Origin of the sequence: Streptomyces sp. NPDC006385 (genome assembly GCF_040612485.1) — a bacterium.
GTDB lineage: Bacteria > Actinomycetota > Actinomycetes > Streptomycetales > Streptomycetaceae > Streptomyces.
The window spans coordinates 113666-169980 of sequence record NZ_JBEXQG010000011.1 but is presented as its reverse complement, the minus strand read 5'-3'; the positions used below and the strand labels follow the sequence as shown (position 1 = coordinate 169980).

Genomic DNA, 56315 nt, shown 5'->3' with positions numbered 1-56315 from the left:
ACGCCCTCCACGATCCGGATGAGCTGGGGCGCGCCGTCACGCGGAGGCATGAAGTCGATCACTCGGACCGTGCCGCGCGGCGTGTCCCACTCGGACTCCAGGATCAGGGAGTCGCCGCGGTAGCTGCGCCGGGCCGCGGTGGGCGGTGGGGCGTCGGAGGCGTGTGCGGGGCCGAGCCGCCAGAAACCGTGCTCCTCGGTGCCCAGCAGGCCGGCGAAGATGGCGTGCGAGTCGAAGCGGGGAAGGCACAGCCAGTCCACTGTGCCGTCCCGGCAGACCAGTGCGGCGGTCTGCATGTCTCCGATGAGTGCGTAGTCTTCGATGCGCCCGGCCACGTGCAACTCCAGTCGAACGGCCACGTCACCCCCTTCTGGCAAGGGGGCTCTCGCTTAGTGCGGTCAAGGGGTGGTTGTAATGCGTCGTTGAGCGGTGAAGCAAAGCAGTCGTCTCGGCCGTGAGGCAAAACGACAGTCTCTTCTCAACAATCTCTGCTCAACGAACTGACGAGCTCTCGTTGTTCCGGGTGTGACGGGCGGGGGTGGTGCCGTGTTTGCCGGCCGGGCTCGGCAGCGAATGTCCGAGCAGGATACGACGCACGTAGATGATCTGCGTGCCGCTCCGGGCAACCCGGGTCGGCCGAACGGGTGAGCAAGGGGTGAGAAACCGAGGCGTCCGTGGAGGTTCGTGGCGGCTCGTGTGCGGAGCGTGGCCGGAAGCCATGCCCTCCGGTCGCTGATACCCTGGTAGCCCGTGGACCGGTGGGCGAAGAACCCCCGAACCGCAGCGACGGCGACCTCGGACATTTCTCCGGCCAGGCAGCCGCACCGCACCCCAGACCGCGACCACGGGAGCCCCCCTTTGGCCATGCCGCCCGCTGCTTTTCGAAACAGCACAGCCACGACGACCAAGCACATCTTCGTCACCGGGGGTGTCGCCTCCTCGCTCGGGAAGGGCCTGACGGCCTCCAGCCTCGGCATGCTGCTCAAGGCGCGGGGTCTGCGCGTCGTCATGCAGAAGCTGGACCCGTACCTCAATGTCGACCCTGGCACGATGAACCCCTTCCAGCACGGTGAGGTGTTCGTCACCAACGACGGCGCCGAGACCGACCTGGACATCGGCCACTACGAGCGCTTCCTCGACCGCGACCTGGACGGCTCCGCGAACGTCACCACCGGCCAGGTGTACTCCACCGTGATCGCCAAGGAGCGGCGCGGCGAGTACCTGGGCGACACCGTGCAGGTCATCCCGCACATCACCAACGAGATCAAGCACCGCATCCGCCGCATGGCGACGGACGAGGTCGACGTCGTGATCACGGAGGTCGGCGGCACGGTCGGTGACATCGAGTCGCTGCCGTTCCTGGAGACCGTCCGCCAGGTCCGTCACGAGGTCGGCCGGGACAACGTCTTTGTGGTGCATATCTCGCTCCTGCCGTACATCGGCCCCTCGGGTGAGCTGAAGACGAAGCCGACCCAGCACTCGGTCGCGGCGCTGCGCAACATCGGTATCCAGCCGGACGCGATCGTGCTGCGCTGTGACCGCGAGGTGCCGACCGCGATCAAGCGCAAGATCTCCCTGATGTGCGACGTCGACGAGGCGGCCGTGGTCGCCTGCCCGGACGCCCGCTCGATCTACGACATCCCGAAGACCGTGCACGGCGAGGGCCTGGACGCCTACGTCGTCCGCAAGCTGGACCTGCCGTTCCGTGACGTGGACTGGACGACCTGGGACGACCTGCTCGACCGCGTCCACAACCCCGACCACGAGATCACCCTCGCGCTGGTCGGCAAGTACATCGACCTGCCCGACGCCTACCTGTCGGTCACCGAGGCGCTGCGCGCGGGCGGCTTCGCCAACCGGGCGCGCGTGAAGATCAAGTGGGTCACCTCCGACGACTGCAAGACCCCGGCCGGCGCCGCCCAGCAGCTCGGCGACGTGGACGGCATCTGCATCCCCGGCGGCTTCGGCGACCGCGGTGTGCTCGGCAAGGTCGGCGCGATCAAGTACGCCCGCGAGAACAAGATCCCGCTGCTCGGCCTGTGCCTGGGCCTGCAGTGCATCGTGATCGAGGCGGCGCGCAACCTCGCCGACATCTCCGACGCCAACTCCACCGAGTTCGACCCGGCCACGGGCCACCCGGTCATCTCCACCATGGCCGAGCAGCTCGACATCGTCGCCGGTGAGGGCGACATGGGCGGGACGATGCGGCTGGGCATGTACCCGGCCAAGCTGGCCGAGGGCTCGATCGTGCGCGAGGTGTACGACGGCAAGGAGTACGTCGAGGAGCGGCACCGTCACCGGTACGAGGTGAACAACGCCTACCGGGCGGAGCTGGAGAAGAAGGCGGGCATCGTGTTCTCCGGGACGTCGCCCGACGGCAAGCTCGTCGAGTACGTGGAGTACCCGCGCGAGACCCACCCTTACCTGGTGGCCACCCAGGCCCACCCCGAGCTGCGCTCGCGTCCCACGCGTCCGCACCCGCTGTTCGCCGGGCTCGTGAAGGCGGCTGTCGAGCGTAAGAATTCGAAGTAACACGAGAGTTGTACGGTGGCCGGGGTGCAAACCTTCAAAGGTGGGCACCCCGGTCTTCTTTGCGCACGTGGAAGGGCAGGGCATGACGATCAAGGACACCCCGCAGGAGTGGGAGATCCGGGCGACGGACACGCCCTTCGTGGGCAACAAGACCTCCGTCCGCACGGACGACGTGGTCATGCCCGACGGCTCGGTGGTGCGACGCGACTACCAGGTCCACCCCGGCTCGGTGGCCGTCGTCGCCCTCGACGGCGAGGACCGCGTCCTGCTCATCAAGCAGTACCGCCACCCCGTGCGGCAGAAGCTGTGGGAGATCCCGGCCGGTCTGCTCGACGTCCCCGGCGAGAACCCGCTGCACGCCGCCCAGCGCGAGCTGTACGAGGAGGCCCACGTCAAGGCCGAGGACTGGCGGGTGCTGACGGACGTGTACACGACTCCCGGCGGCTGCGACGAAGCCGTACGGATCTTCCTCGCCCGTGATCTGTCCGAGGCGGACGGCGAGCGCTTCGAGGTGGAGGACGAGGAGGCCGACATGGAGCACGCGCGCGTGCCGGTCGACGAGCTCGTCCGGGGCGTGCTCGCGGGCGAACTGCACAACAACTGTCTCGTCGTGGGCGTGCTGTCACTGGTCGCCGCGCGGAACGGCGACGGGCTCGACGCGCTGCGCCCGGCGGAGGCGCCGTGGCCCGCGCGTCCCTTCGAGTCCTGAACGCACATACACCCTCCGGTGTGAAGATCGGCTGATCCGATCGGGGGACGCGTCCGTCGTGCTCCGCACGGAACGTAGCAGAGCGTGAACTAGGCTCTGAACACGCCCGAACCGGAGTCCCGGCGGGCTTGCGCGTGTGGTGGGACGGGAGCGTGGCCCGTGACGGATCAGGTGGTGGACACAGGCGGCGTACAGGTGTCGGCGCAGGCTTCCGTCGACAGCCGATTCCTGGGCCGCACACGCGAGTTGAAGGAGCTGCGCGCCGACATCGAGCGTGCGGGCCTGGACACCCTCTCCGGTCGCAAGGCGCCACGCGCGCGCGTCCTGCTCATCGCCGGCCGGCCCGGTTCGGGCCGCACCGCGCTCGCCGAGGAACTCGTACGGCAGGTGGCGGACCGTTACCAGGACGGGGTGCTGCGTGCCCGTCTGAGTGAGCCGGACGGCAGTCCCGTCCCCGTCGGGCGCGTCGCCCGCGAGCTGCTGACCGCCCTGGACCGGCCGACCCCGCCCGGCGCCGCCGAGGACGACCTCACGGCGTCCCTGCGCGAGGCCCTGGCCGAGCGCAGGGTGCTGCTCCTGCTGGACGACGCCGCCGAGGCCGAGCAGGTCGACGCCCTCCTGCCGGACACCCCGCGGTGCCTGGTCGTCGCGGTCTCCGGCGGGCCGCTGACCGGGATCTCGGACGTTCGCCCCTGCACACTCGGCGGCCTGGACACCAAGTCGGCGGTGGAGCTGCTGTCCCGGCACACAGGCTCGGTCCGCATCACCGTCGACCCGAGGTCCGCCGAAGGCCTCGTCGAGGTGTGCCAGGGACAGCCCGCCGCGCTGAGGCTGGCGGGCGGCTGGCTCGCCGCCCGCCCCAAGTCGGCCGTCGCCGACCTCGCCAAGCAACTGCGCGCCGAGGGCGAGGAGGGCACACCGCTCGGCCGGATCTTCCGGCTCGTCTACGCGTCCCTGCCGACCACCGCCGCCCGGATGCTGCGCCTGCTCTCCCTCGCCCCCGGCGGCCTCGTCGACCCGCACAACGCCTCCGCCCTCGCCGGCTCCTCGGTCGACGGCGCCCGCACCACTCTGGACGACCTGGCCGCCCTCGGCCTGCTGCACACCGTCGACTCGCCGATGCCGCAGTACGAGGTTCCGGCCTGCCTGCACGCCCACCTCAAGGCGCTCACCGAGACCCAGGACCGCCCCGCCGAGGTGCAGCTCGCGCGCGCCCGGATGCTGGAGCGGACGGTACGGCTGCTGCAGTCCTGCCGGGCGATCACCGAGACGGACAGCCCCGAGACCCGTCAGAAGCTCCTGGAGATGCCCCGCGCCCTGCGCTTCCCCAACCCCCGGGCGGCCGCCGACTGGCTGAGCGTCCGCAGGCCCGCCCTGCTGGCCTCGGCCCGTGCCGCGGTCGCCGACGGGGAGCTGGACACCCTCGCCCGGCGCCTGATGTCCCAGCTGGTCAGGGCGCTGGTCGCGCATGTCGGCACCCAGGCGGCCGCCGGCGACCTGTACGACATCCACGGCCTGGTCCTCGACGTGGCCGAGCGCCAGAACCTGCCCCGCGAGAAGGCCGCGGCCCTGCTGAACCTCGGGGACGTCGACGCCCGCACGGGGCGCACCCGGGAGGCGCTGGCGCGCTACCGGGCCGCGCTGGACGCCGGACGGGAGGCGGACGACCCGTACGCGACCGGCCGCGCGATGGAATCCGTAGGCGGCGCCCACCTGGAGCTCGGGGACTACGACCGGGCCGCCGACTGGTTCGGCCGGGCGCTGGCCCAGCGGCTGGCCCGGGACGAGCGCGCGGACGCCACCCGGCTGTACGGCCGGATCGCCTCCGCGCACACCTACGCGGGCCGGTACGGCGAGGCGCAGCGCAACTGGCGGGCCGCGATCGCCGGGCACCGCAAGAACGGCGATGTCGCCGGTCATGCCCGGGCGTTGAGCGAGCTGGCGCGGGTGCAGGAGTACGCGGGGCGGCCCGAGGAGTCGCTGCGCACCTGCCGGGAGGCGGTGGAGTGGGCGCGGCGTGCCGAGGACCCCCGGCTGCACGCGGCGCTGTACCTGCGGCTGGCCGACACCCTGGAGCGCCTCGGCGATCCAGCGGCGGCGCAGCTGCACCGGGGGGCGGCCCGGCGGATGCTGGGGGAGGAGCCTGAGGAGCCCGATGTGGCCGTGCCGGGGCCCGAGCAAGGCACTTTCGAGCCGGAACACGACGCTAACGCCTGCGAAATCCGTAGTACATCCACTGAAGATTGATGCAATGAAAGGCTAGACAGCGGGAACGCCTTCATTAGACTGGCTCTGCCGCACCTTCTCCTGCGGTGTCTCCCGGTGTGCCCTGCATGCCTGGGTATGTCATGTAATGCCCTACACCCTCTGAGCCAAGGACCGTGATCGACGTGAAGGTCGGCATCCCCCGCGAGGTCAAGAACAACGAGTTCCGGGTGGCCATCACCCCCGCCGGCGTGCACGAGCTGGTGCGCAACGGCCACCAGGTCGTCATCGAGCAGGGCGCCGGCGTCGGCTCCTCGATCACGGACGACGAGTACGTCGCCGCAGGCGCCCGGATCCTTCCGACCGCCGACGAGGTGTGGGCCACCGCCGACCTGCTGCTGAAGGTCAAGGAGCCCATCGCCGAGGAGTACCACCGCCTCCGCAAGGACCAGACCCTCTTCACCTACCTGCACCTGGCCGCCTCCAAGGAGTGCACGGACGCGCTCGTCGAGTCCGGCACGACGGCGATCGCGTACGAGACGGTCGAGCTGCCCTCCCGCGCCCTGCCGCTGCTCGCCCCCATGTCCGAGGTCGCCGGCCGCCTCGCCCCGCAGGTCGGCGCCTACCACCTGATGCGCGCCAACGGCGGCCGCGGTGTGCTGCCCGGCGGTGTCCCAGGCGTGGCGGCCGGCCGGGCCGTCGTCATCGGCGGTGGCGTCTCCGGCTGGAACGCCGCGCAGATCGCCATCGGCATGGGCTTCCACGTGACCCTGCTCGACAAGGACATCAACAAGCTCAAGGAGGCGGACAAGGTCTTCGGCACGAAGATCCAGACCGTCGTCTCCAACGCCTTCGAGCTGGAGAAGGCCTGCCTCGACGCCGACCTCGTCATCGGCGCCGTCCTCATCCCGGGCGCCAAGGCGCCGAAGCTGGTCACCAACGAGCTGGTCTCGCGGATGAAGCCGGGAAGTGTCCTTGTCGACATCGCGATCGACCAGGGCGGCTGCTTCGAGGACTCCCGCCCGACGACGCACGCCGAGCCGACCTTCCCGGTCCACGACTCGGTCTTCTACTGCGTCGCCAACATGCCCGGCGCGGTGCCCAACACCTCCACCTACGCGCTGACCAACGCCACGCTGCCCTACATCGTCGAGCTGGCCAACCACGGCTGGGTGGAGGCGCTGCGCCGCGACCCCGCGCTGGCCAAGGGCCTCAACACGCATGACGGCAAGGTGGTTTACCGCGAGGTGGCGGAGGCGCACGGGCTGGAGCACGTGGAGCTCGACTCGCTGCTCGGCTGAGCCGTTCGGCTAAGTCACTTTCTGGTAAAGGCGATACGTCAACACCAGTCGTCAACCGTACGCACCCGGCCGGACCTTGCCCGAAAAGGTCCGGCCGGATGTGTGTATGGTCACTTTGCGACTCTCGGTCAACTCGCCTCGAACGCAACCCTTCGACCGATTCGTACACCGGTGAAACCTGCTGTGCGACGGCCGTACGCCCTTGACAGCGGGATGTTTCATTGTCGACACATCTGCCCGGTCCGGCGGATTGTGTTGCTGCGGACCGCCGACACGCCATAGAGTCGCCAACCGTCGGCATGGTGCCACGCTGACCTGTCTAGAAGTTTCCTGGTCACCAAGGAGGTAAGACGACTTGTGAATGAGTCGACATTTTCTCCCGGGGGTGGTCAACCAGGAATGCCTGTACGGGGCCAGGGTCCCGCGGGATTCGAGGCTGTCGGCTCCGTCGCTGTCCGAACCTTCGCAGCCCACCAGAGCCAGACCAGCCCCCACACGGCTCTGTCAGCAAACCAGAGCATGGATGGCCATCACGTGAACGCCATGGCCGGCGACGGAAGTGGCGCGCCCCACAACCACTTCGCCGACTACGACGAACTGCCCGAAGGGCACTTCTACGATCCCGACGCGGAGTACGAGCCCGACCCCGAGTACGCGGCCACGCTCGCGCCCGACGCTGCCCGCCAGCGCCGTGAGCGCATCGGCCCGACCGGGCGCCCGCTGCCGTACTTCCCGATCCCGGGTCCGCTGACCGACCACGGTCCCGCGAAGATCATCGCGATGTGCAACCAGAAGGGCGGCGTCGGCAAGACGACGTCGACCATCAACCTGGGTGCCGCGCTCGCGGAGTACGGACGCCGGGTCCTGCTCGTCGACTTCGACCCTCAGGGCGCGCTCTCGGTCGGCCTCGGCGTCAACCCGATGGAGCTCGACCTCACGGTCTACAACCTGCTCATGGAGCGGGGCATGTCGGCCGACGAGGTGCTCCTGAAGACGGCGGTTCCGAACATGGACCTGCTGCCGAGCAACATCGACCTGTCGGCCGCCGAGGTCCAGCTGGTGTCGGAGGTCGCGCGCGAGTCGACGCTCCAGCGCGCCCTGAAGCCGCTGCTGCCCGACTACGACTTCATCGTGATCGACTGTCAGCCCTCGCTCGGCCTGCTCACCGTCAACGCGCTGACGGCCGCGCACAAGGTGATCGTGCCGCTGGAGTGCGAGTTCTTCGCGCTGCGTGGTGTGGCCCTGCTGACCGAGACCATCGAGAAGGTCCAGGAGCGGCTGAACCCGGAGCTGGAGCTCGACGGGATCCTCGCCACGATGTACGACTCACGCACCGTGCACAGCCGTGAGGTGCTCGCGCGTGTCGTCGAGGCGTTCGACGACCACGTCTACCACACGGTCATCGGGCGCACGGTCCGCTTCCCGGAGACCACGGTCGCCGGCGAGCCGATCACCACGTACGCCTCCAACTCCGTCGGTGCCGCCGCCTACCGCCAGCTCGCCAGGGAGGTGCTCGCCCGGTGTCACGCCGAGTGAGTCTGCCGGGGGCCGACGAACTGTTCCGCACGACAGGGGGTATGGCGCTCCAGCCGTCCACTCCCCGGCGCCCGGCCAACGGCGAGGCCCGGGTGCCGGCTCCCGCGGGGGAGAGCGATGCCGCCGCCGCGGAGGACGCGCCGCAGTCGGTGCCCGCGCAGGGCGGTGACGGCGACGGCGCCGAGCACGTGGCGGCCGACGCGGAGTCCGTCGACGCCGGCGAGTCGCGCAGCCGGGCCGCCGCCGCGGAGCGGTCCGCGCGGCGTCAGGGTGTGCAGGAAGGTTCTGGCGGCGCGTCCACCAGTGCCGCCGGGGGTTCGGCCGGGTCCGGTGCCGCCGCTTCCACGGCCTCCGCCGCCGCGCCGCGCAAGCGGGGACGGGCTGCCTCGCGTCGGCCCAGTGGCCGCGAACGGCACGACGAGAAGATCACCGTGTACGTCTCCGCCGAGGAGCTCATGGATCTGGAGCACGCGCGTCTGGTGCTCCGGGGTGAGCACGGGCTGGCCGTCGACCGTGGGCGGATCGTCCGCGAGGCGGTGGCCGTGGTCCTCGCCGATCTGGAGACCCGAGGAGACGCCAGCATCCTCGTACGACGGCTTCGCGGGCGGTAGCGGTAGCCTGCGGGGGCTATGACCTCGAACAACGTTCCCGCCCCTGGCGCCGGTGCCTCCGGTGGTCGTCGGCGTGCGCTGGGGCGAGGGCCGGGCGCTCCGCGGGTCGAGCCGGTGTGGTCGCCCGCTGCGGAGAGCTCGTCGGCGCCTGAGGCCGAGTCTTCGGCGTCTGCGGGTGGGCACATCGGCGGCGGCGATGACACGGAACCGCCTGCTGCCGAACCACCGGAGGTCTCCGCCGCCGAGCGCGAGCCCGAGCCAGCGGCCGAGGCCGAGCCTGAGTCCGAGCCCGCCGCGCCCGACGAACCCGGTGACGGTGTCTTCAAGGTTCGGCTCTCCAACTTCGAGGGGCCCTTCGATCTGCTCCTCCAGTTGATCTCCAAGCACAAGCTCGACGTCACCGAGGTCGCGCTGTCCAAGGTGACCGACGAGTTCATGGCGCACATCAGGGCGATGGGGCCGGACTGGGATCTGGACGAGACGACCGAGTTCCTCGTCGTCGCGGCCACCCTGCTCGATCTCAAGGCGGCCCGGCTGCTGCCCGCCGCCGAGGTGGAGGACGAGGCCGACCTCGCGCTGCTGGAGGCGAGGGACCTGCTGTTCGCGCGGCTGCTGCAGTACCGGGCGTACAAGCAGATCGCCGACATCTTCAGCCGGCGGCTCGACGACGAGGCCCGGCGCCATCCGCGTACCGTCGGGCTGGAGCCGCATCACGCCGAGCTGTTGCCCGAGGTCGTCATCAGCATCGGGGCGGAAGGATTCGCCAGGCTCGCGGTCAAGGCGATGCAGCCCAAGCCCAAACCGCAGGTGTACGTCGACCACATCCACGCGCCGCTGGTGAGCGTGCAGGAGCAGGCCGGGATCGTGGTCGCGCGGCTCCGGGAACTCGGCGAGGCCAGCTTCCGGACCCTCGTCGCGGACACCGACGACACCCTCACCGTGGTGGCGCGGTTCCTCGCGCTGCTGGAGCTGTACCGCGAGAAGGCCGTGAGCCTCGACCAGGAGACCGCCCTCGGAGAGCTCCTGGTGCGCTGGACCGGCGGGGACGGGGACGAGACGCCCCAGGTGACCGACGAGTTCGACCGGCCGCCGGAGCTGCCGAAGGAGGAGAAGAAGGCGTGAGTGAGGAGACCACCGGGCTTGCGGCCGGGCTGCGCACCGTCGCGGACCTCGATCTCAAGCCCGCCCTGGAGGCGATGCTCATGGTCGTGGACGAGCCCGCGACCGAGGAGCGCCTCGCGAAGCTCCTGGAACGGCCGCGCCGGCAGATCGCCGACGCCCTGCGGGAGCTGGCCGACGAGTACGCCGTGCAGGGGCGCGGATTCGAGCTGCGGTACGTCGCGGGCGGCTGGCGCTTCTACACCCGCCCCGAGTACGCGGCCGCCGTGGAACGCCTCGTCCTGGACGGCCAGACGGCCCGCCTCACTCAGGCCGCCCTGGAGACGCTCGCGGTCGTCGCGTACCGTCAGCCGGTCAGCCGTAGCCGCGTCTCGGCCGTCCGCGGAGTCAACTGCGACGGTGTCATGCGGACCCTTCTTCAGCGCGGGCTGGTCGAGGAGGCGGGCACGGAACCCGAAACAGGTGCGATCCTGTACAGGACGACGAACTACTTCCTGGAGCGGATGGGCCTGCGCGGTCTGGACGAGCTCCCGGAGCTCGCGCCCTTCCTCCCGGAGGCGGAGGCGATCGAGGCCGAGACCCAGGAAGGGGTGCCGTCGTTCGACCCGGACGCTCCCGATGACGGTCCGGGCACCTCGGTGAGCCGGGGTACCGACGACGTAGACGACCAGACGGAACTTTGATGCGAAGCAGCAGCGGCAGGAACAGCAGCGGAAACAACGGCGGGAGCCGTGGTGGCAACAGCGGCAGCCGCGGCGGAAGCAGCGGTGGCCGCGGTAATTACCGTGGCGCCGGTAACAACCGCGACGACAAGCAGGGCGGCCGGCCGAAGAAGCCGCGCCCTGAGGAGCGTCGCTACGACGTGGGCCCCGGCGCCACCCAGGACGGCCCGAAGTCGGGGCGTGGTGCTTCGGCGCGCGGCGGCGCCAAGGGCGGGCCCAAGCAGGGCCGGCAGCAAGGCACCGGCCGGGGCCGTTGGGCTCCGGCGAGTTCCCGCGAGTACGACGCGCGCGCCGAGGAGCGCAACCGGGAGCGGTACGCGGGCAAGAAGGACGTCAAGCCGCCCAAGACCTTCCCGGGTGCCGAGCAGGAGGGCGAGCGGCTCCAGAAGGTGCTCGCGCGCGCGGGCTACGGCTCCCGGCGTGCCTGTGAGGAGCTCGTCGAGCAGGCGCGGGTCGAGGTCAACGGCGAGATCGTGCTGGAGCAGGGCAAGCGCGTCGACCCGGAGAAGGACGAGATCAAGGTCGACGGACTGACGGTCGCGACGCAGTCGTACCAGTTCTTCTCCCTCAACAAGCCCGCCGGTGTCGTCTCGACGATGGAGGACCCCGAGGGCCGCCAGTGCCTCGGCGACTACGTCACCAACCGCGAGACCCGGCTGTTCCACGTCGGCCGGCTCGACACCGAGACCGAGGGCGTCATCCTGCTCACCAACCACGGCGAGCTGGCGCACCGCCTCACCCACCCCCGGTACGGCGTCAAGAAGACCTACCTCGCGGCCATCGTCGGCCCGATCCCGCGCGACCTGGGCAAGCGCCTCAAGGACGGCATCCAGCTCGATGACGGCTACGCGCGCGCGGACCACTTCCGGGTCGTCGAGCAGACCGGCAAGAACTACCTGGTCGAGGTCACTCTGCACGAGGGCCGCAAGCACATCGTGCGGCGCATGCTCGCGGAGGCCGGCTTCCCCGTGGAGAAGCTCGTGCGCACCGCCTTCGGCCCGATCACCCTCGGCGACCAGAAGTCGGGCTGGCTGCGGCGGCTGTCCAACACCGAGGTCGGGATGCTGATGAAGGAAGTCGATCTGTAGTCCTTTCCGCGTCCCACGCGCGCATGCAGGCCGGTCCCGGATCCGATCCGGGACCGGCCGATGCGTTTTCGCCGCTGGACCCGTCTGTATCCCTGACGGAGGGAGCGGGGATGCACACGACCACGGGCATGGACTGCGGGGAGCTGCTGGAACGTTCGCTCGGCTATGCGCTGGGCAGCGTCGCCGGTGTGGGGGCCGGGGGCCTGGGACGCGGGACGCCGTGTGCCGAGTGGGATCTGGGGGAGCTGCTCGGACATCTCGACGACTCGCTGGACGCCTTGTACGAGGGCCTGACCGGTGGGCGGATCGGGCTGTTCCCGCGCGCCGACCGCGCCTGCGGCTTCCGTGCGCGCGCGTGCGCGGTCCTCGGCGCCTGGGTGTCCGGGCCGCCGGAGTCGGCGCGGGTGGGCGAACGGCCGCTGGACGTGCGGGTGATGGCCGCCGTGGGGGCGGTGGAGATCGCCGTCCACGGATGGGACGTCGCCCAGGCCTGCGGGCGGCCGCGGCCCCTGCCGGACGCGCTCGCGGCCGAGCTGCTGCCCGTCGCCCGGTGTGTGGTCGGCGAGCCGGACCGGGGCGTGCGGTTCGGCGCGCCGGTCGCCGTGCCGGAGCGGGCCGGCCCTGCCGAGCGGCTGCTGGCCTTCCTGGGGCGGCGCGAGTCCTTTCCGGGGTGACAGGGGTTGCGGCAGTGCACCCACCCTCTTTATAGTCGTGTTGACTATTAAGGGGGTGGGTTCGCATGGACTACGACAAGTACGCCCATGAACCCTTCGCCGTCACCGCCGACCTCGCCGTCCTCACGATCCGCGAGGGCGCCCTGCACGTCCTGCTCGTCGAGCGCGGCCAGGAGCCGTACGAGGGCCACTGGGCGCTGCCCGGCGGCTTCCTGCAGCCGGACGAGTCGGCGGAGACGGCGGCCCGGCGCGAACTCGCCGAGGAGACCGGCCTGTCGGACGTCTCCGGGCTGCACCTGGAGCAGCTGCGGACCTACAGCGAGCCCGACCGCGACCCCCGGATGCGGGTCGTGACCGTGGCCTTCACCGCGCTCCTGCCCCACCCGCCCGAACCGCACGGCGGCAGCGACGCGGCGCAGGCGCGCTGGGTGCCCTACGACGAGGCGAGACCGCTCGCCTTCGACCACGACCGCATCCTGGCCGACGCCCACGACCGCGTCGGCGCCAAGCTCGAGTACGCGAGCCTCGCCACCGCCTTCTGCCCGCCCGAGTTCACGCTCGGCGAGCTCCAGCACGTCTACGAGGTGGTGTGGGGCACCGCCCTCGACCGGCCCAACTTCCGCCGCAAGGTGCTCGCCACGCCGGGCTTCGTCGAGCCCGTACCCGGCGCCGCCCGCCTCACCGGCGGCCGCGGCAAACCGGCCGCGCTGTACCGCGCCGGCACCGCCACCACCCTCCACCCGCCGCTGCTCCGGCCGACCCCCGAAGGACGCCCCGCATGACCATGACCACCGTCCGCAAGCGCGCCGCCACCGGCTCCCTGACCGGCCTCGCCCTCGGGGACGCGCTCGGCTTCCCGACCGAGTTCCACGACGTGCCGTCGATCCTCGCCAAGTGCGGGCCGTGGCGCGAGATGGCACTGCCGACGCCGGCGATCGTCACCGACGACACGCAGATGACGCTGGCGCTGGGGAAGGGGCTGCGGTCGGCGATGGATCTGGGGGTGCTCGGACCCGAGACCATGGTGGACCCGGTGCGTGCGGAGTTCATCGCGTGGAATCGCTCGCCGGAGAACAACCGGGCCCCGGGCAACACCTGCCTCAGGGCCTGCGGTCTGCTGGAGCGCTCGGACCTGCCCTGGCAGGACGCCAGCCAGATCGGCTCCAAGGGCTGCGGCGCCAACATGCGCGTCGCCCCGGTCGGGCTCGTCCCCGGCCTGAGCGACGAACAGCGCGCGGGCGCCGCCCAGTTGCAGAGCGCCCTCACCCACGGGCACCCGACGGCACTCGCCGCCTCCGACCTGACCGCCCACGCCGTACGCCTGCTCGCGCAGGGCACCGAGCCGACCGGACTGGTCGGCCTGCTGCGGTCGTACGCCTACGACAACCGCACCCACTACCACCACCGTTGGCTCGGCGACCTGTGGACCCGCGGCCAGGACCCGAGCCCCGAGCACTTCATCGCGCGCGGCTGGGACGAGTGCCTGGGGGTCCTGGACCGCCTCCAGGAGGCCGTGCGCTCCGTCTCGCCCGAGACCGACCCGTGCCTGGCCACCGGCGAGGGCTGGATCGCCGAAGAGGCCCTGGCGACCGGTCTGCTGTGCTTCCTGTGGTTCGTGGACGAGCCGCTGACGGCCCTGCGCCGGGCCGCCTGCACCGCCGGTGACTCGGACTCGATCGCGTGCCTGACGGGCGCCTTCGCGGGCGCCTGGCTGGGGGCCGACGCCTGGCCGACCCCGTGGGCGGACCGCATCGAGTACCGGGGGGACCTGCTGACCCTCGGAGCGCTCTGGGACGCTTGACGGATGATCGACGCCCTGGACATCGACCTCACGCCCGTCGTCGCCGAGCAGCCCGACCCCTTGCTGTTCGCGACCGTCTCCGGCGCCCACCTGTACGGCTTCCCGTCGCGCGACTCCGACGTGGACCTGCGCGGCGTGCACCTGCTGCCGGCCGCCGACCTCGTCGGGCTGCGGGAGCCGGACGAGACGCGGTCACGGATGTGGGTGCGGGACGGCGTCGAGATGGACCTGGTCACACACGACCTGCGCAAGTTCGTACGGCTGATGCTGCGCCGCAACGGCTATGTGCTGGAGCAACTGCTCTCGCCGCTCGTCGTGCACACCACGGACGCCCACCGCGAGCTGGCCGAACTCGCGCCCGGCGTCCTCACCAGCCACCATGCCCATCACTACCGGGGGTTCGCCACCACGCAGTGGCGGCTGTTCGACAAGACTGGGGAGCTCAAGCCGCTGCTGTACACCTTCCGGGTGCTGCTCACCGGCGTTCATCTGATGCGCAGCGGTGAGGTGCAGCCGCATCTGCCGACGCTGATCGGAGAGGTCGACGCGCCCGCCTATCTGCCGGAGTTGATCGCGGCGAAGGCGGAGCTGGAGCACGGGGCCGCCGATGTCGACCACGCGCGCGTGCGGGCCGACGTCGAGCGACTGCACGAGGTGCTGGACGAGGCGCAGACGGCCTCAGCGCTGCCCGACGCTCCGAGGGCCTACGACGCCCTGCACGCCCTCGTCGTACGGACCCGGCTGGAGGGCTGAGGCGCGGCGGACGCGGATCAGGAAGTCCTCCACGCGACGGTGGTCCGGCTGCGGCGGGAGCGGGCTGCGGCGGGATGCCTCCTCGGTCTCCTCCGCCAGGCGGGCCATCCAGGACTCGACCTGCGGCCAGGAGACCTCGCCGCGCTTCACCGCCAGCAGCGGCTCGCGCCGGGCGCCCACGTCGACCGTCAGCCGGCCGGTGCGGAGTAGGTCGCGGGCGCTCATCAGCAGGCGCAGGAGGTGCATCGCGTGCTTCCAGCGCGGGCCGCCGTGCGCGCGGACGTCGGCCTCCAGCTTCTTGCGCTGGCCCAGTGCGTAGCGCGTGAACGTCTCGTGGACCTGGCGGGACAGGAACGCCTCGCGCAGGGCGAGGAGCTCGCGGCCCGTGTCGTCGGCGTACTCGACCAGCGGGGAGTGCAGGCACTCCAGGATGTTCGGGTTGGCACGCAGGGCCAGCTCGCAGAAGCGTTCCAGCTCCCAGCTGAACTGCTCCTCCTGAGGGCCTTCGACATGCGTCGGCGGCTTGTCGAAGCGCCAGAAGAGGGCAGTGGGTGCCAGGAACACGCCCCGGCGGTCGGTGTCGCTGCCGTCCGTCGCCAGACCGAAGGCACGCGAGCCCATCACGCAGGCGTAGATCGTGTGGTCGCGTACCAGGGCCTCGGGGTGCATGCCCCGGAGCCTACGCGGCGGCTCACGCCAGGCGGATCGAATTTCCGTCCACGGTGATCCGCTTCTCGGGCAGCGGCCTCGTCGCCGGAGGGTTGGCCACCGAGCCGTCCGTGATGTCGAACCTGCTGCCGTGGCAGGGGCAGTTGATCGTGCCGTCCGAGACGCTGCCGACCGTGCACCGCTGATGTGTGCAGATGGCGGAGAAGGCCTTGAACTCGCCTTCCCTCGGCTGGGTCACCACCACCTGCTCGTCCTTGAAGATCGTGCCGCCACCCACCGGGATGTCGCCCGTGGCGGCCAGTTGCCGTCCCTCCTGGCCGGGGGAGGCGGTCGGGGCCGGGGTCGAGTCGCCGTTGCCGGGGGAATCGCCGCAGCCGGCGACGAGCGCCGTGGCGCCCGCCGCGCCCGTCGCGAAGAGGATCGTGCGCCGCGTCGGACGGTTGCTCATGTCGTCACTCCGAGGGTGCCGGGCAGTCGCTCCATGTGGAGCAAACAGCATCTTTGCACTGAAAGAACCCAATAAGAAGCAAGCTGAGGCGAAGGGCTGGAAAGCGGGCATCTCTGACGTCGCGCGGTCGGCTGTCTCAGCGGGCGGGCGACGTGCGTCCGGCGCCCGCGGGCTGACTAGGCTGGACAGTCGTAGAGCCGATCCGTACATCAGCAAGATCCGTACATCAGCAAGGAGCAGCGCCGTGGCGGTACGAGCGGTCCGGGGGGCCGTCCAGCTGGAGCGGGACGAGGCCGGCCACATGGACGAGCAGGTCGGTGCCCTGCTGACCGCGATCCTGGAGCGGAACGATCTGGGCGTGGACGACCTGATCAGCATCTGGTTCACGGCCACGCCCGACCTGCACAGCGACTTCCCGGCGGCCGCCGCCCGCAAGCTCGGCATCGTCGACGTACCGCTGATCTGCGCCCAGGAACTGGACGTCGAGGGCGCCATGCCCCGGGTCGTACGCGTCCTCGCGCACATCGAGTCCGACCGGCCCCGCGCCGACATCGCGCACGTGTACCTCGGTGCCGCGGCCGCCCTGCGCAAGGACATCGCCCAGTGAGAACCGCACTCGTCATCGGCACCGGCCTCATCGGTACGTCCGCCGCCCTCGCCCTGTCCCAGCGAGGCGTCGTCGTCCACCTCGCCGACCACGACCCCGAGCAGGCCCGTACGGCGGCCGCGCTCGGCGCCGGCACGGACGAGGCGCCCGAGGGCCCCGTCGACCTCGCGATCGTCGCCGCCCCGCCCGCCCACGTGGCCGGGGTGCTCGGCGACGCCATGCGCCGGGGGGTGGCCCGCGGCTATCTCGACGTCGCCAGCGTCAAGGGCGGGCCGCGCCGCGAGCTGGAGGCGCTCGGGCTCGACCTGTCGTCGTACATCGGTACGCATCCCATGTCGGGCCGCGAGAAGTCGGGCCCGCTGGCCGCGACCGGCGACCTCTTCGAGGGCCGGCCCTGGGTGCTGACGCCCACCCGGGACACCGACACCGAGGTGCTGAACCTCGCCCTGGAACTGGTCTCGCACTGCCGTGCCGTGCCGGTGGTGATGGACGCCGACGCCCACGACCGGGCGGTCGCGCTCGTCTCCCACATGCCCCATCTGATGTCCAGCATGGTCGCCGCGCGGCTGGAGAACGCCGAGGAGGCGGCCGTACGGCTGTGCGGCCAGGGCATCCGGGACGTGACCCGGATCGCGGCCTCCGATCCGCGGATGTGGATCGACATCCTCTCCGCGAACCCGGGGCCCGTCGCCGACCTCCTCACGGACGTCGCCGCGGATCTGGAGGAGACGGTGCGGTCGCTGCGGGCGTTGCAGTCCTCCGACGAGGCCAAGCGGCTGGAAGGCACGGCCGGTGTCGAGGACGTGCTGCGGCGCGGGAACGCGGGGCAGATCCGCGTTCCCGGCAAGCACGGGGCCGCCCCTCGGGTGTACGAGGTCGTGGCGGTGCTGATCGACGACCAGCCGGGGCAGCTGGCCCGGATCTTCGCGGACGCGGGGCGGGCCGGGGTCAACATCGAGGACGTGCGGATCGAGCATGCGACGGGGCAGCAGGCCGGTCTGGTCCAGCTCATGGTGGAGCCGAAGGCGGCGCCCGTGTTGTCGGCCGCGTTGCGGGAGCGGGGCTGGGCGATCCGGCAGTAAGGAGCCGGAGCCGGAGCCGGGCGGGCCGAGAGGTATCGGCGGCCGGACGAGTGACGCATACCCAGTAACCTTGTGCGGGGCACGTTCGCGCCCCGTACATCCCGACACACCGCACCAGGAAGGTGTCCCCCCGTGGAAAACGGTGCCGCCAAGCCCGTGATTGTCGCCATCGACGGCCCCTCCGGCACGGGCAAGTCGAGCACGTCGAAGGCCGTCGCCGCGCAGCTCGGGCTGAGCTACCTCGACACCGGCGCCCAGTACCGGGCGATCACCTGGTGGATGGTGAGCAACGGGATCGACATCGAGGACCCGTCCGCGATCGCCGCCGTGGCCGGCAAGCCCGAGATCGTCTCCGGCACCGAGCCGGACAACCCGACGATCACCGTCGACGGCACCGACGTCTCCGGCCCGATCCGCACCCAGGAGGTCACCTCAAAGGTCAGCGCGGTGAGCGCGGTGCCCGAGGTGCGGGCGCGGATCACCGAGCTGCAGCGTTCCCTGGCGTCCTCGTCGGAGAAGGGCATCGTCGTCGAGGGGCGTGACATCGGCACGACCGTGCTGCCCGACGCCGACCTGAAGATCTTCCTCACCGCCTCCCCGGAGGCCCGCGCCGCCCGCCGCAGCGGTGAGCTGAAGGGCGCCGACGTCAACGCGACCCGGGAGGCGCTGATCAAGCGCGACGCGGCCGACTCGAGCCGTAAGACCTCGCCGCTCGCCAAGGCGGACGACGCCGTCGAGGTGGACACCACCGAGCTCACGCTGGCGCAGGTCATCGAGTGCGTCGTCACGCTCGTCGAGGAGAAGCGGGCCGCGAAGTGAGCGCACTTCCTTCGGCGCGGGGCGCCGAGGTCGGACGGCGCATCGGCGTCGGCCTGATGTACGGGCTGTGGAAGCCGCGGGTGCTGGGCGCCTGGAAGGTGCCCGCCACCGGCCCGGTGATATTCGCCGTCAACCACTCCCACAACATCGACGGCCCGATGGTCATGGGCGTGGCGCCCCGGCCGACGCACTTCCTGATCAAGAAGGAGGCGTTCGTCGGCCCGCTGGACCCCTTCCTGACCGGCATCGGCCAGCTGAAGGTCGACCGCGAGACCACCGACCGCACGGCGATCACGCGGGCGCTCGACCTCCTCGCCGCCGGCGGCGTGCTCGGCATCTTCCCCGAGGGCACCCGCGGCGGGGGCGACTTCGCCTCGCTGCGCGCGGGGCTCGCGTACTTCGCGGTGCGCAGCGGCGCCCCGGTCGTGCCGGTCGCCGTGCTGGGAAGTTCCGAGCGGCGGGGACGGTTGATAAAGGGGCTGCCTCCGCTGCGCAGCCGTGTCGACGTCGTCTTCGGCGACCCCTTCGAGGCGGGCGACGGCAGCGGACGGCGTACCCGCAAGGCGCTGGACGAGGCGACCGAGCGCATCCAGAAGCAGCTCACCGCGCACCTGGAAAACGCCAGGCGACTGACCGGTCGCTAGGCGACACTGAGTAGTGGATCAGACCGGCTCAAAGGGCCCGGGCGCTCCACCGATCACCACGATGAACGAGGTACGGACTTCATGAACGACCACATCCACTCCGACGGCTCGGGCGACGAGCACGACCACGGAGAGCTTGGCGATGCCGAGTACGCGGAGTTCATGGAGCTCGCCGCGGAAGAGGGCTTCGACCTCGCGGACGTAGAGGGCGCCATCGAGGCGGCCGGGCACGGGCCGTTGCCCGTGCTCGCCGTCGTCGGACGACCGAATGTCGGCAAGTCGACTCTCGTCAACCGGATCATCGGGCGCCGCGAGGCGGTCGTCGAGGACAAGCCCGGTGTCACCCGGGACCGCGTGACCTACGAGGCCGAGTGGGCGGGCCGCCGCTTCAAGGTCGTCGACACCGGCGGCTGGGAGCAGGACGTCTTCGGTATCGACGCCTCCGTGGCCGCGCAGGCCGAGTTCGCCATCGAGGCCGCCGACGCCGTCGTGTTCGTCGTCGACGCCAAGGTGGGTGCCACCGACACCGACGAGGCCGTCGTACGACTGCTGCGCAAGGCCGGCAAGCCCGTGGTGCTGTGCGCCAACAAGGTCGACGGTCCGAGCGGCGAGGCGGACGCCGCGTACCTGTGGTCGCTGGGGCTCGGCGAGCCGCACCCGGTCTCCGCCCTGCACGGCCGTGGCACCGGCGACATGCTGGACGCCGTCCTGGAGGCGCTGCCGGAGGCGCCGCAGGAGACGTTCGGCGGGGGCGGCATCGGCGGCCCGCGCCGTATCGCCCTGATCGGCCGCCCGAACGTCGGCAAGTCCTCCCTGCTGAACAAGGTGGCCGGCGAGGAGCGCGTCGTCGTCAACGAGCTGGCCGGCACGACCCGTGACCCGGTCGACGAGCTCATCGAACTGGGCGGCGTCACCTGGAAGTTCGTCGACACGGCGGGCATCCGCAAGCGCGTCCACCTCCAGCAGGGCGCCGACTACTACGCCTCGCTGCGCACCGCGGCCGCCGTCGAGAAGGCCGAGGTCGCGGTCGTCCTGATCGACGCCTCCGAGAGCATCTCGGTGCAGGACCAGCGCATCGTCACCATGGCGGTGGAGGCGGGCCGCGCGCTGGTGCTCGCCTACAACAAGTGGGACACCCTCGACGAGGAGCGCCGCTACTACCTGGAGCGGGAGATCGAGACGGAGCTCGGCCAGGTGTCCTGGGCGCCGCGTGTCAACGTCTCGGCCCGGACCGGGCGGCACATGGAGAAGCTGGTCCCGGCGATCGAGACGGCCCTCGCGGGCTGGGAGACCCGGGTTCCGACCGGCCGGCTGAACGCCTTCCTCGGCGAGCTGGTCGCCGCCCACCCCCACCCGATCCGCGGCGGCAAGCAGCCCCGCATCCTGTTCGGCACCCAGGCCGGCACCAAGCCCCCGCGGTTCGTGCTTTTCGCCTCCGGCTTCATCGAGGCGGGCTACCGCCGCTTCATCGAGCGCCGGCTGCGCGAGGAGTTCGGCTTCGAGGGGACGCCGATCCATATCTCGGTGCGGGTGCGGGAGAAGCGCGGCGGCAAGAAGAAGTAGACGAGCAGACACGGACAGCGAAAGGGCGGCCCGGTGCGGGCCGCCCTTTCGTGTGCTCAGCCTCTTTCGTGTGCTCAGCCTCTGCGCGCCGGTGGCAGCGCGGCCGGGACGTGATGCATCCCGCTGCCCTGCGGCCCGATGTGTCCGACGCGCTGCCACTGGGGCTGCTGACCGCTGCCGTGGCGGGCGCTGTGGGCACCGGCGCTGTAGGCGGTGTACGAACTGCTGAACGACCCAGGACGGTGACCGCCGTACGAGCCCGTACTGCGCTGGATGTTCCCGAACGCGGTGAACCCCAGATCCTCCTCACCGCTGCGGTCACCCGGCAGCGAGCGGAAGGACTTGACGTACTCGGCGTAGAGCGCGTCGTAGATGGGCGTGGCCGATGGGCCGCCCTGAAGGCGGGGAACGTCGTATGCATGCACGTATGTCCAAACGACCCGGCACGGGAAGAGATGCGGCCGCTGTGAGGGGATCGCCTGCTCAGCGGGGATGCGGGCAACGCCCGGGAGGCCGTCAGGTCCCGGCGAGCGGCAGCGCCGCGGCGACCAGCTTCCCGTTCGCCGCCGCCTTGTCCAGGGCGTCCCGCAGCAGGTCCTCCCGGGGCTGCCGCCCGATGGACCCCACCGGCGCCGCGAACATCAGCACCTGCTGGTGCTTGTTCGCGGCGGCCCGCCACCCGTCGGTCACCAGCAGCGGCTGATGCGCCTGCCACCACGCGACCGGCTGCCCCTCGTTCGGGCTCGGCTGGAGAACCGCGTGCAACTGCCCCATGGCCAGCAGCACCGACCAGCCGTGCAGCACCGGCGGCACATCGGACAGCTCGGTCGCCGGCATGAACCCCTGCTCGATGAGCAGCGGCAGGAAGTCGTCGCCGGCGCTCACCGCTCCGGGGCGCACGATGGGCCCGGTCGGCTCGACGACCAGGGCGGGGTGCAACTCCCCGGCGATCAGCACCAGTCCGCTGGTCACACCGAGCACGGCCTGCTCCGGCACGATCGCCTCCGGCTCCAGATCGACCTTGTCGCCGGTGATGGACTTCACCGCGCCCCGGAGCTGCTCCTCGGTGACCTGGACGACCTGCGAGGGCAGGCAGGTGGCGTGGGCGAAGGCGAGGACGGCGGTCTCGTCCCCGATGAACAGGACGGTGCTGGTGCGCTCCTGTTCGGAGTCGCCCGGGGTGCGGCAGGACGTGCAGTCGTAGCTGCCGGGGGCGTTCTCTCCGGCGAGCAGCCGGTCGGCTTCCTCGTCGCCGATCTCGGCACGTACCTCGTCGCTGACGTCGAGCATGCGCGGCACGGGTGGCTCCCTCGGGATGTGGTGCGTGGCGGGGCCGGGTGGCTCCCGGCCCGTGAACCGGGCGGGTCCCGGGCTCATGAAGGAGACAACGCACGATCTGTGGCGGGAGTCACGCACCACACCGAACGGAATCGAACCATCCACCGCGCACGGTCACCGCAGGTGCGGAATCGCCCACTCACCGTCAACTCGCCCGTGTCCCAGGGGAGTTGATCGCGTGAAGTGGGTCACAGATCGCCAGGGTGACTGGTTGACAAATCCGGAAATCAGCGAATGAAGTGGGTGGCCGGAAATCGCCGATACCGGAGGTAACGGCGAACTGGCCTGGAGTGACAAGGAGTTGGTTGATACCGGCCGGTCAGCCTCCCTACATTCCTCCGCCGTGTGCAACGAGCACCGCTCGGGTACGTCCGCCGAACCGCACCAACCGGCAAGCAGCACAGCCTCAGGCGGACGGGGCGAGCGCCAGGCCCGCGCCCCATGGCGCGGGCGGTGGCGTTCCGCCTTGGGGGACCCCGGGTCCTTCGGGAGGGAACTACATGTCCGAATGTGCCGATACCACTCACGACAACGCCCGTAAGGCGCCGAAGGCGGCGAACGGGAGCCGGACTCGTACCACGGCGGTCCTCGCCGGCGCGGCACTGCTGGCCCCGCTCGGGCTGCTGGCCGCGACCGGCAACGCCGCGGCGGCGGACGGCGGGGTGTGGGACCGCATCGCACAGTGCGAGAGCGGCGGCAACTGGCACATCAACACCGGCAACGGCTACTACGGCGGACTCCAGTTCGCCGCCTCCACCTGGCGCGCGTACGGCGGTACGGCCTACGCGCCGACGGCGGACCAGGCCACCAAGTCCCAGCAGATCGCCGTGGCCACCAAGGTCCAGCGCGCCCAGGGATGGGGCGCGTGGCCGACCTGTTCGGCCCGGGCCGGAGCGTACGGGAGCGCGCCCGCGGCACCCGCCACCGGCTCGGCGTCCTCCTCCACCCCCAAGGCGGCCCCACCGGCTCCGTCACAGACGCCGGAGCGTTCGTCGGGCCACACGAACCGCAGTTCGTCCCGCGGGGACTACACCGTCCGTGAGGGCGACACGCTCAGCGGCATCGCCGCCCGGCACGGCACCACCTGGCGGCAGCTCCACGCCGCGAACGCGTCCGTCATCGGCGGCGATCCCCACCTGATCGTGCCCGGACAGCGCCTCGAACTCTGAGCGTCGCCTTTCTGCCCCGGCACGCCCCGCCCGGTCCGCCGACCGGGTGGGGCCCCGGGGTTCGTCGGACGTGCCGCGACGATCGGCCGCAACAAGCCACCTAGCGTGCTCATATGAAATGCACACCGCTCACACTGACCCTCGTTGCCGCTCTGCTCACCGGCGTCGCGCCGGGAACGTCGCACGCGGTGCAGGCAACGCACCCCACGCACGCAACACGCCCGATCCATACGGCGCCACCACGCCCGGCCCCCGGACCGCCGCCCAAACCCGCGGCCCACGGCTGCGCCAAGGACCAGTGGCCCTGGGGCTGCGTCGCCAAGTGCGAGAGCGGCGGCAATTGGCACATCAACACCGGCAACGGCCACTACGGTGGGCTTCAGTTCTCGCAGCCGACCTGGGAGGGCTTCGGCGGGGCCAAGTACGCGCCGCGCGCGGATCTCGCCAGCCGCAGGGAGCAGATCGACATCGCCCGGAAAGTCGTGGCCTCACAGGGGTGGGGGGCCTGGCCGCACTGCTCCCGACGGTACGGGCTCAAGGGCCGTGTGCAGTTGGGGAAGCCCAGCGTCACGGATCGGCTCACCTCGCGCACGTCGCGGCTCATCCGGAAGGGCTCGACCCGGCTCGGCGCGCTGCACGGCGCTCCCATTCGCCGGTCTCTCCGCTGAACACGACCCCACCACGGCGCAGTTCGTAGACGAGCGCCGCCCGTGCGCGCAGCACGGGCGGCAGCCGTTGCTCCGCGACGACCACGCAGGCGTCCAGTTCGCTCAGCAGTTGGTAGGTGCGGGCGGCGACCGTGGGTGACAGGCCCTGCGCGGGCTCGTCGACGAGCACCACGCGCGCACGTGCCAACAGGGCACGGGAGAGCGCGAGCATGCGCTGCTCGCCGCCGGAGAGGGTGCCGGCACGGCGCGCGAGGAGGGGCTCCAGCCCGGGATAGGCGTCGAGCGCGCTGTCGTAGGAGGAAGCCGCGAGTTCGAGGTTCTCGCGCACGGTGAGGGAGCCGAACACGGCCTGCCGCTCCGGGACCAGGCACAGTCCGCGGCGGGCCCTTTCGTGTGCGGGCACGCGGGTCACGTCGGTGCCGTCCCACACCACCGCGCCGCCGGACAGGGGCACCGTTCCGGCCAGGGCGCGCAACACGGTCGTACGGCCGGACCCGTTCCGTCCCAGCACAACGGTGAGGGCGGGGCCGGGGGCGGCGACGGTGACACCGTGGAGGGCCTCCAGGGGGCCGTAGCGCACGCGCGCGTGGCGCAGGGAGATCGTGCTCATGCGGGGGTCTCCTGTGAGCCCGCGGCGTCGAGTACGCGGTCGGGTGGGCCGGAGGCGACGATGCGGCCGGCCGTCATGACGTGCACCGTGTCGGCGAGGTCGGCCACCAGGTCGAGGTCGTGCTCGACGACGAGCAGGGCCATGCCGTCGGCGGCGAGGGCCTTCAGGATCCGGGTGAGTGCGGTGACTTCCGCGGTGTCGAGGCCGGCGGCGGGCTCGTCGAGCAGCAGTACGCGCGGGCCGCCGGCCAGGGCCCGGGCCAGTTCGACGCGGCGCAGGGTCCCGGTGGGCAGGCCGGCGGCGGGCAGGGCCCGTACGGGGCCGTCGAGGCCGAGGAGCCTGAGGGCCCGTTCCACGGCCGACGGGTCTCGGAACAGGCCCTGTTCGGCGCCCACGCGGACGTTTTCCGCCACGGTCAGTGAAGGGAAGACGGACAGTTGCTGGAAGGTGCGGGCGATGCCGAGGCGGGTGCGGGTGTGGGCGGGCAGGCGGGTGATGTTCTGGTGCCCCAGGAGGACGTGGCCGTGGGTGGGGCGGTGGGTGCCGGCCAGGCAGTGGAACAGCGTGCTCTTTCCTGCGCCGTTGGGGCCGATGATCGCTGTGATGTGGCCTGCGGGGACGGTGAGGGTGACGTCGGCCAGGGCTGTGAAGCCGTCGTAGCGGGCTTGCAGGTGGTGCGTGGAAAGGGCCGGTGGGCGAGGGTGCACGCGGCCCTCGGCCGCGTTTTGTTCCCCGCCGGCCCCGTCGGCACCGCCCGTGCGGCTCGTGTCATCCGGTGCCGGTGGTGCCTGTGCGGGCTCAGCGCCGTGGGAGGGCGTGGCGGGAAGGGCGGCCTTCGCGCGTCCCGACGCGGTCGCCCCCGCCAGGGCGGGCCGGGGCGCGGATTGTCGTCCCACCGGCCGCAGCCGCCGCACCTGCGTCCCCAGCGCCGTGAGCCTCGCCCCCCGCCGCAGGCGCAGCCTCCCCGTCGCCGCCCGTACCGCCTCGTACGGACCCCCGGGGAACCGGCCCACCAGGACCGCCAGCACCCCGATCAGCGCCGCCGCCACTCCGCCGCGGGTGCCCGCGTCGAGGCCCACCAGGAGGGCCGCCGCGGCCAGGGCGCCCAGGGTGCTGTCGGCGCCCAGGACCACCACCGCGGCGAACCACAGGAGGCCGCGGACGGGGTCGTACGCGGCCGGGTCGAAGGCGCGCAGCCCCATGCCGAGCATTCCGCCGCCCAGGGCCGCCAGGGCGGCGCCCGCGACGAAGGCCAGGAGCTTGAGGGAGGGCACCCGCACGCCCGCCGCCGACGCCCCCGGCTCGTGGTCCCGCATCGCCGCCAGGGCCCGGCCCGTGCGGCCCCGGCGCAGCAGCCAGGTCGTCAGCAGGGCGGCCGCCAGCAGGGTCAGCTCCAGGACGTAGTAGGCGCGGTCGCCCTCGAAGCCCGCGGGGCGGCCGAGGGACAGGCCCGAGATCGCGTACGGCTGGGCGAAGACGAAGCGGCTCACGCCGACGCCCACCGCGAAGGTCACCAGCGCCAGGGCCAGACCGCGGCGGCTGATCGCCGGCCAGCCGGTGAGGAGACCCAGGGGAGCCACCAGGACGACCGCCAGCGCGAGGGCCGCGAGCTCCGGCAGGCGCGGCAGGCCCGGGAAACGGCCCGCCGCCAGCAGGGCCGTGAACAGGGCGCCCAGGCCCGCGTACGCCGCCTGCCCGAGGGAGATCTGGCCGCCGCGGCCCGTGACGACGACCAGCGACAGCAGCACCACGGCCAGCGCCGGCACCTGCACCGACGTATGCAGGTCCGAGCCCGCGAAGCCCAGGGGCAGCAGGAACAGCACCGCCGCCACGATCCAGGCGCCCGGCGGGGTCGGTACGCGCGCGGTGGCCGTGCGGGAAAGAGCGTCGCGCGTGCCGACGCGGGGGAGGGCCAGGGCCGCGATCAGCAGCGCCACCACGAAGAGGTTCGTGCCGACCGCTTGAAGGAGGGGTGCGCCCCAGCCCGACGGGTGCAGGCGCGTCAACTGGCTCTGCGCCACCCCGATGCCCAGCGCCGCCACCACGGCGACCGGCAGACTCCGCATCCGCGCGGCCACCGCGACCGCGACCACCTCCATCACCAGCAGCGGCATACCGTACGGGTCCAGGCGGAGGTACGGCGCCAGCAGCACGCCCGTCAGGCCCGCCGTGAACGAGCCGAACGCCCAGCCCGCCGCCGCCACCCGGTCCGCGTCGATGCCGCCCAGGACGGCCAGCTCACGGTCGTCCACCACCGCCCGCAGCTCCCGGCCGAAGCGCGTCCAGCGGATCACCGCCCCGACGCCCGCCGCCAGCAGCAGGGCCACCGCCAGCTGCCCCCACGGATCCGCCGACACCAGCTCCGGCGCATCGTCCCGCGCGCCCTGGCCCCACAGCAGCGCCGCCCCGCCCACCAGCAGCACGAACACCCCGATGGACGCGACCAAGGTCTGCGCCGGGTCGCTGCCCAGGACCGACAGCGGCCGGAAGACGAACCGTTCCAGCACCATCCCGATCCCGGGCGCGAGGACCAGCAGCGTCACCGTCGCGCCCGCCCACAGCGGCCAGCCCCAGTCGACCACGCACTGCCGCAGCGCATACGCGCACACCATCGCGATCGCCCCGTGCGCGAAGTTCAGCACGCCGGTCGCGCGGTACGTCACGATCAGGCCGATCCCGGTGAGCGCGGCGGCGCCGCCGACCGACAGACCGGCCAGGGTGAGGTCGTACGTCAGGGAGGACATCAGTCAGCCGCTTCAGTCATCCGCTTCGGCGGGCTCACAGATCGGGCAGGGGCCCAGTGCGCCGCTCCTCACCAGCTTCGCATCGACCGGTACGGCCTCCGCCTTGCCGGTCACCAGCGGGCAGTCCGCGCGGTGCCAGAGGGTCCCACCCGGCACCATCAGCAGGTCCCCGCTGACCGCGAGGGGCGCCCCGGCCGACTGCCCGGACTCCGCGGCGTTCGCCGACTCCGCGTCCACCAGAAGGCCGTACAACTCCTCCACGCGCGCGTCGGCGAGCGCGCCCCGGCCGTGGGTCAGCAGCACCGACCCGGCGATGATCAGCGCCGCCCCGGGCACCGTGCAGGAGGCGAGATACGGCAGCTGCCGCTCGGCGAACCGCTCGCCGGAGACGCCGTACCAGCCGATGACGCACAGCACCGCGCCGACCGCGAGCGCGGCCCAGCCGGCCCAGAGGACGGGGTGCGCGGTCCGCAGTCGGGCTGTCCGCATCGCTGGCTCCCATGAGTCGGGTTCTGGTGCGTGCACGGCGGCTTTTCGGTGCGTGTGCCTGGCGGTATTCCAAGTCTGCCAACGGACTTGCACTATGCCTCCTGCAAGCTGACCCTGAAAGCACCGGGCGCACACGGCCCGGACCGACACCCGGTGGTGAGCCAGATGGTTCTCGGGAGCGACCTCAGGCGGAGCAACGCACACAGGGGGCGTGGGCCCAGGGCTGCGGGACGGGGGACGGCGCTCGCCGCCGCCCTGCTCCTCTTCCTCGCGCCGGCCCTCGCGGCCTGCACCGACGACGAGGGCGGCGGTGGCAACGCGACACCACCGACCCCGACCGTCGAGCGGACCGAGCGGTCGCCGGCCGCGACGGCGCCCGCCGACGTCGGGGCGGCCGAGACGGAGATCAAGCAGAACTGGGCGAAGTTCTTCGATCCGAAGACGTCCCTGGAGGACAAGCAGACCGTCCTGGAGAACGGCGACCGGATGAGGCCGGTCCTGCAGGCGTTCAGCGGAGACGAGCGCGGCGGGCAGGTCCAGGCGAAGGTCTCCAAGGTCGAGTTCACCTCGCCGACCGAGGCGAACGTGACCTACGACCTGACGCTGAAGGGCGCGACGGCGCTGCCGAACGCCTCCGGGACCGCGGTCGAACAGGACGGCACCTGGAAGGTGTCCGCCAAGTCCCTGTGCGCGCTGGTCCAGATGAGCGGCAATGCGTCGCCGATCCCGGGGTGCTGAGGCGGCGATCGCCGTGCTGGTGCTGGCTCTGAGTACGGCGTGCGGAAGCCGGCTGCCGGAGAGCGACTTCGAGCACCGCGACCGCGGCACTCCCTCGGCGCCCGCCGCTGACCGCACGCCGATCCGCGTCGGCATCATCACCAGCGCCACCAGTCCCGTCGGCGGCGACGCCTTCACCGGCCCGCGCGACGGCGCCAAGGCATTCTTCGACCGTCTCAACGCGCGCGGAGGCATCGACGGCCGCCCGGTCGAGGTGCGCGCATGCGACGACGGCGGCAGCGGCGTCGGCAACAACGAGTGCGTGCACCAACTGATCGACGAGGACCGGGTCGTCGCCCTGGTCGCCACCACCGCCCTGGAGTACGCGGGCGCCTCACGCGTCTCACGCGCGCGCGTGCCCGACATCGGCGGCCAGCCCATCGGCGCCGCCTACGACACCTACCCGCACCTGTACGGCATCTACGGCAGCCTCGCGCCCCGCGACGGCACGACCGGCTGGGACGGCGAGCAGTACGGCGGCACGGAGGTCTACCGCTACTTCAAACGCGAGCACGGCGCCCGCACGGCCGCCGTCGTCTCCTACAACCAGCCCGCGTCCGCCGCCTACGCCCGGCTCGTCGAGCGGGGGCTGAAGGCCGAGGGCTACAAGGTGGTCGCCGAGCAGGTGGACTTCGCGCTGCCCAACTTCCGCGCGGTCGCGGCCGATCTGAAGGAGCAGGGCGCCGACCTCGTCTTCGACGCCATCGACAGCCACGGCAACGCCCGGCTCTGCAAGGCGATGGACGACGTCGGAGCCGAGGTCACCGCCAAGGTCACGAACGTCCAGAACTGGGCCTCCACCGTGGCCGAGGAGTACAAGGACTCCCCGCGCTGCCGCAACGCCCTGTGGGCGACCGGATCCTCCCGCAACCACGAGGACACGGACCAGGACGCCGTACGGGAGTTCCGGGACGCCACGAAGGGCCTCAAGACGCACTCCCAGTGGCAGCTGGAGGGCTGGGCGGCGGCGATGTGGTTCACGGACGCGGCGACGTCGTGCGCCGCCGAGGGCGTCACGCGCGCGTGCGTCGACGACTTCATGGACCGCAGCCAGGGCTACACCGCCGACGGCCTGCTGATCCCGGTCAGGTTCGAGCGGCTGGCCGAGCCGCCGACAAGCCGCCGGACCTGTCTGTCGGTGGCCCGCTGGGAGGACGGACGGGGCTGGGTCTCCCAAGGGGACATGAACACCACGTGCTTCGAGGTCCCGCAGCTGTCCTACCAGCCGTGAGGGGCAACCAAAAGGCCCCTTCGCCGGTCCAACCGACGAAGCACAAGCCGAGGGAGGAACCGCACCGCATGACGAGGCCCGTGTCGCACGCCGCACCACTGCGCGCCGACTGCATCGCCGATTCGGCCGGCGGGCTGACCTTCGACGTCAGCGCGACCGGGGCGACCGAGCCCGCCCACCTCGTCCTGCGCCACCGCGAGGGCCACGAGGAGGTCACCCTGCCCCTGACCCCGGCCACGAAGGGCCACCTGCGCGCCGCACTCCCCAGCAGCGTCGCCCTTCCGGAGGGCCACTGGGACGCGTACGCGCGCGTGACGGACGAGGAACCACACCGCTTGGCACCGGGCGCCATGAAGGTGCACTCCCTTGCATCTCGAGTCCCGTACAAGACCCGCCAAGGCAACCTGAGCGTGGAATGCCGGGTACCAGCAACCCCCTTAGGGGCGCGGGGAACTGCGCGATCAACCACAACGAACCCGCACCCGCCTGCCATACCCGCACCCCCGAGCTATTAGGCGACTGGCAAACTCGCATCATGCTGGACACCTCCGCCAGACTCCTGCGGCTGCTCTCCCTGCTCCAGGCCCACCGAGAATGGTCCGGCGCCGCACTCGCCGAACGCCTCGGCGTCACTCCACGCACAGTCCGCCGCGACGTAGACCGCCTGCGCGAGCTGGGCTACCCGGTCAACGCGAGCCCAGGAACAGGCGGCGGCTACCAGCTGGGGGCGGGTGCCGAGCTGCCGCCCCTGCTCCTGGACGACGACGAGGCCGTCGCAGTCGCCGTAGGCCTGCGCACCGCCGCGGGCCACGGCATCGAGGGCATCGGCGAGACCTCCGTGCGGGCCCTCGCCAAGCTGGAGCAGGTCCTGCCGAACCGGCTGCGCCGCCGCGTCGGTGCCCTCAACGCCTTCACCGTCCCGATGCTGCGCGACCCCCAGCCGTCCGCCGTCGACCCGGCGGTCCTGACCGAGCTGGCCAACCTCTGCCGGGACGCCGAACGCCTGCGCCTCGAGTACCGCGACCACGAGGGCGCCCCCACCCGCCGGACGGTCGAACCGCACCGCCTGGTGTGCAGCGAGCGCCGCTGGTACCTGGTCGCCTGGGACCTCGACCGCGCCGACTGGCGGACGTTCCGCGTCGACCGCATCACCCCCAGGCCCCCGCACGGCCCGCGTTTCACCCCGCGCACCCCGCCCGCCGAGGACCTCGCCGCGTACGTCTCCCGAGGCGTCTCCACACGCGCGTACGCCTCGCAGGCCGTTGTCCGGCTGCTGGTGCCCCTGCACGAGGCCGCCGAGCGGATCTCGCCCTCGGCCGGGGTGCTGGAGGCCGACGGCGACGACGCCTGCATCCTGCGCACCGGGGCCGGCAGTCTCGCGGTGATGGTGATTCACGTGACGCTCATGGGCTTCGAGTTCGAGGTGCTGGAGCCGCCCGAGCTCATCGAGGAGATCAGGACGGCTCACGACCTGCTTGCTCGCTCTCTGGCTCGGGCTGCGACGTCAGCGCCGCGTACCGCGGATGGTGCAGGTCGAACGCCGGGGACTCGGAGCGGATCTTCGGCAGCACCGTGAAGTTGTGCCGCGGGGGCGGGCAGGAGGTCGCCCACTCCAGGGAGCGGCCGAACCCCCACGGGTCGTCGACCTCGACCTTCCGGCCGTACTTGGCGGTCTTCCAGACGTTGTAGAGGAACGGCAGCGTCGACAGCCCCAGCAGGAACGCGCCGATCGTCGAGACCGTGTTCAGCGCCGTGAAGCCGTCGGCGGCCAGGTAGTCGGCGTACCGGCGCGGCATGCCCTCCGCGCCCAGCCAGTGCTGCACCAGGAACGTGGTGTGGAAGCCGATGAACAGCGTCCAGAACTGGATCTTGCCGAGCCGCTCGTCGAGCATCTTGCCGGTGAACTTCGGCCACCAGAAGTAGAAGCCGGCGAAGATCGCGAAGACGACCGTGCCGAAGACGACGTAGTGGAAGTGCGCGACCACGAAGTACGTGTCGGTGACGTGGAAGTCCAAGGGCGGCGACGCCAGGATCACCCCGGTCAGCCCGCCGAACAGGAACGTCACCAGGAACCCCACCGACCACAGCATGGGCGTCTCGAAGGACAGCGAGCCCTTGATCATGGTGCCGGTCCAGTTGAAGAACTTCACGCCCGTCGGCACCGCGATCAGGAAGCTCATGAACGAGAAGAACGGCAGCAGCACCGCGCCCGTGGCGAACATGTGGTGCGCCCACACCACGACCGACAGACCGGTGATCGCCATCGTCGCCGCGACCAGCGTCAGGTAGCCGAACAGCGGCTTGCGCGAGAAGACCGGGATGATCTCGGTGATGATGCCGAAGAACGGCAGCGCGATGATGTACACCTCGGGATGGCCGAAGAACCAGAACAGGTGCTGCCACAGGATCGCCCCGCCGTTGGCCGCGTCGAAGACCTGCGAGCCGAACCGCCGGTCCGCCTCCAGCACCAGCAGCGCCGCCGCGAGCACCGGGAACGCCATCAGGATCAGGATCGACGTGAACAGCGTGTTCCAGGTGAACAGCGGCATCCGGAACATCGTCATGCCGGGGGCGCGCATCCCGATGATCGTGGTGATGAAGTTGACCGCGCCGAGGATCGTGCCGAAGCCGGCCAGCGCGAGGCCCATGATCCACAGGTCGGGGCCCACGCCGGGGGAGCGCTCCAGGCTGTTGAGCGGCGCGTACGCGAACCAGCCGAAGGAGGCGGGACCGGCGGGCACGATCAGCGAGCTCATCACGATCAGGCCGCCGAACAGGAACAGCCAGTACGAGAACATGTTCAGCCGTGGGAAGGCGACGTCCGGGGCGCCGATCTGGAGCGGCATCAGCTCGTTGGCGAAGCCCGCGAAGGTGGGCGTCGCGAACAGCAGCAGCATGATCGTGCCGTGCATGGTGAACAACTGGTTGAACTGCTCGTTGCTCAGCAGCTGCGACCCCGGCCGGGCGAGTTCGGCCCGCATCAGCAGCGCCATCACACCGCCGGCCAGGAAGAACGCGAACGACGTGATCAGGTAGAGGTGGCCGATCTTCTTGTGGTCGGTGGTGGTCAGCCAGTCGACGACCACTCGGCCGCCGGGCAGTTTGCTCCGCATGGGCCGTGCCGTCGCCTGTACGGTCTGCGTCCCCATCGCTCGCTCGCCCCTTCGCTCGTCGCGCCCCGGGCCCGCTGAAACCCGCGCCGCACGCGCCGACGCGAGCACAGGCCATGATGCTCGCGTCGGCAGTGCTCCGACAGGGGGCGTGCGGAGGTTGTGTGCCAGAACCATGTACTTCCTGTGCGGCACCGGCTTCCGCGGCCCGCGCGGAATGAGAGGGAAAAGGACTCCAGGGTGATTCCCCCGGAACTTTTCCGCCGGGCTATTGGCGGGATGGTGGCGACACGCGGAAATTACGATCGAATGCCTGCGGAAGGCCTACGGAACCGCTCGTCCGTGTGACGGAGCGCAGCCGAAACGCATGTCGTGATCCTGTGACAAAAGCGTGACCGGAGAGGGATGTGTGACCCGGATGGCCGCTACAAGGGTTCCCGGTCCGCTCTGGCCCGTTCCTTCCCGCAGGGCCTAGCGTGGCGGCATGGCATCCATTCCGAATCCCCCTGCCGAACCCCAGGACAGCCCGGACGCATATGTCGGACTCGACGCCGACCGGGCCGAGCGGCTCGCCCGTGACCGAGGGTGGTCGACCGTGCGTTCGCTGCCGCCGGGGGCGATCATCACCATGGAATACCGGAGCGGCCGCCTCAACTTCGAGGTCGAGGACGGCCACGTGGCGCGGGCCTGGAAAGGCTGACACGCGGTGACGGCCCCGGCTCCTGTCGAGGAGCCGGGGCCGTCACCGTGCGGGTGGGGTGTGCGTACCGGACCCCGCTGTCCGAAGGCGGTTCAGCCGCCCGTGACGGGGCCGGCCGTCGGGGCCGTGCCGCGCGTGACGCGCTCCGCGTGCGGCGGGCGGCGGCTGCCGACCGGGGTGGCCGGTGCGCGCTCGCTGCGGGCCGTGTGCGGGCAGGGGCCCAGATGGACGGGGGGCAGGGGCGAGCGGGTGGCGTGGGCCGACTCGCGGGCCGCGACCTCGTCGTCGGCGGGCGTGTGGCGCGGCTTGAGCAGCACCGGGGTCTCGACCGGGAGGGCGGTGGGTGCGGGAACCATGCCGGCCCGGCGCTCGCGCCAACGGTCGCGCAGGTCGAAGATCAAGGTCTCGGAGCGGGCGATCAGCGGCTCGAACCACGGCAGGGCGAGCAGGATCAGCAGCCCGGCGGCCCAGCCGAGCAGGACGTCGCTCAGCCAGTGCGTACCGAGGTACACGGTGGACAGGCCGACGCCCAGCGAAGTCACCGCCGACAGGGCCGACAGCCAGCGGCGCGCTCTCGGTGTCGAGGCCATATAGGCCAGGATTCCCCAGGTCACCACGGCGTTGGCGGTGTGGCCGCTGGGGAATATATCGCCGCCCATCCACATCTCGTTGGAGCCGACGTTCGTCGCGTAGTGCGGTCCGAGGCGGCCCATGCCGATCTTGGCGGCGCCGACCGTGACGTTCAGCAGCAGCAGCGAGACGCCGAGCGCGAGCAGCGGCCGCAGCGTGTGCTGCCGCCAGGAACGCCAGCCCAGCCAGGCCGCGACCATCACGGCGGTCGGGCCGCGCTGGCCGAGCACCACGTAGTAGTCGACGAACGCGTGGATCTCGGCCCACTGCTGGTACGGCCGGAAGAACATGACCTGCCAGTCGAGTCGGACCAGCCACGAGGTGATGACGACGGCCCACACGATCGCCCCGTAGAAGGCCAGGGTCGCGCCGAGGAGCACGATCCGGTGTCGGCTCATCTTCGGCACACTGATGTGGGCCGGTCGTTCCGGCTCACGGTCCAGCCTCGCGAACACCCGGTCCAGACGGGTGGGCTTCGGTTCGGTACGCACCCAATCGACGTTACAGCGAGTGAGCTCAGATCCCGGTCGATTCACCGGCTTTGTGATGACGATGTGATGTGGGATTCCTCTCAGGAGGAGGTTTATTTCCAGCGAATCCGCAATCGCCGACGACGGTGGCCTTCAATTCTTTTGATCATTCCGGGCTGACGTTTTTCCTGCTTTTCGAGTTCGTTCACCGGTTCCTAATCCGGAATTCTCCGGGAGCACACCGACGGTCACCGGCGGTCAGGGCGGACCGCTGCCGTTCAGCCAGAACGCCCCGTACGTCGCCGAGGCCACGGCCACCGCCCCCACCAGCAGCGCCGACCTGCGCGTACGCAGGCCGGCGAGGGACTGGGCGAGCGGCAGGAGCAGCGGGAAGGCAGGCAGCAGCAGGCGCGGTTTCGAGCCGAAGTAGCTCGACGCGCACAGGGCGAGCGCGGTGACGACCCCCGCGTACACCAGCAGCGGCAGCGGCTGGCGCTGCCGTACGCAGACCACGTACAGCCAGACCACCAGGCCGACGCCGACCAGCAGCCCGACCCCTGCCAGGACCGCCGGGAACGACGTGAACTTCTCGGCGACGAACCGGGCGAAGGCGTACCCGCCGTCGAAGCCGTTGCGCCAGCCCGCCTGGACGTCGAGATAGCCGAGCGGGCCCTTGCCGGTGCGGTGACCGACCCACAGGACGTACCCGGCGGCGCCGAGCGGGGCGAGCAGCATGCCGAGGACGCGGCGGACGGGAACGCCCGGGGCGCGTGTCGCGTCGTCCGCGCCCTGTGCCTCACTCGCACCCCGATTCCGCACGAACGAGGCAATGCCGGCCGCCCACACCGCCGCGACCACGGCGAGACCGACGGGGCGGGTCAGTCCGGCCAGCAGGGCCAGGCCGCCCGCCGTCACCCAGCGGCCGGTCAGGACCGCGTACAACGACCATGCGGCGAGCGCCGTGAACAGCGACTCGCTGTACGCCATCGACTGCACGATCCCCACGGGCAGGACGGCCCACAGCAGGACCGCGCAGACACCGACGCGGCGGCCGTACACGTGCTCCGCCACCGCGAAGATCCCCCAGGCCGCCGCGAACGAGGCGAGCAGGCTGACGGTGAAGCCCCCGTCCGCGTACGACAGCGGGGAGACGGCCGCGACCAGCCGCTCCAGCCAGGGCAGCAGCGGAAAGAACGCGAGGTTCGAGTGCACGTCCCCGTTGGGCATGTGCACCTCATAGCCGTAGCCCAGCTCCGCGACCCTCGTGTACCAGAGCGCGTCCCAGCGGGCGGTCAGCAGGGTGTACGCGTCCTTGTCGCGCGCCTCGCTCCACAGGGCCAGGGCGAGAAGGCCCAGGGCGCGTACGGCCGCGTACCCGAGGAGCGCCGGGGCGGCCCGGCGCAGCGCCCCGGAACGAGCCGGTGCCACGCGCGTCACAAGATCGGTCACGGGCCCGATTATCGGCCCGGAGCGCGGCCGCGTGGTCGGCCGGGGGCGTGACCGGACGGGCGGGAGTGGCGTACGCCACACTCCTTGTGCCGGACGTGTGAGAGGTCCGCCACTCGGCACCGACGCGGACTCGCGTACCCTGACGAGTCACTCGCCCTTCGTTGCGCGGGCCGGAGACCACCGCTCCTCTCCGGCCGAGTCACGGGGAGTCCCCGCCCCGTGTGACCGCCGAGGGCGAGGGAACATCTGGGAGGTACGTACATGTCCGGGACGACCACGGCTGCCGCTGCGCTGCGCCGTAGGGCGGCCGGGGCCGGTGCCAACCGCTGGGTCGTGCTCGTCGTCCTCTGCGTCAGCCTGCTGCTCGTCGCGGTCGACGCGACCGTGCTGCACGTGGCGGTGCCCGCCGTCACCGAGGACCTCAGGCCCGGCGCGATAGAACTGCTCTGGATCGTCGACATCTACCCGCTCGTCTGCGCCTCGCTGCTGATCCTCTTCGGCACGCTCGGCGACCGCGTGGGCCGCAGACGGGTCCTGCTCCTCGGATACGGCCTCTTCGGCCTCGCCTCCGGTCTCGCGGCCCTCGCGCACGACCCGCAGGTGCTCATCCTGGCCCGCGCCCTGCTCGGCGTCGGCGGCGCGATGATCATGCCCGCGACCCTGTCGATCCTGCGCCAGGTCTTCCCCGACCGACGCGAGCGTGCCCTCGCGATCGGCATCTGGAGCGCGGTCGCCGCGGTGGGCGCGGCCGTCGGACCACTGATCGGCGGCTTCCTCCTCGAGCACTTCTGGTGGGGCTCGGTCTTCCTCGTCAACATCCCGCTGATGCTGGTCAGCCTTCCGGTGGGACGGCTGCTGCTGCCCGAGTCCAAGGGCGACGGCCGGGGCCCCTGGGACGTGGTCGGCGCGCTGCTGGCGGCGGCCGGACTGTTCGGTCTGGTGCTGGGCGTGAAGCGGCTCGGCGGCGGGGAACCGGTGGTCAGCGTGTTCACCCTGGCTCCGCTGGTGGTCGGGGCGACGCTGCTGGTCCTCTTCGTGCGACGGCAGCGGCGTCGGGCGTACCCGCTGGTGGACCTCAAGATGTTCGGGCGACCGGCGTTCAGTACGTCCGTCGGGTGCATCGTGCTGGCGATGCTCGCGCTGGTGGGGCTGGAACTCATCGCGGCGCAGTACCTCCAGCTCGTGCTGGGGCTGTCGCCGCTGGAGACGGGGCTGCGGCTGCTGCCGCTGACCTTCGCCGCGATGGCGGCCGGGCTGGCGGGGGCGCGGATGCTGCGGCGGTTCGGGCCGCGGAGCATGGTGTGCTTCGGGTTCTGCCTGACGGCCGGCGCGGTGGTGCTGCTGACGGCGATGGGACGCGCGGACAACTGCGCCCTGATGGTGTCCGGGTTCGTGCTGCTCGGCTTTGGACTGGAGACGACCCTCTTCGGCGCGTACGAGTCGATGCTGAGCGAGGCTCCGCAGGAGCAGGCCGGCGGGGCGGCGGCGATCGGCGAGACGTCGTACCAACTGGGCGCCGGGATCGGGATCGCGCTGCTGGGCAGCGTGATGAACGCGGCGTATGCCCCCGGGCTGGCGGGCGTCTCGGGGGTGCCGGCGTCGGCTTCCACGGCGGCCTCGCACTCGTTGGGGGAGGCGTACGAGGTCGCCGCGCAACTGGGCGGCCCGGCCGGGGTGGCCCTGCGGCACGCGGCTCGGGACTCGTTCGTGCACGGGCTGCATGTGACGCTGCTGGTGAGTGCGGCGTTGCTGCTGCTGGGAGCGGCGATGGCGTTGCGGTTGCCGCGGGCCATGCAGTGCGGTGAGTCGCCCGCGGTGGAGTTGCCCAAGCCGAGGGAAGTCGCGGAGTCCCGCGTCTCCGCCTGACCGGCCTTCCCCACGGGTGGGCTCGGCTTTCCCGTCCGGCCCTGCAGCCGGTACTGGACGTGCCGGGCACCGCGTCGTAGCGTCGGCCCCGAGCCGTGACTAGCGGCGCTAGTTTTAGTCGTTGCGGGAGGGTGTCTCATGTCCGCGTCCGCGAAGTTGCCCCCGTTCGACCCCGTCGACCCGCTCGGCATCGACGACCTCCTGGAGCCCGAGGATCTCGCCATCCGGGGCACGGTGCGGGACTGGGCGGCGGATCGGGTCGTGCCGTATGTCGCCGAGTGGTACGAGCGGGGCGAGCTGCCGGTGATTCGGGAACTCGCCCGGGAACTGGGGGAGATCGGCGCCCTCGGGATGTCGCTGAGTGGATACGGGTGCGCCGGTGCCTCCGCCGTGCAGTACGGGCTCGCCTGTCTGGAGCTGGAAGCCGCCGACTCCGGGATCCGTTCCCTGGTCTCCGTGCAGGGCTCCCTCGCCATGTACGCCGTTCACCGGTTCGGGAGCGAGGAGCAGAAGGGGCAGTGGCTGCCCCGTATGGCCTCCGGCGAGGTCATCGGGTGCTTCGGGCTGACCGAGCCCGACCACGGGTCCGATCCGGCCTCCATGCGGACGTATGCCAAGAAGGACGGCTCCGACTGGGTGCTGAGCGGGCGGAAGATGTGGATCACGAACGGCTCCGTGGCCGGGGTCGCCGTCGTGTGGGCGCAGACGGAGGAGGGGATCCGCGGATTCGTCGTGCCGACCGACAGCGCCGGGTTCTCCGCCCCGGAGATCAAGCACAAGCTGTCGCTGCGGGCCTCCGTCACCAGCGAGCTCGTCCTCGACGACGTACGGCTGCCAGCCGATGCCGTGCTGCCCGAGGTCGTCGGGCTGAAGGGGCCGCTCAGCTGTCTCTCGCACGCGCGTTACGGCATCGTGTGGGGCGCCATGGGCGCGGCGCGCTCCTGCTTCGAGGCCGCCGTGGACTACGCGAAGTCGCGGGAGCAGTTCGGCCGGCCGATCGGGGGCTTCCAGCTCACCCAGGCCAAGCTCGCCGACATGGCGCTCGAACTGCACAAGGGGATTCTGCTCGCCCACCACCTGGGGCGACGGATGGACGCCGGCCGCCTGCGTCCCGAGCAGGTCAGCTTCGGCAAGCTCAACAACGTCCGCGAGGCCATCGACATCTGCCGTACGGCCCGGACGATCCTCGGTGCCAACGGGATCTCGCTCGAATACCCCGTGATGCGGCACGCGACCAACCTCGAATCGGTGCTCACCTACGAGGGCACCGTCGAGATGCACCAGCTCGTGCTGGGCAAGGCGCTCACCGGACTCGACGCCTTCCGCTGAACGCCGTCAGGAGGGGGCAGGGCCGGCGAGCGGCCCTGCCTCAGCTCTGGTTGTAGAAGCCGTCCGAACGGTGGGCCGCCGACTCCCCGTTGATGATCTCCGTGTCGGCCGGGGTCAGCAGGAACACGCGGTTGGACACGCGGTCGATCGAGCCGCGCAGACCGAAGATGAGCCCCGCCGCGAAGTCGACGACGCGCTTGGCGTCGGCGGGCTCCATGGCCGTGAGGTTCATGATGACCGGAACGCCGTCCCGGAACAGCTCGCCGATGGCGCGGGCGTCCCGGAAGCTGTCCGGGGTGACCGTGCCGATGCGGCGGCCCTTCTCCTCGGCCACATCCGTGGCCACCTTGACCCGCGGGTCGGTGACCCAGGCGTCCCCGGGCTCGGTCCCTTCGGAGTAGTCGTCGTCGTAGTAACGCTCGTCATCGTTGTCGTCAACGAGGCCCAGCCAGGCACTCGCCTTGCGCACCGATCCCATGGACGCCTCCTCTCACAGCGGTCTTTCTTTACCTTCCGCATCCCTATGGTCATCCATGATGCGGACGTCGCGCCAAGTGGATAGACGCCGCGCGGGGGGTTTGTGACGGTACTGGTGCACAGCGAATACGTCGAGAGCCCGTGTCCCGCAAGGGGCATGCCACGTACGGCTGCTGACTGTGAGTGAAATATGATTCTTCGCGGCGTACGGGTGAGACGGGGTGCGTACGGGTGAACGAGTCGGACGCCGTGTTCGGTACTCCGGTCGGTACGATGCGGCAGCTCAGCGTCATCGAGTACGGCGTAAGAACCACGGGGGGACGTCATGTTCGGAATGGTCAGGCCATGCCGTCATCGGCTCGGAGAGAAGCTCACCGGCCAGTGGCTGGCGCATCTGTGCGGGCTGTGTCTCGCGTTGCGCGGTGACCATGGTCAGTTCGCGCGGATCGTGACGAACTACGACGGGCTTCTCATCTCCGTTCTGACAGAGGCTCAGGCCGAGAAGAACAGTGGACTGCGGCGTACGGCGGGACCGTGCCCGTTGCGCGGAATGCGTACGGCGTCCGTCGCGCAGGGTGAGGGCGCGCGGCTCGCCGCCGCCGTTTCGCTGGTGCTCGCCTCGGCCAAGGTGCGTGACCATGTGGCCGACGGGGACGGACTGCTGGCCCGCCGACCGGTGGCGCTCGCCGCGCGCCGGGTGGCCGCCGGCTGGGGTGCCGCGGGCGCCCGTACCGGCTCGGCCGTCGGGTTCGACACCGCGGTACTCGTCGACGCCGTGGACCGGCAGGTCGGCATCGAGGCGCTGGCCGGACCCGGGACGCCGGTCCTCGCCGTCACCGAGCCGACCGAGACGGCGACCGCCGCCGCCTTCGCGCACACCGCGATCCTGGCCGGACGGCCGCGGAACGTGGAGCCGCTCGCCGAGGCCGGTCGCCTCTTCGGGCGGCTGGCGCACCTCCTGGACGCCGTGGAGGACAGAGGAGCCGACGCCGAATCGGGTGCGTGGAACCCGCTGACGGCCACGGGGACCTCGCTCGCCGAGGCGCGGCGCCTCGCCGACGACGCCGTGCACGGGGTGCGGCTGGCGCTGCGTGAGGTGGAGTTCACGGATGCCAAGCTCGCGCACCTGCTGCTCGTGCACGAGTTGGGGCGCTCGGTGGACCGGGCGTTCGGCACCGTGCCCGTGTGCGCGTCCCACCAGCACGGGCCGTACGGGCAGCCGCCGCAGAACCCGTATGCCGGGGGGAACCCCTACGCGGGCGGGAACCCGTACGCCGGTGACGGGGGAGCGCCCGGCGGCGGTGGGGGAGCGCCCGGTGGCGGTGGCGGTGGCGGCGACGGTGACTTCGGTGGGTTCGGTGGCGGGCCGGCCGCCCAGCCGCCGAAGGGGCGGCGTGGGTTCTGGGCCGGCTGCGGGATGTTCTGGCTGCTGTGCTGCACCTGCAAGCTGTGCTGCGCGAAGGAGTACGAGGGCCCGTGGTCCCGCAAGAAGCGCGAGGGCTGCTGCCGGGACTGCGACGGCTGCGACTGCTGCTGTCCCTGCGACGGCTGCTAGCTGTATCGATCACGAGCACGGCACAGGCGGCTTCCGGACTTCCCCGGGACGTGGGTGGCGGACGGTGACAGGGTGGCGAGTCAACTTTCGTAGATCATTCAATGGTTGACGGCCGAAAGGCGCCCTTGCGCCTACCGGTCGTTCGGCCGAATACTCCCCCTCAGCGCTTGTCAGGGGCACGGCGTGTTCGGAATCCGGAGAACGCGGCCTCTGACTGCGCCTCACGGGCCCCGACCCCACGCGGGCCCCCGACTTCCCTTGGAGGGAACGAAAAGTGAGGATCAAGCGCACCACCCCCCGCAGCGGCATCACGAGACGGACCCGGCTGATCGCCGTATCCACCGGCCTCGTGGCCGCAGCCGCGATCGCGATCCCCCACGCGAGCGCCGCGGAGACTCCCACCACCTTCAGCTCGGCCCAGCTCAAGAGCGCCAGCGGCTCGGTGCTGAAGGCCGACATCCCGGGCACCGCCTGGGCCGTCGACAGCAAGACCAACCGCGTCATGGTGACCGTCGACAGCACGGTCTCCCAGGCGGAGATCGCGAAGATCAAGCAGCAGGCCGGGACCAACGCCGACGCGCTCACCATCAAGCGCACCCCCGGCAAGTTCAGCAAGTTCATCCAGGGCGGCGACGCCATCTATGCGAGCAGCTGGCGCTGTTCGCTCGGCTTCAACGTCCAGGACCGCAGCGGCAACCAGTACTTCCTGACGGCCGGTCACTGCACCGACGGCGCGGGCACCTGGTACTCCAACTCCGGACGCACCCAGGTCATCGGCTCGACCGCCGGTTCCAGCTTCCCCGGCAACGACTACGGCATCGTGCGCTACTCCGGGTCCGTCAGCCGGCCCGGCACCGCGAACGGCGTGGACATCACCCGTGCGGCCACGCCGAGCGTGGGCACCACCGTCATCCGTGACGGCTCCACCACCGGTACGCACAGCGGCCGGGTCACCGCCCTCAACGCGACCGTCAACTACGGCGGCGGTGACGTGGTCTCCGGTCTGATCCAGACCAACGTCTGCGCCGAGCCCGGCGACTCCGGCGGCTCGCTCTACGGCAGCAACGGCACCGCGTACGGTCTGACCTCCGGCGGCAGCGGCAACTGCCGCTCCGGTGGCACGACCTTCTTCCAGCCGGTCACGGAGGCCCTCAGCGCCTACGGTGTCAGCGTCTACTGATGACGTTCACCACCTGACTGCCCGGCGGCATCCGAGCCCCCGCACGCACCTGTCGTGCGGGGGCTCGTTCTGTCGTCTCGGCCTGTCGTCTCGGCCTGTTGTCTCGGCTGCTGTGGTCCCCGCTTGAATTCGGACCGCCGAGGGTCGATTTCAAGACAGGAGTAGACCTCACCCGCTGCTTATGGATGGCTCGCTCTTGGCGTTTGCTGAGCGAAAAGCCTGGTGTGACTGTGCACGGTCAAGGAGGGGAGGGCGTGCAACCGTGTTCTACGCGCGTCCGGAAGTCGACCTTGTGCGCTCCCTGTGTCTCTAGGAATAGTGAGCGTTGTTCAACCGGCAGGGGTGCGACTTTTGTTGTGTGCCGCCCCCCTAGCCGTACGCCTTCCGGTCCGGCGAGGTCCCCACAACCTCTCGGGCCGACCCCCCACAGGAGGACGTAAGTTGAAGCACCGACGCATACCCAAGCGGCGTGCAGCCGTGGTAGGTGCGGGAATCACCGCACTGGTCGCCGCGGGAGTGACCTTCCAGACTGCGAACGCGAGTGAGACGCCGGAGGCGTCCGCGCCGAAGACCCTGTCGGTCGGCGCGGCCGGAAAGCTCGCCTCGACGCTCGCCAAGGACCTCGGCGCCGATGCCGCGGGTACCTACTACGACGCGCAGACCAAGAAGCTTGTCGTGAACGTCCTCGACCAGGCCGCCGCCGACGCCGTCGAGGCGGCCGGCGCCCAGGCCCGGGTCGTGGAGAACTCGCTCGCCGAGCTGAGGAGCGCCCGTACGACGCTCAAGCAGGACGCCACCATCCCCGGCACCTCCTGGGTGACGGACCCGACGACCAACAAGGTGGTCGTCACCGCCGACCGTACGGTCTCCAAGGCCGAGTGGGCCAAGCTCAGCAAGGTCGCCGACGGACTGGGCGCCACGGTCGAACTCCAGCGCACGAAGGGGGAGTTCAAGCCCTTCATCGCGGGCGGTGACGCCATCACCGGTGGCAGTGGGCGCTGCTCGCTCGGCTTCAACGTCGTCAAGGGCGGTCAGCCGTTCTTCCTGACCGCCGGGCACTGCACCGAGGGCATCACGACCTGGTCCGACTCCAGCGGCAAGGAGATCGGCACCAACGAGGTGTCCAGCTTCCCGGACAACGACTACGGCCTCGTCAAGTACACCGCCGAGGTCGAGCACCCGAGCGAGGTCAACCTCTACAACGGCTCCACGCAGGCCATCAGCGGTGCCGCGGACGCCACCGTCGGCATGGCGGTCACCCGTAGCGGTTCGACCACCCAGGTGCACGAGGGCAAGGTCACCGGCCTCGACGCCACCGTGAACTACGGCAACGGCGACATCGTCAACGGTCTGATCCAGACCGACGTGTGCGCCGAGCCCGGTGACAGCGGTGGCTCGCTGTTCTCCGGTGACAAGGCGGTCGGGCTGACCTCCGGCGGCAGTGGCGACTGCACCTCCGGTGGGGAGACGTTCTTCCAGCCGGTGACCGAGGCACTGTCGGCCACGGGTACCCAGATCGGCTGATCCCGGTCCTGGCCTCGGCGAAGTCCCGTCCCTCGTGCGCGAGGGGCGGGGCTTTCCCTTGTCCGGGTCCGCTGTCGGTCGACGGGTGGGCCGTCCCGTCGTACCCGATCGCGCGTGGTCCTACGTTCGCTTGGTCGTCCGGTCCCGCAGCGACGCCGCCAGGAGCGTGATCGCGATCCCCGCGGCCGCCCATGCCGAGAGGACCAGGAGCGCGGCGGTCGTGTCGTTGCCCTTGAAGTAGGCGATCGAGCGGGTTGCCCAGGTGGCGGCGCCCGGCGGGAGGGCCGGGCCGATGTCCCTCCAGAACGGGGGCAGCAGTGGGGGCGGGAGGGCGCCGCCCGCGCTCGGGTTGCCCAGGATCACCACGATCAGGATGATCAGGCCGATGCCGGCCAGTCCGAAGACGGCCTGGCAGGCGAGCGTGGCCGCGCCCACCGCGAAGACGGTCAGGGCGCCCACACCCCAGAGGGCGGCGATGCTGCCCGGCAGGGCGCCCAGGACGGGGCCGACGATCAGGGCGCCGCCCAGACCGCCGACGACGGCCACGAGGGCCATGGCGATGAGACGGATCACCGAGCGTCTGGGGGTGGCGCGGCCGGCGCCCGAGCTGAGGGTCATGATCGACGCGCACAGGTAGCCGCCCACGCACCAGCCCACGGTGACGTAGAAGGACGACAGCCCGTTGGCGTCGTGCCGGTCGGCCGCGGCCACGTCGACGGTGCGCAGGGTGCGGGCCTCGGATCTCTCCAGGGTGGTGACGAGCGTCTCCAGGGTGGTGGCCAGCACCCGTCCGCCGCCGGTGGCGACCAGGAGGGTGTCGGTGGTGCCGGAGGGATCGACGAGGAGGGCGCCGTCGATCTCCCGCTTCAGGATCTGCTCGCGGGCTGTCGCCGCGTCGGCCACGGCGCGCGGGTCCAAGGGGTCGCCGGGCAGGTTGTCCAGGCGGGTCACCGTCTGCTGGGCGGCGGCCGGGGGTGCCACGACACCGAAGGGAACGTCCTTGGGTTTCGGATCGTGGAGCGCGCCCACATAGGAGGCGATGAAGAGCAGGGCGAGGGCCACCGTGCCGATCACGAGCAGGGTGGCTCGTGGAGTGACGGCGTCCCTCACCTCGGCGAGGAAGGAGCTGCGGGGAGTGCCGGCGCCGGTGGTCTGCGTCATGCCCCCACGGTCCGGGGCTCGGGGCGTTTGCGCAGGTGGGAGGCGGCCGAACGGATGTCGTACGAGTGTTCGAGAAACGGTCCGGACATGGTCTATGGTGGGGGTGGGAGAGTTGGGAACTGATGTTCGAGAGCCGGTGTTCGAAGACCGGGTCCCGGGCTCATGAGTGCGGGAGGTGCGTGTGCCGGGTTTCGCGCATCTGCACACCGTCTCCGGGTTCTCCCTGCGGTACGGCGCCTCGCATCCGGAACGGCTGGCGGAGCGCGCCTCCGAGCGGGGCATGGACGCCCTCGCCCTCACCGACCGGGACACGCTCGCGGGTGCGGTGCGTTTCGCGAAGGCATGTGCGGAGGCGGGGGTGCGTCCTTTGTTCGGGGTGGAGCTGGGCGTGGAGGAGCTCGACCTCCCGAAAGAGGGCCGGGACGGGCGGCCGGGGCGGCGGCGCACTCCGGTGCGCGGTGGCGCCTTTGTCGACGAGTCGATGCCTCGCGTCACCTTTCTGGCCCGAGACGGGGCCCGAGGCTGGGCCGATCTGTGCCGAATCGTTTCGGCCGCGCATGCCGGGGAGGGACCGCCGCTGCTGCCCCGGGGCGACAACCGGGGAGACGGCCTGATCGTCCTGCTCGGGCCCGACTCCGAGGTCGGCCGCGCGCTTGCCGCCGGTCGCCCCGATCGGGCGGCCAGGCTGCTGGTGCCCTGGCGGGAGGTGTACGGCGACTCCCTGCGGCTGGAGGCCGTCTGGCACGGCCGTCAGGGCACCGGACCCGGCTCACTCCGGCTGGCCGCCCGTACCGTCGGCTTCGCCGCCGAGCAGCGCGTACGGCCGGTGCTGAGCAATGCCGTCCGGTACGCCGACCCCGGGCTGGGACCGGTCGCCGACGTCCTGGACGCCGCGCGTCGGCTCGTGCCCATCGACACCACCAAGGAACTGGACTCCGGTGAGGCCTGGCTCAAGGGCGCGGACGAGATGGCGCGCGTCGCCGAGCGGGTCGTCGAGGCCGCGGGGTTCCGGCGGGACACCGCTCATCGTCTGCTGGAGCAGACCCGGGCGACGGCCGCCGAGTGCCTCGTCGACCCCGAGGACGACCTCGGGATCGGCACCGTCCACTTCCCCGAGCCGCATCTCGTCGGGGCCGGGCGCCGCACCGCCCAGCGGGCCCTCGCCTCGCGGGCGGTGGCGGGCATGGTGCTGCGCGGCTACGACGGACGGCGGGCGTACTGGGAGCGGATGCATCAGGAGCTGGACATCATCGCCCACCACGGATTCGCCTCGTACTTCCTGACGGTCGCCCAAGTCGTCGACGACGTGAGGGAGATGGGGATCCGGGTCGCCGCGCGTGGCTCCGGGGCGGGGTCGCTCGTCAATCATCTGCTCGGCATCGCGCACGCCGATCCCGTGGAGCACGGGCTGCTGATGGAGCGCTTCCTGTCCAAGCGCCGGCTGGTGCTGCCCGACATCGACATCGACGTGGAGTCCGCGCGCCGGCTGGAGGTGTACCGCGCGATCATCGAGCGGTTCGGGACCGAGCGGGTCGCGACCGTCTCGATGCCGGAGACCTATCGGGTGCGGCACGCGATCCGGGACGTGGGTGCCGCCCTGTCCATGGATCCGGCCGACATCGACCGTGTCGCCAAGTCCTTCCCGCACATCCGGGCGCGGGACGCCCGGGCGGCTCTGGACGAGCTGCCCGAGCTGCGTCGACTGGCCGGGGAGCGGGAGAGGTACGGCAGGTTGTGGGAGCTGGTGGAGGCTCTTGACGCCCTTCCGCGCGGCGTGGCCATGCATCCGTGCGGGGTGCTCCTCTCCGATGCCTCCCTGCTCGCCCGTACGCCCGTCATGCCGACCAGCGGCGAGGGCCTGCCCATGTCGCAGTTCGACAAGGACGACGTCGAGGACCTCGGGCTGCTCAAGCTCGACGTGCTGGGTGTGCGGATGCAGTCGGCGATGGCGCACGCGGTCGCGGAGGTGGAGCGGGTCACGGGGGAGCGGATCGACCTGGACGCGCTCGACTTCGAGCGAGGGGACGGCGATCCGGCGACGTATCGGCTCATCCGTTCCACCGAGACGCTGGGCTGCTTCCAGATCGAGTCGCCGGGGCAGCGGGACCTGGTCGGGCGGCTTCAGCCGGCGACCTTCCATGACCTCGTCGTCGACATCTCCCTCTTCAGGCCCGGACCGGTCGCCGCCGACATGGTGCGGCCGTTCATCGAGGCGCGGCACGGGCGGGCACCCGTCCGCTATCCGCACAAGGACCTTCAGGGGCCGCTGCGGGAGACGTACGGGGTCGTCGTCTTCCACGAGCAGATCATCGACATCGTGCACATCATGACCGGCTGCGGGCGGGACGAGGCGGACCGGGTGCGGCGCGGGCTCTCCGATCCGGAGTCGCAGGGGCGGATCCGGGTGTGGTTCGCGCAGCACGCGGCGGCCAAGGGGTACGACGCGGAGACCATTCGGCGGACCTGGGAGATCGTCGAGGCCTTCGGGTCGTACGGCTTCTGCAAGGCGCACGCGGTCGCCTTCGCCGTGCCGACCTATCAGTCGGCCTGGCTGAAGGCCCATCATCCGGCCGCCTTCTACGCCGGGTTGCTCACCCATGACCCCGGGATGTACCCGAAGCGGCTGCTGCTGGCGGACGCGCGGCGGCGCGGGGTGCCGATCCTGCCGTTGGACGTGAACGCGTCGGGGGTCGCCCACCGTATCGAACTGGTGTCTGAATCTGGGAAGGCCGGGGGCACTTGGGGACTGCGGCTCGCCCTCTCCGACGTGCACGGCATCAGCGAGGCCGAGGCGGCGCGGATCGCGGACGGGCAGCCGTACGCCTCACTGCTCGACTTCTGGGAGCGGGCCCGGCCCAGCCGTCCGCTCGCCCAAAGGCTCGCGCAGGTCGGCGGGCTGGACGCCTTCGGGGCCAACCGGCGTGATCTGCAACTGCACCTGACCGAACTGCACCGGGGCGCCCGGGGCGGTGGCGGCGGGCAGCTCCCTCTGGCCGGCGGGCGCAAGACGGCCGCGGCCGGGCTGCCCGACCTCACCTCGGCGGAGCGGCTCAGCGCCGAGCTGGGGGTGCTGTCGATGGACGCCTCGCGCAATCTGATGGACGACCATCGGGCCTTCCTCGACGAGTTGGGCGTCGTCTCGGCACGGCGGCTGCGCGATGCCCGGCACGGGGAGACCGTGCTGGTCGCCGGCGCCAAGGCGGCCACCCAGACGCCGCCGATCCGGTCCGGCAAGCGGGTCATCTTCAGCACGCTGGACGACGGCACGGGCCTGGTCGACCTCGCCTTCTTCGACGACTCGCACGACGCCTGCGCCCACACCGTCTTCCACTCCTGGCTGCTGCTGGTGCGCGGGGTCGTGCAGCGGCGCGGCCCGCGCAGCCTCAGCGTGGTGGGAGCCGCCGCCTGGAACCTCGCCGAGCTGATCGAGCTGCGCGCCGAGGGCGGCCTGGACGAGGTGGCGGCGCGGCTGGCGGAGCCGACGGCGGTGCCGGCGGGGGACGGCGGAGATCCGGCGCGGGGCCGGCGCATCCACCTGCCCACCGGATACGAACTCAACCCGTGGGCCGATCTGCGGCCGGCGGGTCAAGAGCCTTCACAGGTACGGAAGTTGTGGCACCAGAGTCCGGGGAGTGCGGGATGACCATCCTCTGCGTACGTTTCCAGCTGCCGCCGACGGACGAGGCGGCCCTGCCGGGGCTGCTCGGACTGCTGGAGGACTTCACGCCGGTCGTCCAGGCGCTGCCACCGGACGGGGCGCTGGCCGATCTGCGGGGCGCCGAGCGGTACTTCGGGCGCGGCGCGGTCGAGCTGGCGTCGGTGATCCGGGTGCGCGCCCTCGCCCACCACGGGGTCGACTGCGCGATCGGCGCCGGGCCGGGGCCGATGCTGGCCCGCGTCGCCCTGCGGGACGCCCGGCCCGGGGTGACGTGTGCCGTCCCCGAGGGGCCGGGTGGCGTCGCGGAGTTCCTCGCCGACAAGCCCGTCGCCGCGCTGCCCGGCGTCGGCGCCGCGACCGCCCGCACCCTGTGCGAGTACGGCCTCGACACCCTCGGCCTGGTCGCCGCCGCGCCCCTGTCCACGCTCCAGCGCCTGGTCGGCGCGAAGGCCGGCCGCGAGCTGCACGAGAAGGCGAGCGGAATCGACCGGGGCCGGGTGGTGCCGAACGCCGTATCGCGCGCGCTGGCCACCGAACGCCCCTTCGACCGGGACGAGCTGGACCCCGACCGGCATCGCCGCGCCCTGCTCTCGGCCGCCGAGGAGCTGGGCGCCCGGCTGCGCGCCCTGGACAAGGTCTGCCGCACCCTGACCCTCACCGCCCGGTACGCCGACCGCTCCTCGACGACCCGCAGCCGTACCTTGCGGGAGCCGACGGCCCACTCGGCGGCGCTGACCAGGGCGGCCTACGGCATGTACGACGCCCTCGGCCTCCAGCGCGCCCGCGTCCGCGCCCTCGCCCTGCGCGCCGAGGGCCTCGACTCCGCCGAGCGCGCCTCCTACCAGCTCACCTTCGATCCGCTCGACGAGAAGGCCCGCCGTATCGAGGAGGTCGCGGACCGCGCGCGAGCGAAGTTCGGGCCGCATGCGGTGATGCCGGGGGCGTTGGCCGCGTAATTCCTTTCAGGTGGTTGTCAGTTGGCCCACGGGGGCGTGATGCGCGTGCCGTCGGCCAACTCCGCCTCCAGGCCGATGGTTGTGGTGACCCAGGTGATCGCGGTCCGGTCGGTCGGGTTCTCGACGGCCAGAGTCGCGCCGGGGTTGATGATCAGGGTGTCGCCCGCCGTGATCCGGTCCGTGCGGTCGTCGAGCGTGATCAGCAGCTCGCCGTCGAGGAGGTGGAGGATCTCCTCCCGGGTGACGGTGTGGGCGGGGGCCTTGGTCCCTGCGGGGATCTCGCCGCGCCAGGCGCACAGTTCCTTGGACCCGGTACGGGGAGTGGCGTACGAGATGAAGCGGGCGCCGTGGATTTCATGCGTCGCGGCGTCGGAAGCGCGGATCACGGGCATGGAGGCCTCCTGGGGTAGATGGTCAAGTGGCTTGACCATATGCGGCTATGGTCAAGCCACTTGACCAATCCGTCAAGGGTGTTTCAATGCCTCTGTGCAGAACTCCGAAGCCATGGCCTTGTCCGCCGCCCTGCTCGCCGTCGCAGGTGAGCTCACCCAGCGCATCCATGACGGCGTGGCCGCCCGGGGCTTCGAGGGGCTGCGGCCCGCGCACGGTTTCGCGTTCGCCCGACTCGCCCCGGACGGTGCGACGGTCACCGACCTCGCCGCTCATCTCGGCGTGACCAAGCAGGCGGCGAGCCAGCTCGTCGACGAGGTCGTGCGCAAGGGCTACGCCGAGCGCCGGCCGCATCCCGAGGACGCGCGGGCCCGGCTGGTCGTGCTGACCGGGCGGGGGTGGGCCTGCACGCGTGCGGCCGAGGAGGCTGCCGCGGATGCCGTTCGGGTGTGGGGCGAGGTACTTGGTGAGGAGGAAGTGCGGGCGCTGTTCGGGCAGTTGGTGCGCATCGCTCCTCATGGGCCCGTCAAACCCGCCTGGTGACGGTTCATCAGGGGCTGTGAAACAAACCGCCCCTTACTATCGCTGGAAGTTTTTACTGACGCGTAACTTCACACGTCTACTACTCGCCCGTAACTTGACGAGTGAACAGCATCCTCGTGATCCGGATCACAGGGCGTAAGGCCATCGCACCTCCCTTGAGCGCAAGGAGATCACACGATGCTGCCCTGGAAACGAGTGCTCAGACCCCTGGCCGCGCTCCTGCTGACCACCGCGGTCGCCGTCGTCCCCACCGCCACCACCGCAACCACCGCCCGGGCGGCCGAAGCCGCGGCGACCTCGCACAGCGGCTGGAACGACTACTCCTGCAAGCCGTCCGCCGCCCATCCCCGCCCCGTCGTCCTCGTGCACGGCACCTTCGCCAACTCCGTCGACAACTGGCTCGGCCTCGCGCCCTACTTGGTGAACCGCGGCTACTGCGTCTTCTCCCTCGACTACGGCCGGCTGCCCGGCGTGCCGTTCTTCCACGCCCTCGGCCCCATCGACAAGTCGGCCGAGGAACTGTCCGCCTACGTCGACAAGGTGCTCGCCGCGACCGGCGCCGCGGAAGCCGACCTCGTCGGGCACTCGCAGGGCGGCATGATGCCCCGCTACTACCTCAAGTTCCTCGGTGGCGCCACCAAGGTGAACGCCCTCGTCGGCATCGCGCCCAACAACCACGGCACCACCCTGGGCGGGCTCACCCGCCTGCTGCCGTACTTCCCCGGCGCCGAGGACCTCCTCACCACCGCCACCCCCGCCCTCGCCCAGCAGGTCGTCGGCTCCGAGTTCATGACCAGGCTCAACGAGGGCGGCGACACCGTTCCCGGGGTCCGCTACACGGTCATCGCCACCAGGTACGACGAGGTGGTCACGCCGTACCGGAGCCAGTTCCTGAACGGGCCCGGTGTCAAGAACGTCCTCATCCAGGACCTGTGCGCGATCGACCTGTCCGAGCACGCGCTCCTGGGCCTGACCGACCGGATCGCCTTCCACGAGGTGGCCAACGCGCTCGATCCGGCCCGGGCCACCCCCACCACCTGCGCGTCCGCGGTCGGTTGAGCACCTGAGCACCTGAGCACCTGCGTGCCCGGGTACATGGGCGCGGCACACGCGCCGGGGTCTGACCGGCCTGAGCCGCCGGTCAGACCCCGGCGCACTGGGCAGCGGAGTCCCGGTCAGTGACCGTGGCGACCGCCGCCGGCCGCCCGTCGGCGCGCGGACGCGAACAGCACCGCCGAACCAAGCGCCAGGGCCGCCGCACCGCCCATCGCGAGATACGCCGTGCTGCTGTCCCCGCCGGTCTCGGCGAGGTTCTCGGTGGCGCCGGCCGCCTTCGGCCGGTTGGCCGGGGAGGACTGCGCCTCCTTGTCCGCCGCGGTCGGCTCCGCCGACGTACGGGCGTCCTGGTCCCCATGGCCGTGGTGCTCGATCGTCGACTGGTCGGCCCCGTCCTCGATCTGCTCCTCGGTGGGCGCGGAGGCGCTCGGAGCCGGCTCTGCCCCGCCGTCGGAGCTGTCGCCGCCAGTGCTGTTGCCGCCGAAGGTGACGTCCGAGCAGGAGTAGAACGCCTCCGGGCTGTCCGAGCGCTGCCAGACCGCGTACAGCAACTGCTTGCCGGAGCGCTCGGGCAGCGTGCCGGAGAACGTGTAGTAGCCGCCCGCGGCCGCCGGGTCGGTGGCCGACGCCACCGGGTCGGCCAGATCCAGGTCGTCCCAGGCCAGCGGCTTCGCCGGGTCGTAACCGGCCTTGGTGATGTAGACCTTGAAGGTGCCCCTGTGCGGGGCGGTCACGCGGTACTTGAAGGTGTACGACCCGCTGCTCACGCGCGTCGCCGGCCAGTCGGCGCGGGCCAGGTCGAGGCCCTTGAACGCCTCGCTGTTCGCGCTGCACAGCCTGCCGTCCGGGATCAGCTCCTGATGGCGCCCGGCCGCGTCGCCGATGCGTATGCCGTTCCAGTCGTAGAGGGCCTGGGTTCCGCCCGCCGCGACCGCCGCCTCGCACGCGTCGGACCCCGGGCTCTCCGGGCCCTCCGCGTAACACTGCGAGACCCGGCTGACCGGATCCCCCAGCGAACCGTGCGCCGACGCGGGCGCCGTGGCGAGGGCGGTCAGGGTGAGCGGGGTCAGGCCGAGGACGGCGACGGCGGCGGCCTTGCGGCGTGCGGGCATGGAAGATCTCCTCGAAGGGGTTCTGACGCGTGGGGTGAATCCCGTGGGGGGCGATCAGAAGCTAGCCCGAGAAAACCGCGAAACCGCCTGCTGGAGGCGGCTGATGGCGATCTTTAGGGTCGCCTTAAGGGAGTGCTCAGACTCCGATCAGGTAGGTACCGTCGCGGTATGACGGACGACGAGATCAGGCCGGCGGTCGCAGCCGACGTATCAGCGGTGAAGGACGTGACCGATGCCGCCTACCACCGCTACATCGAGCGCATCGGCAGGGCGCCCGTGCCCATGGAGGCGGACCACGCGGCGGACGTGGCCGAGGGCAAGGTGTTCGTGACGGGCGATCCCGTCATCGGGCTCGTCGTGCTCGAGACGCACGAGGACCACCTGTTCCTCGACAGCATCGCCGTCCACCCCGACGCACACGGCAAGGGGGTGGGGCGACGGCTGCTGCACTTCGTGGACGCACGCGCGCGTGCGCTGGGTCTGCCCGAGATCAGGCTCTACACGAACGCCCTGATGTGGGAGAACCAGAAGATCTACCCGAAGTACGGCTACGAGTTCCTGGAGCGGCGCTTGGACGGGCCGTACGACCGTGTCCACTACCGCAAGCGGCTCGGCTGACGTGTCTCGTGCGGCCCGGCCCGGCGTCTCAGCCGTCCGGCCACCAGGTGCGGGCGATGTCCTTGCGGACCTCCGGTCGTCCCGAGGGGCGCTCGTCGGCCTCCTCCCGGACAAGGCGGGCGTCCGACTTCGTCTTCAGGGGCTTCTTCTGCACGGTCACACGGCGCATGGCTGCCTCCTTCAGGGCCTGCCGAGTTCCGCGTTCTCACGGAGGTAGACCCGTCCGGGGAGAGTTCCTCATCGCCGCAGGTCCTGTCAGTGGCCGTTGTCACGATTCGACTGTCAGTGGCGGGTGTCACTCTTGGCGCATGACGGACCATGAGGACTGGGACACGGCTGCCGCCTCCTTCGACGACGAACCCGACCACGGCCTGCGCGACCCCGAGGTACGCCATGCCTGGGCCTCCCGACTGCGGTCCTGGCTGCCCGAGCGCCCGTCCGACGTGCTCGATCTCGGCTGCGGCACCGGCAGCCTGTCGCTCCTCGCGGCCGAACAGGGACACCGGGTCACGGGCGTGGACCGGTCCCCGGCGATGGTGGACCTCGCCCGCGCCAAGCTCGCCGGGCGTGACGCGGCGTTCCTCGTCGGTGACGCGGCGGCGCCACCGGTGGAGGAGGAGCGGTTCGACGTGGTGCTCGTACGGCATGTCCTGTGGGCGCTGCCCGACCCCGGCCGCGTCCTGCGGCACTGGCGCGGGCTGCTGCGCCCCGGAGGGCGGTTCGTGCTGGTCGAGGGCGTGTGGGGGCGGGGCACCCCGGCCGGCATACCGGCGGACCGGCTCACCGACCTGATCGCCCCGCTCGTCGCGCACGCGCGCCTGGAGCGGCTGTCCGGCGACGCGCGGCTGTGGGGGAAGGACGTGGCCGACGAGCGGTACGCGGTGGTGGCGACGGTCTGAGGCAGTGCCGCCGCTGGGGCCTGTTGCGTGGCGCGTGCCGCGCAACGCCCGGCACGCCCTAGGCCAGCAGCGACTCCAGGCCCTTGTCCGCGGTGGCGAGCGCCTCCAGTTCGTCGAGGGCGGTCACCGCGGCGGCCGCCGCTCGTGGGTCCCGTGCGGCGAGACCGCTCTGCGCGAACTCGTCCTCGTCCAGGCGCCGCACGTCCGAGCCGTCGGCCGAGCGCCACAGGTCCAGGTCCAGGTCCTCCACGACCAGCTCGGCCCCGGAGAGGGTGGCCGGGCGGGTGACGTCGCAGTACCAGCCCTTGAGGGCGCCGCCGGCGTCGCGGACCTCCTTCACCGCGTACCAGCGGTCGCGCCAGTAGTACTCGGTGAAGACGTCGCCCGGCTCGAAGCGGACGAAGCCGAAGTCGCGGACTCCGGCGCCGGACCAGGGAGCGCGGACGGTGATGCGGGTGCCGTCGTCGGAGAGCAGCTCGGCCCCGTAACGGATCTTCGTACGGCCGGCCTTGACGAGGACGACCTCCAGAGGGCGTACCCGGTCAGCCGAGTTCGCGGACATGGCGCACCTCCGTCGCGCAGATCTCGTACCCGAACCACTTGTTGATCGCGATCATGGGCTCGTTGCCGGTGTCGTTGCCGGTGAACGCCTCCGTGTACCCGGCGGCGCGGGCGCGGTGCAGGGAGTCGTTCTTGGCGAGCTTGGCCAGGCCCCGGCCGCGGTAGGCGCGGGCGGTGCCGGTCATGGCGGTGGCGTAGCGGGTGCCGTCGGTGTAGGCCACGCTGAAGGCGGCGGGACGGCCGTCGACGACGGCGACCGAGGTCAGGTCGTGGTTGAGCAGGGGGTGCCTCCAGGTCGCTTCCAGCCAGGCTTCGTAGTCCGTGAACTCGGCTTCGATGTCGCTCGGTTCGTCCGACGTCGTCTCCGCGTCCAGCTCGAACATGGGGCGAGGATCGTCCGCGAAGCCGGCGGCCGTGCGCAGTTCGACGCCGGGCGGCAGCTCCTGGCGGGGAGGCAGGGTGCGGTTCGCCAGGTCCAGGCGCAGGAAGTAGGCGGAGCGGCGGCTCCGGTAGCCGTGGCGTTCGGCGAAGGCGCGGTTGTCCGGCTCGTCGAGGACCCAGGCGAAGACCTTCCCGACGTCCAGCGCCGCCAGGCGTTCCTCAGCGGTGCGCAGCAGCAGCGAACCGGCGCCGCGCCGTGTGCGGTCCGGGCGTACATAGACGTTCGCGAAGCCCTGGCCGGGCTCCGGGCTGTCGTGGGCGACACCGACCTGTGCCGTGCCGATCACGTCGCCGTCCTCTTCGGCGATCAGCTGCCTGAAGTGGGCGTCCGGATGGGTGTGGGTGAGGTCGTGGAGCACCGATTCCGGGGTGGACAGCATGAACGGCAGGGCGAGGCGGCGGACGCGGGAGAAGCCCTCGGCGTCGGCGCGCACGTCGGGGCGCAGGTCGCGCACGATGATGGTCATGTAGGCGCACGCTACGGGCGGACGTGGCCGGGGTGCCTCTCATTTTCCGGCGGGTACGGGACAATCAGCCGGTGACCTTGCAGATCCACATCGACGACAGTGCGGCCCCGTACGAACAGGTACGGGCGCAGATCTCCGAGCAGGCGCGGTCGGGGGTGCTGCCGGTGGGGTACCGGCTGCCGACCGTGCGGGGGCTGGCGGAGTCGCTGGGGCTGGCGGCCAACACGGTCGCCAAGGCGTACCGGGCGCTGGAG

At 71.3% G+C, this 56315-nt stretch carries 54 protein-coding genes and 1 pseudogene (2 of these 55 running past the window's edge); 37 read left to right on the top strand and 18 right to left on the bottom strand.

All coding sequences use genetic code 11. From position 1 onward, the window contains the following. On the bottom strand, positions 1-335 hold the beginning of the coding sequence (locus tag ABZ078_RS11985) for a glycoside hydrolase family 15 protein (RefSeq protein ID WP_356574248.1). 1468 nt of this gene lie to the left of the window's left edge; 335 of the gene's 1803 nt are visible here — the first part of the coding sequence; its start codon is at positions 333-335; the stop codon falls past the left edge of the window. 529 nt (positions 336-864) lie between these two features. Here ABZ078_RS11985 and ABZ078_RS11980 point away from each other — a divergent pair. The 13 genes from ABZ078_RS11980 to ABZ078_RS11920 all read left to right on the top strand — a co-directional run bounded on the left by ABZ078_RS11980 (position 865) and on the right by ABZ078_RS11920 (position 15051). Beyond that, on the top strand, positions 865-2532 hold the full coding sequence (locus tag ABZ078_RS11980; RefSeq protein WP_356574219.1) for a CTP synthase: 1668 nt from the start codon (positions 865-867) through the stop codon (positions 2530-2532). An 82-nt stretch (positions 2533-2614) separates the two neighbouring features. Then, the gene (locus ABZ078_RS11975) at positions 2615-3241 is read left to right on the top strand and encodes an NUDIX hydrolase (protein ID WP_356574217.1); all 627 of its coding nucleotides are present in this window, start codon (positions 2615-2617) and stop codon (positions 3239-3241) included. Between the two features lie 159 nt (positions 3242-3400). Beyond that, positions 3401-5488 (top strand): tetratricopeptide repeat protein, encoded by a 2088-nt coding sequence (locus tag ABZ078_RS11970; RefSeq protein WP_356574215.1) that lies wholly within the window; start codon positions 3401-3403, stop codon positions 5486-5488. A gap of 134 nt (positions 5489-5622) precedes the next feature. Then, positions 5623-6747 carry an alanine dehydrogenase gene (gene ald, locus ABZ078_RS11965; protein WP_356574213.1) on the top strand — a complete coding sequence of 375 codons (1125 nt, stop codon included), beginning with the start codon at positions 5623-5625 and terminating at the stop codon, positions 6745-6747. 399 nt (positions 6748-7146) lie between these two features. After that, positions 7147-8283: a ParA family protein gene (locus ABZ078_RS11960; protein ID WP_078504310.1), complete on the top strand. Its 1137-nt coding sequence runs from the start codon at positions 7147-7149 to the stop codon at positions 8281-8283. Beyond that, a complete protein-coding gene (locus tag ABZ078_RS11955) occupies positions 8268-8894 on the top strand; it encodes a hypothetical protein (RefSeq protein WP_356574211.1) in 627 nt (208 codons plus the stop codon). The genes ABZ078_RS11960 and ABZ078_RS11955 overlap by 16 nt, the downstream gene beginning before the upstream one ends. Positions 8895-8912: 18 nt before the next feature. Further along, the gene (locus ABZ078_RS11950; RefSeq protein WP_356574209.1) at positions 8913-10016 is read left to right on the top strand and encodes a segregation/condensation protein A; all 1104 of its coding nucleotides are present in this window, start codon (positions 8913-8915) and stop codon (positions 10014-10016) included. Continuing rightward, the gene (gene scpB / locus ABZ078_RS11945) at positions 10013-10696 is read left to right on the top strand and encodes an SMC-Scp complex subunit ScpB (protein ID WP_356574207.1); all 684 of its coding nucleotides are present in this window, start codon (positions 10013-10015) and stop codon (positions 10694-10696) included. Before ABZ078_RS11950 ends, scpB begins: the two co-directional genes overlap by 4 nt. Then, entirely contained in the window at positions 10696-11823 is a 1128-nt protein-coding gene (locus tag ABZ078_RS11940; protein WP_356574205.1) for a pseudouridine synthase, read from the top strand. The genes scpB and ABZ078_RS11940 overlap by 1 nt, the downstream gene beginning before the upstream one ends. A 128-nt stretch (positions 11824-11951) precedes the next feature. Next, positions 11952-12497, top strand: coding sequence for a TIGR03086 family metal-binding protein (locus ABZ078_RS11935; RefSeq protein WP_356574246.1), 546 nt, complete (start codon positions 11952-11954; stop codon positions 12495-12497). 65 nt (positions 12498-12562) lie between these two features. Next, positions 12563-13279 carry an NUDIX domain-containing protein gene (locus ABZ078_RS11930; RefSeq protein ID WP_356574203.1) on the top strand — a complete coding sequence of 239 codons (717 nt, stop codon included), beginning with the start codon at positions 12563-12565 and terminating at the stop codon, positions 13277-13279. Continuing rightward, positions 13276-14298, top strand: a complete 1023-nt coding sequence (locus ABZ078_RS11925; protein WP_356574201.1) for an ADP-ribosylglycohydrolase family protein — start codon at positions 13276-13278, stop codon at positions 14296-14298. Before ABZ078_RS11930 ends, ABZ078_RS11925 begins: the two co-directional genes overlap by 4 nt. A 3-nt stretch (positions 14299-14301) precedes the next feature. Beyond that, on the top strand, positions 14302-15051 hold the full coding sequence (locus tag ABZ078_RS11920) for a nucleotidyltransferase domain-containing protein (RefSeq protein WP_356574199.1): 750 nt from the start codon (positions 14302-14304) through the stop codon (positions 15049-15051). On the opposite strand, the gene ABZ078_RS11915 is transcribed toward ABZ078_RS11920, so the two are convergent. Together ABZ078_RS11915 and ABZ078_RS11910 are read right to left on the bottom strand one after the other, a co-directional pair. Beyond that, the gene (locus ABZ078_RS11915; RefSeq protein ID WP_356574197.1) at positions 14977-15720 is read right to left on the bottom strand and encodes a nucleotidyltransferase domain-containing protein; all 744 of its coding nucleotides are present in this window, start codon (positions 15718-15720) and stop codon (positions 14977-14979) included. The two genes, ABZ078_RS11920 and ABZ078_RS11915, sit on opposite strands and share 75 nt — an antisense overlap. 22 nt (positions 15721-15742) lie before the next feature. Beyond that, complete coding sequence (locus ABZ078_RS11910; protein ID WP_356574195.1) at positions 15743-16168, bottom strand: Rieske (2Fe-2S) protein; 426 nt, start codon at positions 16166-16168, stop codon at positions 15743-15745. Positions 16169-16412: 244 nt separating this feature from the next. On the opposite strand from ABZ078_RS11910, the gene aroH reads away from it, so the two are divergent. The 5 genes from aroH to der all read left to right on the top strand — a co-directional run bounded on the left by aroH (position 16413) and on the right by der (position 20883). Then, positions 16413-16775: a chorismate mutase gene (gene aroH / locus ABZ078_RS11905; protein ID WP_356574194.1), complete on the top strand. Its 363-nt coding sequence runs from the start codon at positions 16413-16415 to the stop codon at positions 16773-16775. Continuing rightward, on the top strand, positions 16772-17857 hold the full coding sequence (locus ABZ078_RS11900) for a prephenate dehydrogenase (protein ID WP_356574192.1): 1086 nt from the start codon (positions 16772-16774) through the stop codon (positions 17855-17857). The genes aroH and ABZ078_RS11900 overlap by 4 nt, the downstream gene beginning before the upstream one ends. 132 nt (positions 17858-17989) lie before the next feature. Then, entirely contained in the window at positions 17990-18676 is a 687-nt protein-coding gene (gene cmk / locus ABZ078_RS11895) for a (d)CMP kinase (RefSeq protein ID WP_356574190.1), read from the top strand. Further along, positions 18673-19320: a lysophospholipid acyltransferase family protein gene (locus ABZ078_RS11890; protein WP_356574189.1), complete on the top strand. Its 648-nt coding sequence runs from the start codon at positions 18673-18675 to the stop codon at positions 19318-19320. The genes cmk and ABZ078_RS11890 overlap by 4 nt, the downstream gene beginning before the upstream one ends. Positions 19321-19401: 81 nt before the next feature. Further along, entirely contained in the window at positions 19402-20883 is a 1482-nt protein-coding gene (der, locus tag ABZ078_RS11885; protein WP_356574187.1) for a ribosome biogenesis GTPase Der, read from the top strand. A 74-nt stretch (positions 20884-20957) separates the two neighbouring features. Here the strand turns inward: der and ABZ078_RS11880 are convergent, their stop codons facing one another. Further along, a complete protein-coding gene (locus ABZ078_RS11880) occupies positions 20958-21308 on the bottom strand; it encodes a hypothetical protein (protein WP_356574185.1) in 351 nt (116 codons plus the stop codon). Between the two features lie 91 nt (positions 21309-21399). Further along, positions 21400-22182, bottom strand: coding sequence for a hypothetical protein (locus ABZ078_RS11875; RefSeq protein ID WP_356574184.1), 783 nt, complete (start codon positions 22180-22182; stop codon positions 21400-21402). A gap of 539 nt (positions 22183-22721) precedes the next feature. Between ABZ078_RS11875 and ABZ078_RS11870 the strand changes: the two genes are divergently transcribed. Both ABZ078_RS11870 and ABZ078_RS11865 read left to right on the top strand, forming a co-directional pair. Beyond that, positions 22722-23390: a transglycosylase family protein gene (locus ABZ078_RS11870; RefSeq protein ID WP_356574180.1), complete on the top strand. Its 669-nt coding sequence runs from the start codon at positions 22722-22724 to the stop codon at positions 23388-23390. Between the two features lie 113 nt (positions 23391-23503). Then, positions 23504-24058 (top strand): transglycosylase family protein, encoded by a 555-nt coding sequence (locus ABZ078_RS11865; protein ID WP_356574178.1) that lies wholly within the window; start codon positions 23504-23506, stop codon positions 24056-24058. Here ABZ078_RS11865 and ABZ078_RS11860 read toward each other — a convergent pair. Genes ABZ078_RS11860 through ABZ078_RS11850 form a run of 3 tightly spaced genes read right to left on the bottom strand, consistent with a single transcriptional unit; the run spans position 23991 to position 27901 of the window. Further along, positions 23991-24668 carry an ATP-binding cassette domain-containing protein gene (locus ABZ078_RS11860; protein ID WP_356574177.1) on the bottom strand — a complete coding sequence of 226 codons (678 nt, stop codon included), beginning with the start codon at positions 24666-24668 and terminating at the stop codon, positions 23991-23993. The two genes, ABZ078_RS11865 and ABZ078_RS11860, sit on opposite strands and share 68 nt — an antisense overlap. Next, on the bottom strand, positions 24665-27412 hold the full coding sequence (locus ABZ078_RS11855) for an ATP-binding cassette domain-containing protein (protein ID WP_356574175.1): 2748 nt from the start codon (positions 27410-27412) through the stop codon (positions 24665-24667). Before ABZ078_RS11855 ends, ABZ078_RS11860 begins: the two co-directional genes overlap by 4 nt. Positions 27413-27424: 12 nt before the next feature. Beyond that, a complete protein-coding gene (locus ABZ078_RS11850; protein WP_356574173.1) occupies positions 27425-27901 on the bottom strand; it encodes a hypothetical protein in 477 nt (158 codons plus the stop codon). 165 nt (positions 27902-28066) lie between these two features. Here ABZ078_RS11850 and ABZ078_RS11845 point away from each other — a divergent pair, with 165 nt between their 5' ends. The 4 genes from ABZ078_RS11845 to ABZ078_RS11830 all read left to right on the top strand — a co-directional run bounded on the left by ABZ078_RS11845 (position 28067) and on the right by ABZ078_RS11830 (position 31485). Further along, the gene (locus ABZ078_RS11845) at positions 28067-28639 is read left to right on the top strand and encodes a hypothetical protein (RefSeq protein ID WP_356574171.1); all 573 of its coding nucleotides are present in this window, start codon (positions 28067-28069) and stop codon (positions 28637-28639) included. Next, positions 28614-29909, top strand: a complete 1296-nt coding sequence (locus ABZ078_RS11840) for an ABC transporter substrate-binding protein (RefSeq protein WP_356574169.1) — start codon at positions 28614-28616, stop codon at positions 29907-29909. Before ABZ078_RS11845 ends, ABZ078_RS11840 begins: the two co-directional genes overlap by 26 nt. Positions 29910-29977: 68 nt before the next feature. After that, a complete protein-coding gene (locus ABZ078_RS11835; protein ID WP_356574167.1) occupies positions 29978-30424 on the top strand; it encodes a hypothetical protein in 447 nt (148 codons plus the stop codon). 20 nt (positions 30425-30444) lie between these two features. After that, entirely contained in the window at positions 30445-31485 is a 1041-nt protein-coding gene (locus ABZ078_RS11830; protein ID WP_356574165.1) for a YafY family protein, read from the top strand. Positions 31486-31528: 43 nt separating this feature from the next. On the opposite strand, the pseudogene ctaD reads toward ABZ078_RS11830, so the two are convergent. After that, positions 31529-33022: pseudogene (gene ctaD / locus ABZ078_RS11825) on the bottom strand (cytochrome c oxidase subunit I); the annotation flags it as partial. A 481-nt stretch (positions 33023-33503) separates the two neighbouring features. Between ctaD and ABZ078_RS11820 the strand changes: the two are divergent. Then, entirely contained in the window at positions 33504-33719 is a 216-nt protein-coding gene (locus ABZ078_RS11820; protein ID WP_356574163.1) for an I78 family peptidase inhibitor, read from the top strand. Positions 33720-33811: 92 nt separating this feature from the next. Here ABZ078_RS11820 and ABZ078_RS11815 read toward each other — a convergent pair whose 3' ends face one another. Continuing rightward, positions 33812-34840, bottom strand: a complete 1029-nt coding sequence (locus ABZ078_RS11815) for a phosphatase PAP2 family protein (RefSeq protein WP_356574161.1) — start codon at positions 34838-34840, stop codon at positions 33812-33814. A 237-nt stretch (positions 34841-35077) separates the two neighbouring features. Then, the gene (locus ABZ078_RS11810; RefSeq protein ID WP_356574159.1) at positions 35078-36268 is read right to left on the bottom strand and encodes a mannosyltransferase family protein; all 1191 of its coding nucleotides are present in this window, start codon (positions 36266-36268) and stop codon (positions 35078-35080) included. A 261-nt stretch (positions 36269-36529) separates the two neighbouring features. Between ABZ078_RS11810 and ABZ078_RS11805 the strand changes: the two genes are divergently transcribed. Together ABZ078_RS11805 and ABZ078_RS11800 are read left to right on the top strand one after the other, a co-directional pair. Further along, the gene (locus tag ABZ078_RS11805) at positions 36530-38134 is read left to right on the top strand and encodes an MFS transporter (RefSeq protein ID WP_356574157.1); all 1605 of its coding nucleotides are present in this window, start codon (positions 36530-36532) and stop codon (positions 38132-38134) included. Between the two features lie 138 nt (positions 38135-38272). Continuing rightward, positions 38273-39463 (top strand): acyl-CoA dehydrogenase family protein, encoded by a 1191-nt coding sequence (locus tag ABZ078_RS11800; protein ID WP_356574155.1) that lies wholly within the window; start codon positions 38273-38275, stop codon positions 39461-39463. 40 nt (positions 39464-39503) lie between these two features. Here ABZ078_RS11800 and ABZ078_RS11795 read toward each other — a convergent pair whose 3' ends face one another. Continuing rightward, positions 39504-39941, bottom strand: coding sequence for a cell division protein SepF (locus ABZ078_RS11795; protein ID WP_356574153.1), 438 nt, complete (start codon positions 39939-39941; stop codon positions 39504-39506). 324 nt (positions 39942-40265) lie between these two features. On the opposite strand from ABZ078_RS11795, the gene ABZ078_RS11790 reads away from it, so the two are divergent. The 3 genes from ABZ078_RS11790 (at position 40266) to ABZ078_RS11780 (ending at position 44199) form a co-directional block, all read left to right on the top strand. Continuing rightward, positions 40266-41495, top strand: a complete 1230-nt coding sequence (locus tag ABZ078_RS11790; RefSeq protein WP_356574151.1) for a DUF5685 family protein — start codon at positions 40266-40268, stop codon at positions 41493-41495. Between the two features lie 274 nt (positions 41496-41769). Beyond that, positions 41770-42675: a S1 family peptidase gene (locus ABZ078_RS11785; RefSeq protein ID WP_356574149.1), complete on the top strand. Its 906-nt coding sequence runs from the start codon at positions 41770-41772 to the stop codon at positions 42673-42675. A gap of 441 nt (positions 42676-43116) precedes the next feature. Continuing rightward, positions 43117-44199, top strand: coding sequence for a S1 family peptidase (locus ABZ078_RS11780; RefSeq protein WP_356574147.1), 1083 nt, complete (start codon positions 43117-43119; stop codon positions 44197-44199). A 120-nt stretch (positions 44200-44319) separates the two neighbouring features. On the opposite strand, the gene ABZ078_RS11775 is transcribed toward ABZ078_RS11780, so the two are convergent. Further along, positions 44320-45360, bottom strand: coding sequence for a DUF3533 domain-containing protein (locus ABZ078_RS11775; protein WP_356574146.1), 1041 nt, complete (start codon positions 45358-45360; stop codon positions 44320-44322). 181 nt (positions 45361-45541) lie between these two features. Here ABZ078_RS11775 and dnaE point away from each other — a divergent pair, with 181 nt between their 5' ends. Together dnaE and ABZ078_RS11765 are read left to right on the top strand one after the other, a co-directional pair. Beyond that, positions 45542-49003, top strand: coding sequence for a DNA polymerase III subunit alpha (gene dnaE, locus ABZ078_RS11770; RefSeq protein ID WP_356574144.1), 3462 nt, complete (start codon positions 45542-45544; stop codon positions 49001-49003). Further along, on the top strand, positions 49000-49974 hold the full coding sequence (locus ABZ078_RS11765; RefSeq protein WP_356574142.1) for a hypothetical protein: 975 nt from the start codon (positions 49000-49002) through the stop codon (positions 49972-49974). The genes dnaE and ABZ078_RS11765 overlap by 4 nt, the downstream gene beginning before the upstream one ends. 17 nt (positions 49975-49991) lie before the next feature. Here the strand turns inward: ABZ078_RS11765 and ABZ078_RS11760 are convergent, their stop codons facing one another. Further along, positions 49992-50366, bottom strand: coding sequence for a cupin domain-containing protein (locus ABZ078_RS11760; RefSeq protein ID WP_356574140.1), 375 nt, complete (start codon positions 50364-50366; stop codon positions 49992-49994). Between the two features lie 94 nt (positions 50367-50460). Here ABZ078_RS11760 and ABZ078_RS11755 point away from each other — a divergent pair, with 94 nt between their 5' ends. Further along, positions 50461-50907, top strand: a complete 447-nt coding sequence (locus ABZ078_RS11755) for a MarR family winged helix-turn-helix transcriptional regulator (protein ID WP_356574139.1) — start codon at positions 50461-50463, stop codon at positions 50905-50907. A gap of 177 nt (positions 50908-51084) precedes the next feature. Then, positions 51085-51966, top strand: a complete 882-nt coding sequence (locus ABZ078_RS11750) for an alpha/beta fold hydrolase (protein ID WP_356574137.1) — start codon at positions 51085-51087, stop codon at positions 51964-51966. 116 nt (positions 51967-52082) lie between these two features. Here the strand turns inward: ABZ078_RS11750 and ABZ078_RS11745 are convergent, their stop codons facing one another. Continuing rightward, entirely contained in the window at positions 52083-53075 is a 993-nt protein-coding gene (locus ABZ078_RS11745; protein ID WP_356574135.1) for a lytic polysaccharide monooxygenase, read from the bottom strand. A gap of 168 nt (positions 53076-53243) precedes the next feature. Here ABZ078_RS11745 and ABZ078_RS11740 point away from each other — a divergent pair, with 168 nt between their 5' ends. After that, positions 53244-53693: a GNAT family N-acetyltransferase gene (locus tag ABZ078_RS11740; protein WP_356574133.1), complete on the top strand. Its 450-nt coding sequence runs from the start codon at positions 53244-53246 to the stop codon at positions 53691-53693. A gap of 28 nt (positions 53694-53721) precedes the next feature. Here the strand turns inward: ABZ078_RS11740 and ABZ078_RS11735 are convergent, their stop codons facing one another. Continuing rightward, positions 53722-53862 (bottom strand): hypothetical protein, encoded by a 141-nt coding sequence (locus ABZ078_RS11735; protein WP_356574131.1) that lies wholly within the window; start codon positions 53860-53862, stop codon positions 53722-53724. A gap of 139 nt (positions 53863-54001) precedes the next feature. Between ABZ078_RS11735 and ABZ078_RS11730 the strand changes: the two genes are divergently transcribed. Continuing rightward, entirely contained in the window at positions 54002-54592 is a 591-nt protein-coding gene (locus tag ABZ078_RS11730) for a methyltransferase domain-containing protein (RefSeq protein ID WP_356574129.1), read from the top strand. Positions 54593-54650: 58 nt separating this feature from the next. Here ABZ078_RS11730 and ABZ078_RS11725 read toward each other — a convergent pair whose 3' ends face one another. Together ABZ078_RS11725 and ABZ078_RS11720 are read right to left on the bottom strand one after the other, a co-directional pair. Continuing rightward, complete coding sequence (locus tag ABZ078_RS11725) at positions 54651-55154, bottom strand: DUF402 domain-containing protein (RefSeq protein WP_356574127.1); 504 nt, start codon at positions 55152-55154, stop codon at positions 54651-54653. Continuing rightward, positions 55135-56061, bottom strand: a complete 927-nt coding sequence (locus ABZ078_RS11720; protein WP_356574125.1) for a GNAT family N-acetyltransferase — start codon at positions 56059-56061, stop codon at positions 55135-55137. Before ABZ078_RS11720 ends, ABZ078_RS11725 begins: the two co-directional genes overlap by 20 nt. A gap of 71 nt (positions 56062-56132) precedes the next feature. Here ABZ078_RS11720 and ABZ078_RS11715 point away from each other — a divergent pair, with 71 nt between their 5' ends. Continuing rightward, positions 56133-56315, top strand: partial view of a GntR family transcriptional regulator gene (locus ABZ078_RS11715; RefSeq protein ID WP_356574124.1) — the 5' portion only. 186 nt of this gene lie beyond the right edge of the window; the window shows 183 of its 369 coding nt (coding positions 1-183); it begins with the start codon at positions 56133-56135; the stop codon falls past the right edge of the window.

Coding starts and splice junctions, on each gene's coding strand:
- ABZ078_RS11730 (WP_356574129.1), top strand. CDS start 54,002: ATGACGGACCATGAGGACTGGGACACGGCTGCCGCCTCCTTCGACGAC.
- der (WP_356574187.1), top strand. CDS start 19,402: ATGAACGACCACATCCACTCCGACGGCTCGGGCGACGAGCACGACCAC.
- ABZ078_RS11725 (WP_356574127.1), bottom strand. CDS start 55,154: ATGTCCGCGAACTCGGCTGACCGGGTACGCCCTCTGGAGGTCGTCCTC.
- ABZ078_RS11980 (WP_356574219.1), top strand. CDS start 865: ATGCCGCCCGCTGCTTTTCGAAACAGCACAGCCACGACGACCAAGCAC.
- ABZ078_RS11870 (WP_356574180.1), top strand. CDS start 22,722: ATGTCCGAATGTGCCGATACCACTCACGACAACGCCCGTAAGGCGCCG.
- ABZ078_RS11795 (WP_356574153.1), bottom strand. CDS start 39,941: ATGGGATCGGTGCGCAAGGCGAGTGCCTGGCTGGGCCTCGTTGACGAC.
- ABZ078_RS11840 (WP_356574169.1), top strand. CDS start 28,614: ATGCGTCGCCGATCCCGGGGTGCTGAGGCGGCGATCGCCGTGCTGGTG.
- ABZ078_RS11940 (WP_356574205.1), top strand. CDS start 10,696: ATGCGAAGCAGCAGCGGCAGGAACAGCAGCGGAAACAACGGCGGGAGC.
- ABZ078_RS11820 (WP_356574163.1), top strand. CDS start 33,504: ATGGCATCCATTCCGAATCCCCCTGCCGAACCCCAGGACAGCCCGGAC.
- ABZ078_RS11855 (WP_356574175.1), bottom strand. CDS start 27,412: ATGTCCTCCCTGACGTACGACCTCACCCTGGCCGGTCTGTCGGTCGGC.
- ABZ078_RS11740 (WP_356574133.1), top strand. CDS start 53,244: ATGACGGACGACGAGATCAGGCCGGCGGTCGCAGCCGACGTATCAGCG.
- ABZ078_RS11860 (WP_356574177.1), bottom strand. CDS start 24,668: ATGAGCACGATCTCCCTGCGCCACGCGCGCGTGCGCTACGGCCCCCTG.
- ABZ078_RS11975 (WP_356574217.1), top strand. CDS start 2,615: ATGACGATCAAGGACACCCCGCAGGAGTGGGAGATCCGGGCGACGGAC.
- ABZ078_RS11915 (WP_356574197.1), bottom strand. CDS start 15,720: ATGCACCCCGAGGCCCTGGTACGCGACCACACGATCTACGCCTGCGTG.
- ABZ078_RS11960 (WP_078504310.1), top strand. CDS start 7,147: ATGCCTGTACGGGGCCAGGGTCCCGCGGGATTCGAGGCTGTCGGCTCC.
- ABZ078_RS11735 (WP_356574131.1), bottom strand. CDS start 53,862: ATGCGCCGTGTGACCGTGCAGAAGAAGCCCCTGAAGACGAAGTCGGAC.
- ABZ078_RS11930 (WP_356574203.1), top strand. CDS start 12,563: ATGGACTACGACAAGTACGCCCATGAACCCTTCGCCGTCACCGCCGAC.
- ABZ078_RS11845 (WP_356574171.1), top strand. CDS start 28,067: ATGGTTCTCGGGAGCGACCTCAGGCGGAGCAACGCACACAGGGGGCGT.
- ABZ078_RS11775 (WP_356574146.1), bottom strand. CDS start 45,360: ATGACGCAGACCACCGGCGCCGGCACTCCCCGCAGCTCCTTCCTCGCC.
- ABZ078_RS11765 (WP_356574142.1), top strand. CDS start 49,000: ATGACCATCCTCTGCGTACGTTTCCAGCTGCCGCCGACGGACGAGGCG.
- ABZ078_RS11850 (WP_356574173.1), bottom strand. CDS start 27,901: ATGCGGACAGCCCGACTGCGGACCGCGCACCCCGTCCTCTGGGCCGGC.
- ABZ078_RS11920 (WP_356574199.1), top strand. CDS start 14,302: ATGATCGACGCCCTGGACATCGACCTCACGCCCGTCGTCGCCGAGCAG.
- ABZ078_RS11925 (WP_356574201.1), top strand. CDS start 13,276: ATGACCATGACCACCGTCCGCAAGCGCGCCGCCACCGGCTCCCTGACC.
- ABZ078_RS11830 (WP_356574165.1), top strand. CDS start 30,445: ATGCTGGACACCTCCGCCAGACTCCTGCGGCTGCTCTCCCTGCTCCAG.
- ABZ078_RS11720 (WP_356574125.1), bottom strand. CDS start 56,061: ATGACCATCATCGTGCGCGACCTGCGCCCCGACGTGCGCGCCGACGCC.
- ABZ078_RS11835 (WP_356574167.1), top strand. CDS start 29,978: ATGACGAGGCCCGTGTCGCACGCCGCACCACTGCGCGCCGACTGCATC.
- ABZ078_RS11935 (WP_356574246.1), top strand. CDS start 11,952: ATGGACTGCGGGGAGCTGCTGGAACGTTCGCTCGGCTATGCGCTGGGC.
- ABZ078_RS11800 (WP_356574155.1), top strand. CDS start 38,273: ATGTCCGCGTCCGCGAAGTTGCCCCCGTTCGACCCCGTCGACCCGCTC.
- ABZ078_RS11910 (WP_356574195.1), bottom strand. CDS start 16,168: ATGAGCAACCGTCCGACGCGGCGCACGATCCTCTTCGCGACGGGCGCG.
- ABZ078_RS11805 (WP_356574157.1), top strand. CDS start 36,530: ATGTCCGGGACGACCACGGCTGCCGCTGCGCTGCGCCGTAGGGCGGCC.
- ABZ078_RS11745 (WP_356574135.1), bottom strand. CDS start 53,075: ATGCCCGCACGCCGCAAGGCCGCCGCCGTCGCCGTCCTCGGCCTGACC.
- ABZ078_RS11950 (WP_356574209.1), top strand. CDS start 8,913: ATGACCTCGAACAACGTTCCCGCCCCTGGCGCCGGTGCCTCCGGTGGT.
- ABZ078_RS11750 (WP_356574137.1), top strand. CDS start 51,085: ATGCTGCCCTGGAAACGAGTGCTCAGACCCCTGGCCGCGCTCCTGCTG.
- ABZ078_RS11865 (WP_356574178.1), top strand. CDS start 23,504: ATGAAATGCACACCGCTCACACTGACCCTCGTTGCCGCTCTGCTCACC.
- ABZ078_RS11760 (WP_356574140.1), bottom strand. CDS start 50,366: ATGCCCGTGATCCGCGCTTCCGACGCCGCGACGCATGAAATCCACGGC.
- ABZ078_RS11790 (WP_356574151.1), top strand. CDS start 40,266: ATGTTCGGAATGGTCAGGCCATGCCGTCATCGGCTCGGAGAGAAGCTC.